Origin of the sequence: Citrobacter sp. wls826 (genome assembly GCF_005281245.1) — a bacterium.
Classification (GTDB): Bacteria; Pseudomonadota; Gammaproteobacteria; order Enterobacterales; family Enterobacteriaceae; genus Citrobacter; species Citrobacter braakii.
In genome coordinates, this window is the sequence record NZ_SZWS01000028.1 from 14,153 (window position 1) to 54,918 (window position 40,766).

Sequence of the window (40,766 nt, forward strand, 5' to 3'; positions counted from 1 at the left end):
CCCGGCAGTTGTACCCCGAACTGGCGCAGCATGTTGGTAATAGTTTGGTTCGTGAATTTAACCTGGTTTTTATCCCCGGTTCCGTCCAGCCCCACCACCAGGCTGTAGCCAACAAGTTGGTTTTCCCTGATCCCCTGGACGTTGACCAGCGACTCCAGAGATTGCGCCTGCGTGGTGCCGGGCAGCACCAGGCTCAGGGCGATAACGATGCCGTTTAACGCCTTCATCCAGCGCCCGCTTATGTGTTGCATATTAAAATCCTGCATTAGATCGGGAAGAGAGGATGGTTAAACAGACGCGTCAGCCAGCCCGCCGCATTGGCATCGCTCAATGCGCCACGGCCTGCATAGGAGATACGCGCATCGGCAATGCGCTGCGATGAGACGGAGTTGTCGTTTTGAATATCATCGGCGCGCACCAGACCACTCAGGCGAATGTACTCATCCCCCTGGTTGAGGGTGAGCCATTTTTCACCGCGAATTTCCAGAATGCCGTTCGATTGTACTGAGTGCACCGACACCGTAATTTCGCCACGCAAACTGTTTTGCTGCTGCGAGGTCGCCGTCCCGTTGAAGTCGCGATTGGCGTCCACGGAAGCGGAAAGATTATCTTTGGTATGCCCAAAAAGAGTCGGTGCGCCGATATCAACGGTATTGTTCTTGCCGAAATTGGTTTTCGCCTGTTTGCTCGACTGGGTGGATTCTTCCAGCATCACGGTCAGGATGTCGCCCACCCGATAGGCGCGGCGGTCTGCCGTCAGCGACCACTTGTAACCCGTTTCGAACACCCCTCCCGCGCGACCATCCGCCGTTGGCGGCAACTCGGTTTTGGGAGGAGCAAAGAATTCGTCATTTTTTTTGACCAGGAGGGCCTGCGATTCGCACCCGCTTAACAGGGGCAGCAGTACCACCAGCCAGAGATAATTTTTCACGTTCTGCCTGTTTACTTTAAATTTGCCGGATAAGGCGAAGCCGTTATCCGGCATTTCACATTCTTGAATTACAGCGTCTGACTAATAAACTGCAGCATATCGTCTGCCGCAGAGACCATTTTGGCGTTCATCTCATAGGCGCGCTGCACGTTAATCATCGCCACCATTTCGTTGACAATATCCACATTCGAGCCTTCCAGCGCGCTGTCCTGCAAGGTGCCCAGACCATCTTCCCCCGGAATACCTTCCGTCGGTTGACCGCTGGCTGCCGTTTCCAGATACAGGTTGTCGCCTTCGGCTGAAAGCCCCGCCGGGTTGGCGAAATTCACCAGCGTTAGTTGCCCCAGTTCGGTCGGATCGCTGTCGCCGGGCAGGATCGCCGTCACGGTGCCATCTTCGCCAAATGCCACGTTGGTCGCGCCAGCGGGAACATCAATTTCCGGTTGCAGCGGCAAGCCCTGGGCGTTGGTTAGCACGCCGTCGGCGTTAATCTGCATATTGCCGTCACGGGTATACGCAATATCCCCGTTGGCCTTTTGCACCTGCCAGAACCCCTGCCCCATGATGGCCACGTTCATCGCATTGTCGGTGGTTTCCACATTCCCTTCGGTGAAGGTTTTTTGGGTTCCAACGATGCGCACACCGCTACCGAACTGCATTCCGGTCGGCATGATGTTGTTTTGATCGAGCATGGCGCCCGGCGCTTCCTGAGTCTGATAAAACAGATCCTGGAACATCACGCGGTCACGCTTAAAGCCCGTGGTGTTGACGTTGGCGATGTTGTTGGCAATCGCACTCATCTCAGCATCCTGCGCCGACAGGCCGGTTTTACTGATCCATAACGCTGCGTTCATAAAACTTTATCCCTGATTAAAGGCTACGACTCAGGAGCCGCGTAGCAGCCTGTTGCCGGAGTCGCTGAGATCTTCAGCGGTTTTCATCATCTTGATTTGCGCTTCAAACTGGCGGTTCATCGCAATGGACGACATCATTTCGCTTACCGCAGACACGTTACTGCCTTCCAGAAAGCCGCCGCTTACTTTGATGTTTTCATCGCGCTGGGCCGGTAAGCCATCCGCCGTCACCAGCATTCCCTCGCTGTTTTTCGCCAGATTGGCGACCGGGATATCCACCAGCTTCAGCCGATCGATATCCATCGTGGCGGTAACATCACCGTCGTCAGGCGTAACCGAGAGAGTGCCGTCGCTGCCGAAAGAGGCAATCGCGTTTGGCGGCAAAATAATCGGGCCGTTATCTCCGAGCACCACGTTACCGTCGATGGTCAGCTGACCCTGATCGTCTTGCTGAATATTGCCGTTGCGGGTATAGACCTCGTTTCCGGCTTTATCCTGCACGGCGATATAGCCCGTCCCCTGAATGGCGACGTCCAGCGGGCGCTCGGTTTTTTCCGCCACGCCGGTGCTGTCATTGACGCCGCTGGGACTTTCCTTCGCCATAAAACGCGTATCAAAACCACCGCCCTTCACTTTGTCATTACTCGCCATCGCCATATCTGCGCGAAAACCATTGGTGTTGACGTTGGCGAGGTTGTTGGCGCTAATTTGCTGCTCTTGCAACGTCTGGGTGGCGCCGCTCAGCGCGGTATAAATCAACCGATCCATTTCTTAGCCTTACATCGCCTGGAAGAGAGCCTGATCCAGCTGCGTACTGGTGGAAATCACCTTGGTGTTCGCCTGGTAGTTACGCTGGGCGGTCATGAGATTGACCAGTTCGTTGGTGATATCCACGTTGGAGCTTTCGAGCATGCCGGAGGAGAGCGTGCCGCAGGAGCCGGAGCCAGGTGTGCCTATCAGCGGCGTACCGGATTCGCCCGTCTGTACCCAGGCAGTACCGCTCACTGCTTCCAGTCCGTTCTCATCCGGGAAGGTGGCGAGTACAACCTGGCCCTGCAGCATGCGCTCGCCGTTGCTGTAGGTGGCGTACACTTTACCGTCATCATCCACCTGCACGCCGTTTTGTGTCGCAGAGGCATAACCGGTGGCGGCGTTGGTGGTGACCGAGAAATCAGAGCCGTACTGAGTACAATCGGAGTAGTCAATCGTCATTGAAATCGGTGCGGCTTCATCGGTGGTGAAGGTGATGGTTTGCGGCGTGGTTGGAGCCGTCAGCTTGCCGGTATTTGGGTCGAAGGTCAGCGTAGTCGGCGGTACACCGCTCTGCGCTTCACCATCAAAGGTGTATTGCACTTCCCAGGTGTTTTCCGCCGTTTTAGTAAAGTACTGGCTAACCGAGTGCTCATTACCCAGCGAGTCATACACGGTGGTGGTGTAGCTGTCGGTGTAGGTATCGCTGTTGTTGGCATCAAACGGCACGGTTGCGCGATCGATTGTTTCATCACTGGCGTCAAAGTTTGCCGTGAAGGTCATGCTGTCTGTGGCCTGCGCCGGGATGTTGCCGGTTTTAATCTGGATATCGGTAACGGTACCGGTTTGCAGCGTGCCGCTGTCATCAACCGGATAGCCCTGCAGGTAATCGCCGGACGCATTGACGATATAGCCGTTTTTGTCCGTCACGAAGGAACCCGCGCGGGTATAGGAGATGTTCCCGGCGCTGTCGCACATCACAAAAAAACCATCGTCGTTGATCGCCAGATCCAGCGCATTACCGGTTGAAACCATAGAGCCGCCGGTGGAGATGCTTTGTGCCGAACCCGCCACGCTCACGCCCATCGCCTGCGTTCCGGCATACATGGCGGAGAACTGGGTGGTCATCGATTTATACCCGACCGTCCCGGAGTTTGCGATGTTGTTACTGATGCCATCAAGCTGTTCGTTGACGGCGTTCAGTCCCGTCGCTGCAATTTCATAACTCATTGTTTCTTCCTGTAATGTAAACGAGATCAGATCACGGTGTTGCTGTCGGCGTTATCGCCGCCGTCGTCAGTATCCGGCGGCGTGATGTCATCAGTGCTGTCCGGTACGCCAAACTGGGTGATCATGGTGAAAGGCACTTCGCCAACGCCGTCAACGTTGAGCACCGGCGTGCTGCCATCGAGCGGAATACGCACATCTTCCACCGTTCCGGTCACCTCAATCGGCACTTCCTCTTCTCCGGTATTGGTCACCACGGATACGCTGTAATCGCCTGGCGGGATGCCGTAATCCGCAGGATTGATGTCGAAATCCACCTGGCCGGGCCCGACGGAGGTTCCACCTTCCGGGATCAGCGACACGGTGTAGTCATCACCGGCTTCATCGGTAAAGTGCAGATCCACATCGGTACAACTGTCATCCAGCGTCACGCGTCCCTGGATTTCTTTGCTGTTGTCTTCGATATCCAGCGAGGTGGTTTGCACCATGATGTCGTCGCCGACCATATTCCCCAGCGCCATCACCTGAATGTTGCTCATCAGTACGGCGTTAGTATTTGCCTCAACGCTCATCTCTTCCATCATGGCAACCTGCGCCATGGAGGCGAGCTGATCGATATAGGCCGTAGGATCGGTTGGATCGGTCGGGTCCTGGTTTTCAATTTCAGCCACGAACAGCGTCAAAAACGTATCAACCGCGGACGTTTCGGTGGACGTTGTCGTGGTTGGAGTACCGCTTGTCCCGCTGGTATTCGTTGTTGACGACGTTGAGGAAGAACTGCTGTCTCCCAGATTGCTGCTTTGCGCCGTGGCGCCGACGTTATTTTCAGCCACCGCCGTATTCTCCGAAGAAGGAGCCTGCGCCTGAGATTGGGCATACAGAGTCAGGGTATTCATTACACTTCTCCCAGTTTGAGTAAGCTTTGCTGCATACTTTTGACGTTATTCAGCACATCAACGTCAGTTTCAAAATCACGTGAGGCGGACATCATGTCGGCCATTTGCTCGACCACATTGACATCCGGATACCAGACGAAACCGTTCTGGTCCGCCATCGGATGGTGTGGCTCATAACGCTTCACCGCCCCGCCGCTTTGCATGACGTCCTGTACCTGTACGCTGGCACCATCAATGGCATGGCGGTTATGCCCTCCCATCAGGCTATTGTGGTAAACCGCAGCAAAAACCGGGCTGCGCGCCTTATAGGCCTGCGCCTCGCTGCTGGCGGGAGATTCCGCATTCGCCATGTTGCTGGCGACGGTATTCAGACGGATGGTTTGCGCCGTCATCGCCGAGCCGGAAATCTGGTAAATATCAGTAAACGACATGGTTATTTCCCTTCGATGGCCTCTTTGATACCGCTAAGTTGCAGGTTCAAAAAGGTCAGACTGCTTTGATAATCCATACTATTTTGTGAAAACCGGGCCTGCTCGGTATTCAGCTCTACGGTATTGCCATCCTCTGAGGGCTGCATCGGCACACGGTATTTCACGTCAGCCTCGGGCAGCACATTTGTGCGACTTGCCCGTTGCATCTCAGCGGCAAAATCAATATCTTTAGCTTTGAAATTTGGTGTATCGACGTTTGCCAGATTCGCAGTCAGTAGCTCGGTCCTCTCAAGACGTAACTTCACTGCCTGCGGATGTACACCCAATGCCTGCTGAAAACTGATTCCCATTTCTTGCATCACTCCTGCGTAGATATCGCTGTTATTAGCAATATGTATGCCAACTTTTAAGTGATTGATGAGAAATGACTTTATGAAATTCCCCTTCGACATAAGGAAGCCTTCTTTCCCCTTTGCCGCGGAAATAATGCTGGCGTTATGCTGTGTCTTACCCGCACATGCCGCCGTCCATCCCATTCAGCACAGCGCCCGGGAACAGATCAACGCGCGGGTCATAACTGCCGCCGGTCATGAAATTGACGCGCTGGCGAAAAAACAACAGTGGCAGGACTATCGCTACACGTTCAACGTCTATATTCCCTCAACGGTGAGCACCAGCGCGCTATGCGCAACAGCGCCCCAGATCACCTCCAGCACATCCCCAGGAATGGCCCTGACGCGAATGAACTTTGTGGTCAGTTGTCCGGGCAGCGCGGGCTGGCAATTTAACGTTGCGGTACGCCCCGACGTGTCGGTGCCGGTAGTGATGCCAAAGTCGTTGATTGCCCGAGATACGGTAATTACGGCCAACGACCTGCAGCTTAAAAAATTCAATATCAGCAACCAGCGGGAAGGGTTAATGACAAATATGGATGAGGCGATTGGTCTCACCAGCAAGCGTGCCCTGCAACCGGGCAAACCGATTACCCGGAGCGAACTGGTTCAACCGGTGCTGGTCAAACGCGACCAACCGGTGATGATCGTCTCCCATACGGCCGGAATTACCGCCTCGATGCCGGGCGTGGCGTTGAAGAACGGGCGCAAAGGGGATGTAATAAAAATTCGCAACAGCAGCAGCCAGCGGATCATTAGCGGGATGGTGGACGATATCGGCGTGGTCACCACGCTGACGGCTGAGCAGTGAAGTGATTTTTTGTGATGGGATTAAAGTTTTCCTCTCTTACCGTCGCTTTTAGCCAATAACAGATAACCAACCCAACGAAATATGTACGAGGTTGCTATGAAAATTACCCCGACTCTGCCAGGCGATCGCCCTGCATCTACAACCGGGCAGACGCGTTCAGACAAGAGCAGCACGCAGACCACTACCTCCAGCGCCGCGACGCTTTCCGCTGACGATATTACTCAGGCGGGATTGCAAACGGCGCAGCAAACGCTGAACAGCGATCCGCAAAGCGACGTTGATTACGACAAAGTGGCGCAAATGCAGGCCATGCTGGCCGCAGGCGACATGCAGGTTGATACCCAGCAACTGGCTGGTGACATGCTCAGCTTTTTCCAGAAATAAGAGGCCAAAATTGTGAGTACCAGGCTACAGCAGGTGAAAACGCTGCTTCAGGGTATCCGGGAGGACGGGACGCGATATGACGCGCTCAGACAGCAGTTGGAACAACAACGTCTGTGCATGATCCGTCGCGCCAGTGAAGAGCTGTTGGCGGTCAATGAGACGATTCAACAGCATTATGAGCAGTTGCAAAACAGCAGCCAGCAGCGCCGCTCAATCCTGCAATTGCTGGGCGTAAGCGTCGATCGTGCAGGGATGGAACAGGTATTTAGCTGGTTGCCGGGCTTACAGAAAAATGCCGCAAAGAGTTGGTGGCAGAGCCTTGAGCAAAAAGCGAAACGCTGCAAGGCGTACAACGAAAAAAACGGCGAGTTGCTGATCCGCCAGTATGAATTTATTCAGACTTTTTTAGGCACCGAGCCGGATTTTATTTACCAGCGCTAAACCTTCCTTCCCTGACGCGGAAAACGACTTTCCGCGCACACCCTAACTAATTGATATAAATACAATAAAAATTCAGGCATGGATATTGCAATGATGTAGCCAGATTTTGAATTTAGGGATTGCTGAGAACACATTATGAGTATGATTGATTGTTATGAACCTGACTTTGTCCGGCTGTTTTTATCCCACCATCCGGATTCCGCTTTGCTGGCCGAAATGCGCTGGAAAACGGAAGTACGTCAGAGTCTGGTATTAACCGATCCGGCCAGCTGTCAGGCTGCGTTAGGCGATCCCAACGCCTTTGTGCTGCATACCTCGCAATGTGCAGCCGATGCGGACAGCCCGGCGTTATCTCCACGCGATCAGGTACTTAATCAATCTGCTCTGCATACCATCACGCTCCCCGGTTTGTCACCGGAACTGCGCTTGTATGCGCTGGGCATCATGCTCTCTTTTTCCGAGAAATGCCCTGGCGACAGCGATCCTATGCTTGAAAAACTGGCCTCGCTGCCGCAGGTTCTGGCCGCCCACGCGCAAAGCGGAAAACTGCAGGAGCAGTTCGTGCAACTGCCCAGCCTGCCCCAACTGCAGCGGGAGCTGATCACCCAAATGGGCAGTTGTGAGTTCAATTGGGATCTGTTGCCGGAAAGCACGCGCAAGCTGACCTTACCTCTGCAGGTAAGTCTGCTGATGCTCCAGGATGCAAACAGTGAGGCTATGCTTCAGCAGCAGTTGCAGGATCAGTGGTTAAATACCTATGAGCGCTACTTTGCCCATGACGCATGGATATTCAGTAACTATCTGATTTATCGCCTGTATCACGATACCTTCCCGCAGCACGAGAGTGAAAGCGCGCTGCAGCGCTTCTTCTGGCTGGTGGCTGACATCTTTATGCTTCGCACCCTATTTTGCCTGTGGACAATGGATGATTCCACGCTGAGCCATGACGAAATCTACGCCCTTTTCGCGCTGTTTGAAGCGTGGCGCAACAGCGAGAATGCCCACTCGTTGCGGCAGCATATTCTGGATATGCTGCCGGGAGATCCTCTGCTCTCGGCGTTTTCCCTGATCACACGTTAGCGCCTGTTGGCCGGGTGAATACCCGGTCCTTTTTCGAATCGCGAATACACATCACCATGTCTGAATCCTCCAAAGCACGTTCCGCCCTGACCGGCATCGTTAAAACGCTCGACACTGGTCGCGAAAAACCGTTTGTCAGCGTCATTACTCCCACGTGGAACCGCGGCGCTTTCTTACCCTATTTGCTGTATATGTTCCGCTATCAGGACTACCCTGCCGACCGCCGGGAGCTGGTGATCCTGGATGATTCCCCACAAAGCCATCAGTCAATCATTGACAGGCTGACGCAGAATCACCCGGAGAAATTCAATATTCGTTATATCTACCATGCGGAAAAACTGACGCTGGGAAAAAAGCGCAACATGCTCAATACGCTGGCGTTAGGCGAATATATTCTCTGTATGGATGACGATGATTATTATCCGGCGGATAAGATCTCCTACACCATCGACATGATGCAGCGCCACCGGGCGTTGATTTCAGGTTCCGATCAGATCCCCATCTGGTATAGCCATATCAACCGCGTGTTCAAAAGCCGCAGCTTTGGCCCGCAGAACATTCTCAACGGCACCTTTTGCTACCACCGCAATTATTTAAAAAAGCACCGTTACGATGATGAATGTAACTTAGGCGAAGAGGAAGGATTCACTAATCAATTCACCGCAAACCCGCTGCAATTGCCGGGCGAGCGCACCATTATTTGTATCTCGCACAGTCAAAATACGTTCGATAAAGACTTTGTGCTGGGCAGCAGCGAGCCGCTGGAAACCTCGCTGGCACAGGCGATTACAGACCCGATGCTGAAAAACTGGTATCAAAGTCTGCATAACGCCACCCATCATCAGCCGATCCAGTGGGATTACATCGATCAGGTGGTGATCGTGAATCTGGACTCACGCCCGGATCGTTTAGCCCACATCCAGCAAGAGCTGGCGTTTCTCAATTTCCCGACGCAAAAGATCACCCGCCTTGCAGCATCCGTTGCCACTAACGGCCAGGCTGGTCGCCGCCAGTCCCATCTGCAGGCGCTGCAACTGGCACAGCGTAACGGCTGGAAAAACTACCTGCTACTTGAAGACGATAGCGTGATCCTGAAGCAGGATAAGCATATCCGGGTACTCAACTCGCTTCTGAACGCGTTGCCTGGCTTTCCGTGGGAAGTGGTTATCCTCGGCGGAGAAATTAAACAAGGCCGCGAACTCAAAAGCCTCAATGGCATGATCCATGCCTGCGACTGCAATAAGGTTTGCGCCTATCTGGTCAACAGCAGCTATTACCCGGTGCTGGCTCAGCAGATGGAGCATGACCTCTCAGATACGCTCGAAGGACAATGGCAGCCGCTGCTGCGTGAAGGGAAATGGCTCTCCTGTTATCCGAGCATCTGCTATCAGCGCGCGGGATACAGCGATATTGAGAAAAAAGAAACCGATAACATCGGTTACTACTTCAACAAAATCAATAAGAAACCCGCCACCGTCAATACGCTGGTAAGCAACCCGCTTCCTACGGCATCCACGCAGATAGATGCCATTGGCTTCTATATGGAAACCTCGCTGCACTACGCGGTCTACCGCCCTATCATTACCGCGCTTCAGGCGATGGGCCATACCTGCTCGCTGCTGGTCAGTGACAAAATACCTAAATCGTTTCTGGATGAGATGACCGCGACGATTAAAGCCATCAACGACCCTGCGCTCGGCGGTACGCGTCTTTCAGCGGTCATTGAGAACCGTCAGCGCTTCCGGTGCCTGGTCAGCCCTTACTACACGCCACTGCTGAACGGGCTGGCGGATACCCATGTACGCACCCTGTATGGCCTGGCGAAAGAAGAGTGGAATCATGCCTGGTGGAACGCCTTTTATCACCGCATCCTGTGTTACAGCCACTATAGCCAGCACGCGCTTGATATCGGTGGCAGCGCCAAAGTGGTGGGCAATCCCCGTTTCGATGAGTGGCATAATCACACTTACGATACTGCGCTGCCAAAAAGCCTGAAGCTGAATGCGAAAAAGCAGACCATCCTGTATGCGCCAACCTATGGCGCGCTAAGCTCTCTCCCCCACTGGGCGGAACAGCTCAGCCGGTTAAGTCATGAATACAATGTCGTCACCAAACTACATCATGGCACCCTGCACAGACCGGAAGAAGCCGCCTCTCTGGCGCTGGCGCAGCGCTATTTAAAAAACCGAATTGACGCTCCACAGCATCTGCTGGCGCTTATCGCGCAGGCGGATTACGTCCTGACAGACAGCAGCGGCTTTATTTTTGACGCCATTCATATGAATAAACGCGTCATTTTACTGAGCTGGCCAGAGATGCCCTTGCTGCTGGATGGTCAACAAAGTTTCTCTACCCCTGACAGCGCTGATCAGCGTATTCGCGATGTTCTCCCGGTGGCACAGGATATACAGACGTTGCGCCACGCCCTGTCATCCGCATTTGACTGGGCTGCGCTGGAAGCGCCACTGGAGGAGATTCGCCACCATTATTGCGATGCGTTTAGGGATGGTCAGGCGGGGAAACGGGCGGCTCAGGAGATCGCCGCTTTGCTTACGGAAACAGAGAATGCCCACAGTAATACGCTATTACTTAGTCTACAGAGAAAACTTTTTAGCTAAATTTCTGATATGAATTGGCGATAAAACCACCGTTAAACCGGTGGTTTTAATTTTATTGTGGTCGTTTTTTTATAACAATCTCGATACCACTTTCCGCAAATGGTGTGCGAGTTTGATCAAACCGAGGGAGACCAGACAAATAGCTATGATTTAGTAATTCAATTTTCTGAACGTCATGATTTGCGGTTATCGTCTGAATCAATTCCAATACATTTATCGATACCGGTGACCAACTACTTTTTTTGAAGATACTGAAAGTATGCTTGTGATCGGTATTAAAAGTCGATGGCCATACTTTTTGTTCATACATATCTTCGTCAGGAACAGTAATAATGAGATGACCATTTGGTTTAAGCACTCGCATCCAGTTATTGATAGCAATGAACGGGTCAACCACATGTTCCAGACAGTGTGCAGAATACACAAAATCAAAACTATCATCACTAACATTATCTAAGTATTGGGCATCACCTTGCGGTAAGTCATAGACCGTCACCGTTCTCATTAGAGGGAAAAGCGAGTGGTAAATCCCAATACTGTCCGGTCCTCCACCTATATCCAAACCAGCGCCAACAAACCAACGAGAAGTAAACCGTGCATCCATAAGTCGACGATTTACAGACATACTGGTCGTCCCCACAACGCCCCGGTTAATCAGAAACTTACTGGTAACATCCCCAGGTAAAATGAGTGGTTTAATCGCTTCACCAGCTAAACTATGCGGCCATAAAATTGCGTATCCAGTATCTTCAGGATACCAGTGCAAGGAGTGTGTATCGGCAAAACTCTCTAATAGTCCAATAAATTCATTAGCACGATCAAACCCATGATCGGCATATTCTGGTAAAGTACCACTTGTCACGGCAAAGTCTTTCAAATATATTCTGCAATCATCAATAATAACGATCGCATTATCAATTTTGCCTTCCAGAATTCGCAACTCGTTAATTAGTGGCAAGCGAATATCTTTATCCCATTCGTCACTGCGATAGTGTTCATTGCTGTAATCTGAACCAGGATAATGAGCATCCAGAAAAATGAGACTACGGCGACTCCTCAAAATATCACTGACCGCTTCCGAGTTCAGAAATGATAAGCTATCATCCGGACAAACTGTAATATTTTCATTTTTTTCTTGTAGTGCTTTTTCATACAATGGCTGATATATCTCACAGGACAACGCATGGTGAAAACCTGCCGACAATGCCATACGACATGAGTTACCAATACCATACCCAGTTTCAACCAAATGCGTCACCTGGTATTTTTCAACTATTTTGCGTAAAGGAAAACGACCTAAAAACCCCATAACCACTCCATTTAGAATATTTAATCATAGAAATACTTAAGAATTTTTCACATAACCATCAGAACTCAAAAATAATTGAATCTGATGCCAAAAATATTCGGCGGTAACCTTCTTCATGCACCGATATTTTTTATCATTTGGACACCATACAGAAAACTCATCACCTCGTGGAGGCATAAATTCTTTACCTAGTTTATTTTTAAAGAATTGCGGACTCATGATAAGGTGACCGCATTGACCAAACTGACATTCTGTATCAATACCCATAGCATTCCACCCATACCGACCATTCCTGTAGGGCAATCGGTAACTGGCCGGAATAATAGAGTACAACGCGCAAATAGCAATTGAAGTGAGTCCAGCAAGTGCGACAGGACCAGAATCACAAGCAACCAGTAGCTGACACCGCTCCATCAAATAAATCATCTCAAGCATAGAGAACTGATTAATGCAATTGATAGCCTCCGGGATATCTATATCCATCATCTTCTTCTCTTGATACTTATTATTATCGCTGCCAATAATGACAACTTTCCAGCCTGCAGCAATAAAGTATTTCGCGAGTTGATTCCATCCCTTTTCGGTCCACGTCCGGTTTGGAGAGCCTATATTGGGATGTAATAAGACTGTTTTTTCTTTCTGCAAATGATGATTATGAATAAAATCATTGACGTTTTTCTTATCCAATGACGCCAATGAAATCATAGGCTGCTTATTACACAAGCAATGATTATGAATACTATCACCGATAAAAGCATCCGTCATATGTTCAGATGCTACTATATCCTCCCAGTGGCCAAGGAAATGAAATTTATTTTCCTGACGCGCAATCGCAATATCAATAAAAGCATCTTCTGTCAGCGCATTGATATCCCAATACTGTGCCACCACAGGACTTGAAGCGATAAGGTCATGATACAATTTGTGTGCAATAAAGATAAAATCCTCATCATGACATTCTCTAAATGCAGTGAGGCAACCCAACGCGTAGATCGCGTCCCCCATCGACCCAGGACAATAAAATACCCTTTTCTTAAACGAACCGGGTTTAACACCAACTAACTCATTTACATGATAAATTTTCTTATTGCTAAAGTTGATGTGACCAGCGTACTTATCAATATCTTCTGGTAACTCTGTTGTTAGAAAAAATAGAATACTTTTCTCTGGCGCTTGATATAGTTCATCTGAAAAATATCCGGCAATGGCTAAAGGTAATATTTCTAGAACCTTTAAAAAATTAAGAGTGATTAACTCAGGGAGTTTGATAGCCTTGCATCCCAACTGACGTAATATTTCACCATCGACTTCACCCTCTTTCTTTTCGCGGAAGAGAAGGATTTTCTCTTCAGAAATTGCAAATTCATTGATTGCATGCTGAATAACGTCCACAAGCGCTTCTTGATGTTGTTTTTTCAGCGAGGGAAAACGAGGTGAGGTGCTGAGTAATAGTAGAGATGACGAGCTTATCTTTCGTAATTGAGAATAAATACCATTTGGTATCTTGAATAGTTCCAGAAAATCCGTTATTTTATTTTCATCGATTGCCGGTACATTACCACAAGGCAATTTCTTTGAATTTTTGAATGAGCTATTCTCTTGTGGATAATAAGTTGTTGTTAACACTTTATGCCAGGCATATCCGGCGGCAATATTCCACTCATCTTTTGGCATGTTATGATTATTATTTAATGCCATACTTATGGTATTACCATATCCAGTGACCAATTTATTAAATAAATTTACGGGGATTTTTTCAAGTGCAGAAGCAGCAACTAGTTCGGCTATCTCTCCTTCATAAACATGAAGATGGATTAGCGACCGAAGAGAGTTTAATCTCATCAACAACGGAATAAGTAAGTCATAGCTTTCAGCCAGCGCCGCATGGATATCTAGTGCTGTTGGCGAGAGCTTAGTTAGTGCATGTGATATTTTATCCAGCGCAGGCAGTAGTGTGGATTCATTATATTTAAAAACAATATTTGAATTCTTTTCCAGCCATTTTTCACTCAATTTATCAGAACAAATAAATAATATATTAACTACTCCATCCATATCTTGAATAAAATTAGACATTTGAAGCGGCAGCGTAACTTCTTTAGTTTCAATGAATAGTCTTATTTTCATATTATTTTACAGGTTTTGATTTTGGTTGGTAATTACCTCAATAATCGAGGTGGTGGATATCGATGGCGTTCTGGGAAAATAGACCACTTCGCACAGGTACGACAAACTATCAAAGCACCCTGCCCAGTCATCGCCCATCACCAGCGTATCGGCGTTAAACTGACGAATATAATCCGCTTTTTTCTCCAGCGACTCTTCGAGAAACACGCTGTCCACACATTTCAGCCCGGCAACAATCCCCATGCGATCGCTTTGGCTGTAAACCGGCATCCGGCCTTTTTTCTGCATATTTAGCGCATCTGAAGAGATACCGACGATCAGTCGCTCCCCCAACTGTCCGGCACGTTGCAGAATACGCAAATGCCCGATATGAAAAACATCAAAGGTGCCGAAAGTAATGATCGTTTTCATATCACTCCCAGCGTCTTCTGTCTTAGCCAGCATTGTGCGGCAATTTCATCTACGGCTTTTTGCTCTTTAACCAGTGCCTCATTGCTCAGTTCATCGCGCTTATCATCGAGCGTCATGGCGACAATTTTCTCTTCACATGCCGCTGACACCAGGTTTTTCTGAATACGCTGTTCTTTGATTTTAGCCAGCGTTTTCTCCTGCTCTTGCCAGGCAATAACCGTGCGCAGCGTGCCTTTATATCCGGTCACATTTTTGAGCGATTCAACGCAAGGCACCTCCACGCCGGTGCCGGTTTTTTGAATCAGGTAGCCCAGCGCTTTGATATTATTGTCAAAACCGATGCAAACTTGTTGCTGTTTAGCCAGCTGTACCGTCATATCTTTGACTGATTTATCCCGCAGGCGCTGCAGTTGCACCAGGGTATCGATAATTTGCCGCATGATTATTTACCTTCCGTTTTCTTTGCCTGCGGGAAAAGGGCCTGTAAGCGGCTTTGCACCAGCTCCAGAGAGGCCGGTTCACTGACTTCCTGGCGCAGAAAACGCTCAATGGCGGGGAACACTTTGACGGCCTTATCCACGCCGGGATCGGCTCCTGCAACATATCCGCCCAACGGGATCAGCGGCTTAATTTCCATATAGGCGGCATAGTTCTGTTTGAGCAGGCGGGCCGACTGCTGGTGCGCGTGGGGAGTTACCTGGGTCATGCATCGACTGATCGACTGCCCGATATCAATAGCCGGATAATGTCCGGCCTCCGCCAGCTTACGGGTCAGAACAATGTGCCCGTCCAGCACCGCACGCGCGCAGTCGACGATCGGATCCTGCTGATCGTCTCCTTCCGCCAACACCGTATAAATGGCGGTCATTGACCCATCGCTTTCACTGTTGCCAGCGCTTTCCACAAGCTTTGGGATCATGCCGAACGCCGACGGTGGATAGCCTTTCGTCGCCGGAGGTTCACCCAGTGACAACGCAATCTCGCGCTGCGCCATGGCATAACGGGTTAACGAATCCACCAGCAGCAAAACGTGATGTCCGCGATCGCGAAACCAGGCGGCAATAGAGTGGCAAAGCTCGGTGGCTTTCAAACGCATTAACGGCGACTCATCCGCAGGCGCCGCCACGATAATTGATTTTGCCAACCCTTCCGCGCCCAGAGCGTGATCGATAAACTCCTTCACCTCGCGGCCACGCTCGCCAATTAACCCCACCACCACGATGTCGGCCTTGGTCTGGCGGGTGATCATCCCCAGCAGTACGCTTTTTCCCACGCCGCTGCCGGCCATCAAGCCCACACGCTGGCCTTTGCCGATAGTTAGCAGACCGTTGATTGCTTTAACGCCAACATCCAGCGGTTGGTTCACCGACCGACGCGTGAGGGGGTTAATGGAAGGTGCCTGAGGCGGCAATACGTCATTGCCCGTCAGACGCCCTTTGGCATCCAGCGGTTCGCCCAGGCCATTAACTACCCGCCCCAGCCAGCTTTCGCTGATCAGGATCTCCTGGGTTTTTTCTTCGGGGAAAACGCGCGCACCCGCCATTAGTCCGACGGGATGCTTGAAGGGCATCAGGTAGGTGATATCGCGGTTAAACCCCACCGCCTGCGCGTCGATCAACGTATGGTCGGCGCTTTCGACGCGGCACAGCTGGCCGGTCGCCAGCGGACAGCCCACGCTCTCCAGCAAAATGCCGTTTACGCGCACCAGTCGCCCGGCAACCCGGGCTAAAGGGATCGACTCAATGGAACGCAGCGCGTTGTCAACGCTGGACAGGTCACTCACCCGTCGGCTCCGGCAAAAGCGACTCTTTGAGCGCCGACATGCACTGGTCGAGTCGATGTTCGCAGCCAATATCCAGCTCGGATTTATCGGTAATCACCCGACACTCGCCCGCCTGAAGATCGGGTGATGGGGTCAGCCCCCATTCAGCGACCTTCTCCGGGGCTGCATCTTTAATGCGGTTAAATTCTTCATGACTTAGCAGGACCTGCAGCGACTCAGGCATCGCAGGAAAGGCCGAAATCGCCTCTTCAACCAGCGACAGTAACTGCGTCGGTTGCAGCGCCAGCTCGCAACGAATCACCTGGCGAGTGACCTTTTCAACCAGTTGCAGCAGGTCTTCCCGCTGTTTACGCTGAATGTGCGCCAGGTAGTCGTTCACTTTGCCAGTGATGGCTTCCAGCGGTTGCGCTGCTTGCTCAAACTGCTTACGCCCTTCCTGCTGCCCGGCCAGGCTGCCTTCAGTGTATCCCTGACGACGGCCTTCATCGTGTCCCTTCTGATGACCTTCCTGAAAGCCCTGCTCCTGACCTTCCGTCATCCCCTGTTCAAAACCTTTTTGCAGGCCTTCCTGGAAGCCGTCCATCAGTTGGCGCTGATAATCCGCAGGCGTGATCCCCGGCGTGAGCTGTTCAGCCTGCAAATGGCGCTGGCGAGGAGGAAAGCGGTGCAGTCGGTAACGACCACGAATGGTTTCAATCGCCATGTGTTACTCCGCCGTCTGTTCAGCAAACAGCTGTAGCTGAATTTCACCCGCTTCCTCAAGCTCGCGGGCAATCCCCATGATTTCACGGCGGATCTGTTCAATACGGCTCACCGGAACCGGACCCAGGCGCGACGTTATCGCCTCCAGCTGTTGTACCTGACGCTTAGGCATCACGGCATAAATCGACCGGCGCAACAGCGCTTCGGTACCTTTCAGCGCCACAGCCCAGTCTTCCATCGGCACTTCATCAAGGAGACGACGGCGCACCTCATCACTTTGGCGGCTCAGGATAAAGAAGTCGTACATTTCGTCCTGCAACTGCTCAAGAACATCTTCATCGCGTTCACGCAACTGATCGAGGATCACCTGTTGGTTACCCTGGAAGCGGTTAACGATATCCGCGGCCTGCTTGATCCCCTTCACTTTCGAACCATGTTCGGACAGCACCGACAGCCCACGTTCGATCAACCGATCCAGCTCATCCACAACATCGCGATTCACATCGTTGAGCTTGGCAACCCGATAGAGGATCTCGTTTTGCACCGACTCATTCATGTAAGACAGTACCGTGGCCGAGATCTCCGGCGTCAGGAAGGCAAGGAAGACGGCCTGCAATTGCAAATGTTCTTCTGAGATCAGTATCGCCAACTGGCGCGGTTCCACCCACTGTAAACGCGCCATCCGCGAGCGGATCTCATCACCATAAATGCCGTTGATCACGCTGCTGGCGATTTCTGTTCCCAGCGCTTTATTGAGGATCCCTTGCAGCATGGAACGCGAGGCACCGTTGATGCCGCTCTGCTCGCGGAACTCATCAAAAAAGTTATTGATCACTTTTTTCGCCATGCTGGTTTTCACGCCAGACAGACGCGCCATGTTTTCACTCAGACGAACCACCTCTTCACGGCTGAGCTTTTGCATCACCGTGGCTGCCGCCTCCTCGCCCAGACACAGCAATAAAATTGCGGCCTGTTCCAGGTAGCTGTTGTTACTGCCGTTATTTATTGTCAATTCGCTCATTGCTGGTAATCCATTGTCTGAGAACTTCAGCTACGCGATCGGTGTCGCTCATCGCCAGTTTTTGCAGGAACTCCAGCTTCACTTCCAGGCCGGAACTCTGCGAAGGCAGGCTGTCGTCACCAGGGAAAGAAGGCAGTTCGATATTTTTGCGTTCATCTTCAGCAGCCGCAAAATGGGGCTTGTCCGCAGGGATCGCGATCGGTGCGGCGTCCAGCGCCAGTTCAGGCGTAGAGGTCCGGCGGCGCTCGACAGTCAAACGTTTCATGACCGGGCGCACGACAAACAGCAGCAGCAGTAACGCCAGCAGGCCACAGCCAATTAAGCGAACCCAGGCCAGAATGCTGTCATCCTTCCATAAAGGCAGCGTCGGCTCGACGGGGATCGACTGCGGCACAAAGTTGAGCAGGGATAAGGACAGATTGTCGCCACGCTTTGCATCAATCCCGGCAGCGTTATTCAACAGCGCCGTCAGCTGCGTGGTTTGTTCCGGTTTCCAGTTCTTTAATGCCGGCGCGCTCTGGTTGAGGACTATGGCCACATTTAAACGTTTGATGTCGAATCCAGGGTGCTGGATATGTTCAACGCTACGGTCCCAGGAGTAGTCGCGTTTGTTCTCGCTATGTTTTGACAGCGCGGCTGGCTGGCGAGAATCCTCAGGCGTCGTCCCTGTGGCGCCATTTCCCACCTGGTTTGCCGCCAACGGAGGACGATTGCTCAGCGAGCCGGGGATCCCCATGGCGATTTGGTTGGTATCACTATCGAGTACCGTTTCTTCACGATTAACCTTCGGCGTGTCACCGTAGTGCTCCTGGGTTTCATCGATATTGCTCAGATCGAGATCTGGCATCACGCTCACGCGGTAATTGCCGGTTCCGACCAGCGAGTCGAGGACATTGGCGAGACTGGCGCGGGTCTTATCCTGAATATCTTTGAGGATCTGGTCGCGCTTACGCGTCGCCGCAGAAACGGCTTCTCCCGCGCCAATGCCGTCGGACAGTAAATTCCCCGCCTGGTCGACAACGCTAACCTTCGACGCATTCAAATTAGGCACACTGCCGGACACCAGATGCACAATGGCATTTACCTGGTCCATGTCCAGCTTGCTGCCATAATGCAGACGCACTACTACTGAAGCGCTGTTTTGTGGCTCATCGCTGACGACAAATGAACTCTCTTCATTCAGCGCCAGATGCACGCGGGCGCTCTCGACGGCGTCCAGCGTCATGATGCTCTGCGCCAGTTCACCTTCCAGGCTCCGCTTATAGCGGACGTTCTGCACAAACTGACTGGCGCCCAGCACTTCGTCTTTATCCATCAGCTCGTAGCCGCTGGGCAGCATGGCTTGCACGCCTTTCGCCGCCAGCGTCATCCGCGTTTTCGACAGCGCCTCTTCCGGAACCAGAATTTGCCCGCTTTGCGGGTCGATACGATATTCCAGCTTTTCACCATCCAGCACGGTGACTATTTGTGAAACCGGGAGATGTTCCTGACTACCGTACAGCGAAACATAGCCGTGATTGCTGTTCCACAGCACGCTGACAATAATGGCTGTCGCCGCAATGGCCGCTGCCGCCAGTAACGCCAGACGTTTATTACCATCCAGGCGAAAAGAGAACGAGGGTAAAAACTGAGTGAGTTTTTTTATTAATTCATTCATAGCGTTAGACTGACATGCTCATCAGGTCATTGAATCCGGAAGCGACTTTATTTCTGACCTGAACCAGAGCAGAAAACGATAACGATGCCTGCTGACTGGCAATCATGGCCCCCGCCAGGTCGTCGCTTTTCCCCATCTCAATGGCCGTTTGTTTTTGCTCCGCGACCTGCTGAAATTGATCAACATGATTCAGCGCGCCTTGCATGACGTGGTCGAACGAGACCGGAGATGATGCCGACTGGGCGCCCACGGCGTTAATCTGCATTGGCGAAAGGACAGGCGCCTGAGCGACCGCTTTCATCTGCTGCATGTCCTGCATCATTTGCGTCTGCATCGTACTGGCTGGGGCTATCGTATTTATGCTCATGACCTACTCTTAAAATTAAAAAAGCGTTCTCGCTACCACAGACTGATTCAGGAAAAGATCTCTATTCCCTGTTTTCGCATTGACGCCAGACGATAACGAAGCGCGCGTGGGGTAATGCCTAATAAATCAGCAATTTTTGTTTTATTACCCTGATATTTACGCATCAGGTCAGCGATATATTGATACTGCGCGCTACGGCCATGCTGACCCAGATTATCGCTGGTCGTTATTGGCATACTGGGCTTTGGCTGCCATTGCGGTTCGCTCCAGGAATCAGATTCAATGGATGGCAGACCTAAGGTATCGGGATAAATGACACCATCACGATTCAGGATCATTCCCCGTTGGATAGCGTTCTCAAGTTGACGCACGTTCCCCGGCCATTCGTAGCTGAGTAACGCCCGGCGTGATGATTCAGAAAGCTTGATATTTTTAACCAGTACCGTGGAGTATTTTTTGATAAACGACTCCGCCAGCGGAATAATGTCTTCCATACGCTCGCGCAGCGGCGGCATCGTCAACGGAATAACTGACAACCGATAATAGAGATCTTCTCTGAAGCGTCCTGCAGCCACTTCTTCTTCAAGATTTTTATTGGTACAGGCAATTAAACGGAAGTTCAGTTTGATTAAACGGTTACTGCCTAAGCGCTCAACCTGTTGCTCCTGCAATACACGCAATATTTTAGCCTGTAGCGCTAAAGGCATATCGCCAATCTCATCCAGTAATAATGTACCGTTATTGGCTAATTCCATTTTCCCCGGCACGGTCGCCACTGCTCCGGTGAATGCCCCTTTGTCATAACCAAACAACGTGGCTTCGAGCATATTTTCAGGGATAGCGGCACAGTTCACCCCGATATAGGGGGCCTGTGGCTCCTGCGCAAACGTAATTGAATGGATAAATTTGGCGATACATTCTTTACCAGTACCGGTTTCACCATGGATAAGCACTGGAACATTAAACGCAGCAATACGCCTTGCCATTGAAAAAACATTGATACTGGAGGCTGCTTCGGCAATAAGTTCAAACATGATTATTTTACACTTAGAAGTAAAGTTAACATCCGTTACGAGAAATATACAAATCATTCCAAAGCACAATCATCGAATAATAGATATCGCCCGTGCCATGTTTTAATCCCATCCTTGCTCATGTTTTACCGCCCCATCAAAGGGCAGCCCTATCGAAGACTATTTCAAAATAGGGTTTTTCCTAAAAAAATAGTAACACCGGCGCCTTTAACAATCTTAAATTAAAAGATAATAAAATTATTATTACATAAAAAACAACAAGTTATGGATGTAGCAGTATGAAAACAAGGCACACAAGACGTGCCTTACCAAGGTAAGAGGATTAGCGGGGAGCATCACGTATACGTAATTAATTATTTTTTAATTATAACCTGACACCATTAATAACTTGCAGAGGAGAGAGGTAAAATATCTAATGTCCAGCCCTACATCAGAGACGAGAGTAGGTACTGCATTTCATATCTAATGGACTTCAACAATATGAGAAAGCGTCAAGGATGAACCATAAATTAAATGGAGTAGTATTTTCTTTTATAACCGCGGGATTTGATATCAACTCATCCGCCCCAGAAATTACAGCTGAGAAAGCGTACCATGCTGAAATATAGTCAAACGCCCGGAATCTTTAAACTTGAAGGCAACCGGCTTGGGCGTCCTTATCATCGTCTGCCGACTATGTTTACGGGTAATTTTGATACAATTGAATCACATCTCGGAAACTATTTTCTGAAAAAACATCGCACAAATATAACACTCAGAAAAATACAATGTGAGATGGACGTTATCAATAAAAGCGCTGAGTTATTAGTCTCGCAGGTTGGACATTTGGCTTTTGATATCGATCGCGCGTTATTGTTAATGTTATTAGGTAACTTTTATGGCCTGACTTCATCGCTTGCAGACGAAAATTCAGAAGATGATTTACCAACCAAGACGGAAACCCGGCTGAGAAGCAGGCTGGCGCTGGATATTAGTAATATCATCTTTAATAAAAACATATCAGGCATTCCGCTGACGCTTAAACCTGACAGCAGTACTGTACAAACACATTGGGCTTATCAGCTCACTTTTGTTTTAGGTGATGAGGAGAATTGCAGTTTCCGCATCTTACTGGATGATTCCCATACCGATTACATTCTGAATTTAATCCGCCGTAGCGAGCACGGCGAGAAGAAAAAGCAGGTTGATAAAGCCAATGTTGAGATGCGTAAAAAAACGCTGATTAAAGAAATCATTCATACGCTGCCGCTGACCATGAACGTCAAGATTGCAGAAATTCCCCTCAATGTCGCTGACCTGACGACAATTAAACCCGGGGATATTTTACCTATCGCAATGCCTGAAACTTTCCCTGTTTATATTGGGAAATCCGAATTATTTAATGCCCTGATCGTAGAGGACAAAGACAAACTGTTTTTATCCGAATTAACGAGCAAGACGGAGAAATCCTATGAGTAAGCCAGAAGATATTTTAGAGCAAGGTTTCGAGTTAGCGCCCGAAACAACCACGCCAACGGCACCGTCGGCAACAGAAACGTTGGTGGCGCGTTTAGAAGACCGCTTTTCCGAGTCGATGTCATTACTCAAACGTATTCCGGTCACGCTAACGCTGGAAGTGTCATCCGTGGAAGTGATGCTGTCCGATCTGCTGAACATTGATGACGACACCGTCATTGAGATGGACAAGCTTGCCGGTGAACCGCTGGATATTAAGGTTAATAACATCCTGCTGGGCAAGGCTGAAGTGGTGGTGGTCAATGAAAAATATGGCCTGCGCGTCCTTGAATTCAACACGCATGAAATCAACGACCTGGCACCATGAAACGCGCACCAACCCTCACGCTCATACTGGGTATCTCATTACTCATCCTTTCTCCCTTTGCCTGCGCGCAAGGGGGAGATATCCCGTTGCTGAATGTGATTTCACACGGTAATAGCCAGGAATACAGCGTAAAAATCCAGGTCCTGATCCTGATGACCCTGGTGGGCATTCTGCCAACCCTGGTACTGATGATGACCTGCTTTACGCGTTTTATTATTGTTCTCTCCCTGCTGCGCCAGGCGTTGGGGCTACAGCAAACGCCACCCAACCGCATACTGATAGGCATTGCGCTGTCGTTAACCATGCTGGTGATGCGTCCGGTCTGGATCAACATTTACGACCACGCGGTTGTGCCTTTTGAAAACGATCAAATCACACTCCCTGACGCCCTGAGCACCGCCGCCTCGCCCCTGAAGCGCTTTATGCTGGCGCAGACCAACAAAAAAGCGATTGCGCAGATCATGACGATCGCCAACGCGAAAGGTAATGCAGCCGATCAGGATCTCTCCATTATCGTTCCGGCGTATGTGCTGAGCGAACTTAAAACCGCCTTCCAGATAGGCTTCATGATTTACATCCCGTTCCTGGTGATCGACCTGATCGTCGCCAGCGTGCTGATGGCGATGGGGATGATGATGCTGTCACCGCTGATCGTTTCCCTCCCCTTTAAGCTGATGCTGTTTGTGCTTATTGACGGCTGGGCGCTGACCGTCGGTACGCTGACCTCCAGTATTCGCGGTCTGGGGCTGGGCTAACGGAGATCGGATATGTTAACCATTGATGTAGCCGCAGATATCGTCGCCAGCGGCATAAAAGTCGTGATCATTTTAGTCTGCGTGTTGGTCGTTCCCAGCCTGCTGGTGGGGATGCTGGTCAGCATTTTTCAGGCCGTTACGCAGATTAACGAACAAACGCTCAGCTTTTTGCCCAGGCTTATCGTCACCCTCGCAGTTTTGGGCATTAGCGGAAAATGGATGATCGTCCAGTTAAGCGATCTCTGCGTGCATCTGTTCACTCAGGCCGCCATTCTGGTGCACTGACATGCGCGAAACAGACGTTACACAGTTAAGTAACCTGATACTGGGCATGTGGTTTCCATTCGTGCGCATTATGGCGTTTATTCACTACGCGCCGGTACTGGATAACGCGGCGCTCACGGTGCGAATACGCATAATTTTGTCCCTGGCGCTGGCCTTTATCATTACGCCGCTTATTCCCCATCCGGTTCCTGACAGCCTGCTGTCGATCAACAGCATTATTTTGACCGCAGAGCAGTTTCTGTGGGGCATGCTTTTCGGCCTGATGCTGCAGTTTTTATTTTTAGCGCTGCAGCTGGCCGGCCAGATCCTCTCTTTCAATATGGGGATGAGCATGGCGGTGATGAACGACCCCAGCAGCGGCGCATCAACGACGGTACTGGCGGAGATGATCAACATCTACGCGGTGATCCTGTTCTTTGCGATGGATGGGCATTTGCTGCTGGTGAGCATTTTATTCAAAGGCTTTACTTACTGGCCGATTGGTAATGCGCTGCATCCACAATCTTTGCGCACCATTTCCCTGGGGCTGGGCTGGGTGTTTGCCGCGGCCACCCTGCTGGCGCTGCCGACAACCTTTATCATGTTGATTGTCCAGGGCTGCTTTGGCCTGCTGAACCGCATTGCGCCTCCGCTCAACCTGTACTCATTAGGTTTTCCGATCAACATGCTGGCGGGTCTTGTCTGCTTTGCGACTCTGCTTTACAACCTGCCCGACCACTATTTGCACCTGGCAAATTTCGTCTTGCAGCAACTTGACGCGCTCAAGGGGCACTATGGCGGATAGCAGCAGCGAAGAAAAAACAGAAAAACCCTCGGCGCAAAAACTTCGCAAAGCCAGGCAAGAGGGGCAAATTCCGCGCTCAAAAGATATGGGGCTTGCCGCCAGTCTGTTTGCCGCGTTTATGGTGATCTCCAGCAGCTTCCCCTGGTATGAAGATTTTGTCCGCGAAAGCTTTATCAGTGTGCATCAGTATGCGCAGAACATTAATGATCCAGACATTATCGGCCAGTTCCTTGAGCACCATCTGCTGATTTTAGCCAAGTTCATCCTGACGCTGTTACCCATGCCGGTTGCCGCGCTGTTTGCCTCGCTGATTCCCGGAGGCTGGCTGTTCCTGCCGAAGAAAATTTTGCCGGACTTTAGCAAATTAAGCCCGCTCAAAGGGATTGGCCGTCTGTTTTCCACCGACCATCTGGTGGACACCGGCAAGATGACGCTCAAAGCGATTGTGCTGCTGGTGATGCTGTGGATTAGCGTGCGCAATAACGTTGCCGCCTTTCTGGGGTTACAGGAGCTGTATTTCAAACAGGCCGTCAGCGATGGCCTGGCGCTGTACAGCAGCATCATGCGCAACTTTGTCATCCTGTTTATTTTTTTCGCTCTGATTGATGTTCCTCTGGCGAAAAAAATGTTCACCAAAGGGTTGAAGATGACCAAACAGGAAGTGAAGGAAGAGTATAAAAATCAGGAAGGTAAGCCGGAGGTACGGGCCAGAATCCGTCGCCTGCAACGGCAAATGGCGATGGGGCAAATTCGCAAGGTGGTGCCAAAAGCCGATGTGGTGATCACCAACCCAACCCACTATGCCGTGGCGCTACAGTATGACCAGTCGCGCGCCGCCGCACCCTTCGTTGTCGCCAAAGGCACCGATGAAATCGCGCTGTATATCCGTCAGGTGGCGGCGGAGAGCAATATTGAGATTGTTGAATTTCCTAAGCTGGCGCGCTCCGTTTATTACACCACCCAGGTCAATCAACAGATCCCATTTCAACTTTATCGGGCGATAGCACACGTCCTGACCTATGTACTGCAAATGAAGCACTGGCGTGACGGTTCACAAGCACGCCCTTCGCTGAACAGACATATTTCCATTCCAAAAGAGGTTCTTAAACTGGATGCCGAAAACAACTAAACAATTCCTCGCGTTGCTGCGTAACGGTAACATCGGCATTCCGCTGGTCATACTGTCTATCCTGGCGATGGTGATCCTGCCATTACCACCGGCCGTGCTGGATATTCTGTTCACCTTTAACATCGTGCTGGCGGTGATGGTGCTGTTGGTGGCCGTTTCCGCGAAACGCCCGCTCGAATTCAGCCTGTTCCCGACCATTTTGCTGATCACCACCTTAATGCGCTTGACGCTGAACGTAGCATCAACGCGCGTGGTGTTACTGCACGGCCATATGGGCGCAGGCGCTGCCGGTAAGGTGATTGAGTCCTTTGGTCAGGTGGTGATCGGCGGTAACTTTGTCGTCGGTTTTGTGGTGTTCATCATCCTGATGATCATCAACTTTATCGTGGTTACCAAGGGTGCCGAGCGTATCTCCGAGGTTTCGGCCCGCTTTACGCTGGACGCCATGCCCGGGAAGCAGATGGCGATCGATGCCGATCTGAACGCAGGCCTGATTAATCAGGCCCAGGCGCAGGCGCGACGTAAAGATGTGGCGGGCGAAGCGGATTTCTATGGCGCAATGGACGGTGCGTCGAAGTTCGTACGCGGTGATGCCATCGCCGGGATGATGATCCTGGCCATCAACCTGATAGGCGGCGTCTGTATCGGTATTTTTAAATACGATCTAAGCGCCGAAGCCGCCTTCCAGCAATACGTACTGATGACCATCGGCGACGGTCTGGTCGCCCAGATCCCGTCTCTGCTGCTGTCGACGGCAGCGGCGATTATCGTTACACGCGTGAGCGACAGCGGTGATATCGCCACAGACGTGCGTAGCCAACTGCTGGCCAGCCCCTCCGTACTCTATACCGCCACCAGCATTATGTTTGTACTGGCGGTGGTACCGGGAATGCCGCATTTCCCGTTCCTGGTGTTCAGCGCCCTGATGGGGTTCACCGCCTGGCGTATGAGCAAGCGCCCGAAGGTGGCTGAAACTGAAGAGAAAAATCTTGAGACGCTGACCAAAACCATCGTTGAAACCACCGAGCAACAGGTCAGTTGGGAAACTATTCCTTTGATCGAGCCAATCAGCCTGAGCCTGGGGTACAAGCTGGTATCGCTGGTAGACAAATCCAAAGGGAATCCGCTCACTCAACGTATTCGCGGTGTACGGCAGGTTATCTCAGACACTAACGGCGTGCTGCTCCCGGAAATTCGCATCCGCGAAAACTTCCGTCTAAAACCGACCCAGTACGCCATTTTTATCAATGGGATCAAAGCTGATGAGGCCGATATTCCCTCAGATAAGCTGATGGCGCTGCCCTCCAGTGAAACGTATGGCGAGATCGATGGTGTTTTAGGCCACGATCCGGCCTATGGTATGCCGGTGACGTGGATTGTCCCGGCGCAAAAAGCCAAAGCGCTAAATATGGGGTATCAGGTCATTGATAGTGCCAGCGTCATTGCGACGCATGTAAATAAGGTCATTCGCAACTTTATTCCCGACCTGTTTAACTACGATGATATTACCCAACTGCATAACCGCCTCTCTTCGATGGCCCCCCGTCTGGCGGAAGATCTGAGCGCGGCGCTGAATTACAGCCAGCTCTTGAAGGTTTATCGGGCGCTGCTGGTAGAAGGCGTGCCGCTGCGCGATATCGTTACCATTGCCACCGTACTGGTCGCCAGTAGCGCCGTCACTAAAGATCATATTCTGTTGACGGCAGATGTGCGTCTGGCGCTCCGTCGCAGCATTACCCATCCGTTTGTGCGCAAAGATGAGCTGGCGGTCTACACGCTGAATAATGAGCTGGAGAATCTGCTGGCTAATGTAGTGAATCAGGCTCAGCAAAGCGGCAAAGTGGTGCTCGATAGCGTACCGGTCGATCCTAATATGCTAAATCAGTTCCAGACCAATATGCCGCAGATTAAAGAACAGATGAAAGCCGCGGGTAAAGAGCCGGTACTGCTGGTCGCACCGCAGCTACGTCCTCTGCTTGCGCGCTATGCGCGCCTGTTTGCACCAGGCTTACAGGTGTTGTCATATAACGAAGTTCCGGATGAGCTGGAATTAAAGATTATGGGGGCGTTGAGTTAACCCCTGACGAGGCGGTGCCATTCGCACCGCCTTTTTGATTACAGAATGGTATTTTCCGTCAGAATACGACGGGCGCCGAGATAATGATCCTGCCAGAAGTCATCGGATAAATTGCTCACCCGAATCGTTTCTCCCGTACGCGGCGATTCAATAAATTGTCCCTGCCCCAAATAGACGCCCATATGATCGGCAATATCCCGACTGTGAATATGAAAGAACAATAAATCACCACGACGAAGGTCGCGATTAGCAACGATGGTCGCCCGCCGATAGTGATACATTTCATTCGCCGTACGTGGCAATTTTGCTGCCAGAATTTTGTTGTAGGCATAAAAGATCAGCCCGCTACAGTCAAAGCCTTGTTCCGGGCTGGTCCCGCCCCACAAATAGGGTTTACCTAACTGCTGCTCAAGACGGTGGATTGCCACTTCGGTTATGTTGTGCAGATGATCGCTACTGAGAAAATGGTCATTCTCAGCCAGCTCCTGCCAGCGTTGATCGCTCGCTTTTAGTGGCCCCGGGAACCACTCCGGGTGCTGTTTAATCAGCGTCCTGTTTTGCTGGCGCAGCGCGCTTTTACTTTGCGCATTACCTTCCACCACATAACTTGCCTGCTTTTTTACCTGCGCGTGGTACTGCTTCAGCAGCCGGGCGCGGTTACGCATGCGTAATTGCGCCGCATAGCTTAAATGGGCGTCAGATAAGAGGGGCTGAACTTTGGCGACAGACGGCGAGGACAACACAACACACAAAGACAGCAGACCCGGCAAAAAGCGTCGGGGCGCAGAGACAAAAGACATGAAAATAACACTACCTAATCAAACACGTTCGCCGCAGTCTACCGCTATTGCCGGGCATTCCATTTTAATATTCGATTATTAAATTATTAATTTTTTAAATTCAATATATTAGGAATTCTGCACTCAGAAGACTAAATGACGTGCGCTAACCCGCAAAATACGTCAGTTTCTGACTGCCTTTAAGCACAATTTTCCGTATAAAGAAAATCTAAAGTGTAAACGCCGCACGAGAGACTTGCGAAAAACTCTCTGGGTGATAATGTGAGCGCTCCAGATCCAGATTTATCCGATTTGGGAACTCTTTTAGCCGTCCTGGCGTGTGTAATCGTTTTATCAAGGAATAAGCAGTATGCGTAAAATCGCATTTTTTCTTGCGATGCTTTTATTGCCGTGCGTTTCATTTGCCGGTTTGCTGAGCAGCAGCAGCCCGACTACGCCTGTCAGCAAAGAATATAAGCAGCAATTAATGGGCTCCCCCGTCTATATCCAGATCTTCAAAGAAGAGCGAACGCTGGATCTGTACGTCAAGATGGGCGAACAGTATCAATTGCTCGACAGCTATAAGATCTGCAATTATTCCGGCGGCTTAGGTCCGAAACAGCGTCAGGGCGATTTCAAAAGCCCGGAAGGGTTTTACAGCGTACAGCGCGGACAGCTGAAACCGGATAGCCGCTTTTATAAAGCGATTAACATTGGTTTCCCTAACGCCTACGACCGCGCACACGGTTATGAAGGTAAATACCTGATGATCCACGGCGCCTGCGTTTCCGTCGGCTGCTACGCAATGACCGACAACGGCATTGATGAGATTTTCCAGTTTGTCACCGGCGCACTGGTGTTTGGGCAGTCCAGCGTGCAGGTTAGCATTTATCCATTCCGCATGACCGATGCCAACATGCAGCGCCATAAGTTCTCGTATTACAAAGAATTCTGGGCGCAGCTAAAGCCTGGCTACGATTACTTTGAACAAACGCGTAAGCCACCGACCGTTTCCGTCGTCGATGGCCGTTACGTTATCAGCAAGCCGTTGAGCCACGAAGTGGTTCAGCCGCAACTGGCATCAAACTATACGCTCCCCGAGACAAAATAACGCCCACTCGCCTGGCATAATCTTTTGCCAGGTTTCATTGCCGGTTAGCGGCTGAGTGGCAATCACGGTGACCACATCATTGGGTGTGGTCTCTGAGCTAAAATCGATTTCCACATCCTGATCCAGCAGTGTCGCCACGCCAAACGGCGCACGACGGGTGATCCAAAACAGGTTGGTCGAGCAGAAAGCCATCACATAACGCCCGTCAGACAACAGCATGTTGAAGACGCCCTTCTCACGCAATTCTCCTGCCAGCATCGCGATATATTTAAACACTGCCGTCATATTGCCAGGCGTACGCGGATAACGTTCAGTTAGCTTGTGGAGCAGCCAGCAGAAAGCTTTTTCGCTGTCGGTTTCCCCGACCGGACGGAAATTACCGGTTTCCAGCGATTTATAGCCGCTGAGCTGTCCATTATGAGCGTACGTCCAGTTACGTCCCCACAGTTCACGCGTAAATGGATGGGTATTTTCCAATGCCACTTCGCCACGATTCGCCTGACGAATATGGGCAATCACGGAACAGGATTTGATGGGATAGTCTTGTACCAGTTTGGCGATAGGCGAATTAAAGCTGGGTTGCGGATCTTTAAACGTACGGCAACCCTTACCTTCATAAAACGTAATACCCCAGCCGTCTTTGTGCGGCCCGGTACCTCCGCCGCGCTGAACCAGCCCGGTGAAGCTAAAGCAGATATCGGTTGGCACATTGGCGCTCATCCCGAGCAGTTCGCACATACATCACCTCCACAAACGCCTTTAAGCGGGAAGGCGTAATTGTTGCAGCCAGTTTAGATTCGGACAGCGCGCGGAAACCGGAGCGTACACGTAGTACGTGAAGATTTCGGGCACTGCCCGGATTCAAAATGGCAAATAAAATAGCCTTCTTACTTCACCATCTCTTTTTCGATCAACTGGATCAGGATATGGATCACTTTGATATGAATTTCCTGAATGCGGTCAGCATAGCCAAAGTGCGGCACGCGAATTTCGATATCCGCGCTGCCCGCCATTTTGCCGCCATCTTTACCAGTCAGGGTGATGACTTTCATCCCTTTCTCACGCGCTGCGGCAATCGCTTTAATCACGTTACCGGAGTTACCCGAAGTAGAGATGCCTAACAGGACATCGCCTTCGCGACCCACGGCTTCAACGTAGCGGGAGAAGACATAATCGTAACCGAAATCGTTGCTGACGCAGGAGATATGGCTGACATCAGAGATAGCGATCGCCGGGTAGCCTGGGCGGTTTTCGCGATAACGTCCGGTCAGCTCTTCGGCGAAGTGCATCGCATCGCAATGGGAACCGCCGTTACCGCAAGAAAGTACCTTACCGCCAGCTTTAAAGCTGTCTGCCAACAGGACCGCCGCGCGCTGAATGGCGTGAATATTGGCGTCATCTTTAAGAAAATTAGCCAGCGTTTCCGCCGCTTCGCTCAGTTCGTTACGAATAAGATCCTGGTACATGAGGATATCCTTCAGCATGAATGTAAATGACAAGATGCAGTGTACCGGATAGCGCTACCAGCGAGAAGCACAAGCCACAGGAATGGCTGCGGCTTTTGATTTTTTGTGCCGGTTAAAACAGCAACAATGTGAGCTTTGTTGTAATTATTTTGTAAACGCATTGCTAAAAGAATTTACATCCACTACAACCATATCATCACAAGTGGTCAGACCTCCTACAAGCAAGGGAGCTTTTCGTTATGATGATTTTGAGTATTATCGCTACGGTTGTTCTGCTCAGCGTTCTGTTTTATCACCGCGTGAGCTTATTCCTCAGCAGCTTAATTTTGCTCGCCTGGACAGCTGCGCTTGGCGTGGTTGGCCTGTGGTCAATCTGGCTGCTGGTTCCTCTGGCCATTCTCCTCGTACCGTTTAACTTTACGCCAATGCGCAAATCCATGATCTCTGCGCCAGTGTTCCGCGGTTTCCGTAAAGTCATGCCGCCGATGTCGCGCACTGAGAAAGAGGCGATTGATGCCGGTACAACCTGGTGGGAAGGCGACCTGTTCCAGGGCAAGCCAGACTGGAAAAAACTGCATAACTATCCTCAGCCGCATCTGACAGCTGAAGAACAAGCGTTTATTGACGGCCCGGTGGAAGAAGCCTGCCGCATGGCGAACGACTTCCAGATCACCCATGAACTCGCGGATCTGCCGCCGGAACTGTGGGCGTATCTGAAAGAACACCGCTTCTTCGCGATGATCATTAAGAAAGAGTACGGCGGGCTGGAATTCTCCGCGTATGCTCAGGCTCGCGTTCTGCAGAAACTCTCCGGCGTTTCCGGGATCCTGGCGATCACCGTTGGCGTACCTAACTCCTTAGGCCCTGGCGAACTGCTGCAGCATTACGGCACCGAAGAGCAGAAGAATCATTACCTGCCGCGTCTGGCACGTGGTCAGGAGATCCCCTGCTTTGCTCTGACCAGCCCGGAAGCGGGTTCCGACGCAGGCGCGATCCCTGATACCGGCGTGGTTTGTATGGGCGACTGGCAGGGCCAGCAGGTGCTGGGTATGCGCCTGACCTGGAATAAGCGTTATATCACCCTGGCGCCTATCGCTACCGTACTGGGTCTGGCATTTAAACTCTCCGACCCGGAAAAACTGCTGGGTGGTGAAGAAGATCTCGGCATTACCTGTGCGCTGATCCCAACGTCAACGCCAGGCGTACAAATTGGGCGTCGACACTTCCCGCTGAACGTGCCGTTCCAGAACGGTCCGACGCTGGGCAAAGATGTCTTCGTACCGATTGATTACATCATCGGTGGCCCAAAAATGGCCGGTCAGGGCTGGCGCATGCTGGTGGAATGTCTGTCCGTGGGACGCGGTATTACCCTGCCGTCTAACTCGACGGGCGGCGTGAAATCGGTCGCAATGGCAACCGGCGCGTATGCGCACATTCGTCGCCAGTTCAAAATCTCTATCGGTAAGATGGAAGGTATTGAAGAGCCGTTGGCACGTATTGCGGGTAACGCGTACGTGATGGATGCAGCGGCGTCGCTGATTACCTACGGTATTATGCTGGGTGAAAAACCGGCGGTGCTGTCGGCCATCGTGAAGTATCACTGTACCCACCGTGGACAGCAGTCAATCATCGATGCAATGGATATTACTGGCGGTAAAGGCATTATGCTTGGCGAAAGCAACTTCCTCGCCCGTGCTTATCAGGGCGCGCCTATCGCCATTACCGTTGAAGGTGCCAACATTCTGACCCGGAGCATGATGATCTTCGGTCAGGGGGCGATTCGCTGCCATCCGTACGTTCTGGAAGAGATGGCTGCGGCACAGAGTAACGATGTGAATGCGTTCGACAAGCTGCTGTTCAAACACATCGGCCACGTCGGCAGTAACAAAGTGCGCAGCTTCTGGTTGGGCCTGACGCGCGGCTTAACCAGCAGCACGCCAACCGGCGATGCGACCAAACGTTACTACCAGCATCTGAACCGTCTGAGTGCTAACCTGGCACTGCTTTCAGATGTCTCCATGGCCGTACTGGGCGGTAGCCTGAAGCGCCGTGAACGTATCTCCGCGCGTCTGGGCGATGTATTAAGTCAGCTGTATCTGGCCTCCGCAGTACTGAAGCGTTATGACGATGAAGGCCGTAATGAAGCAGACCTGCCGTTGGTTCACTGGGGCGTTCAGGATGCGTTGTACAAAGCGGAACAGGCGATGGACGACCTGCTGAAAAACTTCCCGAACCGACTGGTCGCGGGCCTGCTGAATGTGGTTATCTTCCCTACCGGTCGCCACTACCATGCACCGTCTGACAAGCTGGATCATAAAGTCGCGAAGATTCTGCAGGTTCCGAGCGCCACCCGTTCTCGCCTTGGTCGTGGTCAATACCTGACGCCGAGCGAGCATAACCCGGTAGGTTTGCTGGAAGAGGCTTTGCTGGATGTGATTGCAGCCGACCCTATCCATCAGCGGATCTGCAAAGAGCTGGGTAAAAACCTGCCGTTTACCCGCCTGGATGAACTGGCGCACAATGCGCTGGCTAAAGGGCTGATTGATAAAGACGAAGCCGCAATTCTGGTGAAAGCCGAAGCGAGTCGTCTGCGTAGCATCAACGTGGATGACTTTGAACCCGAGGCGCTGGCGACTCAGCCGGTAAAGCTGCCAGAGAAGGTGCGTAAAGTCGAAGCCGCGTAACGACACACGCACAACGTTTAGCCCCGCTTAATGCGGGGCTTTTTATTGCCACATTTCAGTTAGAGCTCATGCTACAGTGTCAAAATGTTGTTCAATGAGGAGCCTCGATCGTGCCCGGTTTGAAAATTACTCTGCTGCAACAACCGCTGATCTGGATGGATGGCCCGGCCAACCTGCGCCATTTCGACCGCCAACTGGAAACCGTCACCGGACGTGATGTCATTGTGTTACCTGAAATGTTTACCAGCGGATTTGCCATGGAAGCGGCAAGCAAATCGCTGCCGCAGGAAGAGGTTGTCAGTTGGATGCGCACTAAGGCGCAACAGACGAACGCCCTTATAGCAGGCAGCGCCGCTCTCTTGTCTGAACGTGGCCCGGTAAACCGCTTTTTGCTGGTCGAACCCGAAGGTAATGTCCATTTCTATGACAAGCGCCACCTGTTCCGCATGGCGGATGAACATCAACATTATCAGGCGGGTGACGCGCGGGTTATTTTTGAATGGCGCGGCTGGCGCATTCTGCCGTTGGTCTGTTATGACCTGCGTTTTCCGGTATGGTCGCGCAACCGCAACGATTACGACCTGGCATTGTATGTCGCCAACTGGCCGGCGCCTCGTTCGCTACACTGGCAGGTTCTGCTCACCGCGCGGGCAATTGAGAACCAGGCTTATGTAGCAGGATGTAACCGCGTGGGTACTGACGGTAACGGCCATCATTATCGCGGTGACAGCCGGGTGATTAATCCGCAGGGGGAGATTATTGCCACCGCCGAGCCGCATCAGGCTACGCGCATTGACGCTGAACTGTCACTCTCGGCGCTGCGCGAGTACCGCGAGAAATTCCCCGCCTGGCAGGACGCTGACCCGTTCACGCTGTAGATATCGCCTTCCCTCCCGCTGCACAACGTTTTCCGTAGCGGGATTGTTTCACTCCGTAACCAACCGCAAAACAAATTCGCGTGGCGACGTGTTTCGGGCATCGTATTCTGCAAAGGATAATCACTCGTCACCAGCGAGTGACAGACAATGTTAATAATTCCCTTATCAGGATCCCGAAATGAAGAACTTCGTACGCATGACTTTGCTGGCGGCAACCGTGGCTGGCGCTTCTTTTAGCACGCTTGCAGCAAACGTATCCAATGTACCCGCACCAGCTCAGGACCCGGTAGTTCAGCACCTTAAACTGAGCACTGACCAGGTTGCGCAGATTAAAAAACTGCACCAGCAGCTTGAAACCAACGTTAGCCAGATATCGGTGAAGGATGTTAAAGACGGCGCGTTGATTGACGTCATCAAGTCCGGGAAATGGGATGAAGCCGCCGTCAAAAAACAGCTTTCCGCCTTCAGCAATATCGAACAGCAGGCGCGTTATTACCGCGTGAAATACTATTTCGACCTGAACAAAGTACTGACCCCAGAACAGCGCCAGCAGGTGCAAAAAGATATCGCACAGACGCTGAGCGAATAATGACCATGGCCTGAATCAGCAATGATTCAGGCCTTTCGGTAATACTTCCTGCTCGAACAAAAATCCCTGCACAGCATCTGCGCCGCTCATACGGCAAATGGCGTAATCCTGCGGCGTTTCCACCCCCTCGATCACAACCCGTTCTCCCAGCCCGCGAAATTGATTGACCAGTACCCTTAACTGCCAATCCGACGTCCTGAACTGATGAAACATTCCGCTTTCAATTTTGATGGCATCGAAACGGATGCCAGACAGTCGCCAAACAAAAAATAGCTCAGGCGAAACATCATCCAGCCACACGCGAAACCCGTGACGCACCAGGGTTTTAACGGCAATGCATACGGCCTGCTGTTCTGCCTTTTCCAGTCGCATCATGGTGCCAGGATCCTGTATTTCGATAACAATCCGCCCCTGATGCGCCTGCCGGGCGAGCTGCGCAATCCACGACAGACAGGTCAGCATCCTGACGGATAAATTCAGCGAATAACTTCCTGAGAGTGCCAGTACCTGCCGCATTTGCCACAGAAATAGCTGCTGTTTTGCGGTGATGGAAAGGTGCTTGAAAAAAAGATCGAGCGGTAGCGGCGTGCGTACCTGACTTAACACCTCACAGACATCCAGCGATGCATCATCAAAAAAATGGATGCGCTGCAAACGGATCCCGGTGATCCGCAGCAGCTCGGCGTTGCGGGGAAGCTCTGGCCCAGGGCGGGTCTGTTCGCTGAATCTGTTCATATCATTCCATTTTTTGATTGAAAGGACGTCGTGCATCCTGCAGCCACGGGATACGGCGATCGTTCGGGTATGTCAGGTAAAAGCGCGTCGCCAGACGATGCGCCTCAGGTAGGTCGCGCTGCTGTAACGCCAGCAAGATTTGCGTGAAGGAGACATTCGGGTCTGGGTGAACACGCACATAGTCAGGCGCCCAGCGGCGAACCGCTTCCAGCCAGCGAGCATCCCGGGTACGCTGATACCGTTGCAGATACCCCATCTGAACATCAAACCGGTAGCGAGGGGCAAGGAGCCAGCCTCCTACCGGGAGCGACTCGGCCAGACGCCACTGCGCTGACTGCCGCTCCGCCAGCGTCAACTGCTGTTGCGTGTGCAGTGAGAGAAGCAACAGTGGCGTGAAGGTTAAAAACGAGATCAATGCCAGCGCACGAATCAGCGACGTCGACGTAAGCGTCAGGCGAGCCCCTTTTAGCGGGCTATCTGCACAACGAAGCAGCAGGATCAGCAGTAACCAGTGTGGTGTTGACTGCCTGGCGGGGTATTCCGTCAACATATGAATGACCACCGGCAGCGCCGCCACCAGACAAGCGCGACGCCAGCGATTTCCGTGCATCCACAGCCAGAAGCCCCCCGTAATAAAGCACAGCGCCCCCGCCAACCCCACCAGGCCGCCCTCCACCAGCCACAGCACCAGCTCATTGTGCGGATGCGAGATGCTGCTCAGCCCCAACGGCCCCGCACGTTCGAGAAACACGGCGGCAAAACTGCCCACGCCCCACCCCGTCCACGGGCGTTCGGCAAATAATGCCAGTGACGTTTTAAGCACCGTCCAGCGCACCTGGGAAGTGGTCAGGTGATCGACTGTAGCAACGGACAAAAAATAGCGAGCGAGCGTGCCCGCCACCATGCCTAACGCCAGCGGCAGCAGAAGTAGCAACAACATACGGCGTTGCGCCGGGAAAACCACCAGCAGCAAGACTTCACCTACCACCACAGACACATAGCCGGTTTGCGACTGGGATTCATGCAGCACAAAGCCCATCATCACCAGAGCAACCCCGATGACAATTCGATATCTGTCGCGTAGCCGTAAAAAGAGCGGAGCTGACAGCAGCACACCAGATGCAGTGAAGCTGGCCATCAGATTGACCTGCTGAAAAATACCGTAGGGCCGCGTACCGCGTCGCCAGGCAAACTCCCAGTAATCAACACCCGGCAAATGCCAGTACTGATACAAAAACGCCAGACATTCGATGACGCACGCGCCCCATAGCAGGGTCAGCAGTACCGTCAGGGTGTTTGCCGCAAGCGGAATCTGCAATGTCACCAGATAGACGAGCACGCCTCCCAGCAGCGCCCCTGCGACCAGGTGCGCCTCGAACTGCCAGACGCCAGGCGTCAGCAGACAAAGCAGCGTCAGGATGAGCGCCCCCATCGAAAAAACCGTGGCGGGGACAGTGATGTGCCAGTGTTGACGAGGCACCAGCACTGATGCGCTTGCAGCCAGCACAACGGCATAAATCCAGCTCGTAATATTAAGCGGCAACGACAGACCGCTGCCGCCGTTATTCGGCCAGTAGAGATGCATTACCCCACACCAGAAAAACAGACTAATAACGAGCAATAATTTCTGCGCAGGCAGCGGGGCAATACGATTCAGTGCGTTCATCATGCTACTGGTAGTTCAGTGTCCAGGTTCCGCTGGCGCTGAACGGACCGTATTCGAGAGACTGATTTTTTATCGCCGACGGCTCTGCTGCGACCCACGCCCAAAAATTTAGCGTCATCGAGCCTGCAGTTATCTCTTTGACTGACGTACTCTCATCAAGGCGGATTGCCGTGCCGTCCTCTTCGCTCATCCCAATACCGATCCCTGTCGCGCCGCCCTGTTCACTGCTATCCAGCGCCAGATGATCGGCAAGCTCAGCATCCTCACTACCACTGAAAGTGACCGAGATCCCGCGAAAAACCTCTGGGTTGCAGTCGCGTAGCTGAATGCTGAATTTTTCCGGCTTACTGCGCCCCGAAAGATAGAGATCCTGCGTTGCGATTTGCCCGAAATCGACCTCGATTTTGTCGCCTCCAGGTGCCAGGCTGCAGGCCAGCGCTCTGATAGTGCCGTGAAAATACATATCGCCGCCGACCAGTTTGGTGTCGGCCTGCGCCATGCCGCCAAGCAGTAACACGCCGATCGCGAATAACGCCGAAAATCTCATGGCATCCCCCTACTGAAACTGCGCAACAACGGTGGCAGAGGCTTCAAACTCACCTTCCTTAACGCTTCCCACGCCCGGCTTTGCCACCGGTGCAGCGGTGAGATTCCAGTCGCCCTGATTCTGGTAAAAACCTTTCACGTTATAGAATTGATTGGGCACGACGGTGCCACCGCTCTCGTCTTTAAGCATAATGCCGAGATCGTCGCGCTTTTGTCCGCCGCTCAGCGTGCCGAGGAGATGATCGTTGAACCCCGCCGTGCCTGACGCCGTGGTAGTTTGCACGCCAAGATTAATGTTCAGCGCGCCCTGATCGAAGCTGCCGCCTTCACAAACAACATGAATGGGGATCGACTTGCTGTAGTTAGTGCCATTGAGCCGGGCAGCGGATCCTGGCAGATCGCCAAACTCAATACTGATTTTGTCTCCCCGGTTGAAGGTGCATTTGTCCGGTACGGTAATCAGCCCGGATTTAATCACCACACGGGAAATCGCCGTAGTCGGCGTAGGTCCCGCGCTCCCCATGCGCCCGGCAACCTCCACCAGCGATTGGGAAGTGATATTGATGCCGTTGATAATGGGTTTAGTGACAATAAACGTCACTTTCCCTTTTGAACCACTTTCAACGTTAGTGGCGCGCGTGTAGCCCTTGCGCTTTTTGCAAGTGTTATTGCTGTTGCGGTTTGAAACGTTGGTAAAAGGCGCCTGAACATACTGTTTATAGCCCCCGGCAACCCACACCTGCACTTCCACATCCAGATACTCATTTAGCCGAAAACGGTTCGCCCCCTGATTTGAAGGCGGCATCGTAGTCGTGGTGGTGTAGTAAATCGGCGACCGGGAGATGTCAGCCTGCTCGCAATAGAAATTCACCACATACCAACTGCCCAGATTCCAGGTAAACGGATCCGTTCTGCCACCCACGTGGTTTTTACTGACATCCAGCGAGCTCAATTCGATATCGTACTGATGCGGCGACCCGCCCTCCGGCTCACCTTCCCCCTGTGTAAATGCCTGCCCGACCAGTGGACAGCCAGCCAGGGCAACCCACAACAGCGCTTTGCGTAATACGCTCATAGATACTCCAGCTTAAGTCTCACCAGACCGTTAAATTCTCCGGCAGTCACCTCTGGCCCAAAAGATTCCAGCGTGGCCAGAAAGTGAATGGCGTTATCGCCTGGTTTGAGGATCCACATACGTTGCGGTTGGTTCAGATGGATCAGCTGATTACGCTCGGTCAGTAGCCGAATGCCCGCGCCGCGCACATCACCACGAATACGCCCCAGGTCACTGTTTTCCGGCGCGCCTTCGGCCATCAGCGTCATCGAAACGCCACGTTCCACCGTGCTGTGCGCCAGCTCAGGCATTTCGCTGGTCTGCCCGGGGAAATCCCTCAGGGTATGACCAGAGCCCTTTAAGCAGCCGTTCAGGTACAGCGTGACCAACACCGGTTCGCTGCGATCGCCGCCCTGGCGAAACCGACTGGCGGAAATATCACCAAGATTGATGGTCTGATCGCGTGAGGCCATATCCAGCACGCACGGCGACACGTAGACCCGGCCATGAAAGCGGACGTTGCCATACTCACCGGACACGTTGCTCATATCCTGGCGGCCGCTGGTGGCCTGAACCTGCCAGGCCATGCCCGCCATTAGCAGGGCGCAAAGCATCTTTTTCATTTACGATTCCTGTTACCGGGGCTGTTGCTCCATCGGCAATGCTTTACATACATTGCCTGTGCAGCTGAATTTCAGTTCGGGATGACCGCCAAAATCGTTCACGTACATCATGCTGAACTGGCTGACGCTGCCGTCCGTGACGCTGAAATCGAGAGAGGATTTTGGTGAGACCATAACGCCGGGGAAGTCGGTCAATCTGCCGCCTCCCTGCGCTTCTGGCTTGCGGCTTAAGCCGATTAAGGTGACGAAGTAAGGCGTTGGGTTATCCACACTCCAGCGCTGGCCCTGCTTGTGAAAGACCAGTTGGTTTTGCCACACGGCGCCCGGTGTTTCCGGCACAATGGCGGCCGGACGGTAGAACAATTTGATGCGCGACTGCATCGCCAGTTGCAGCACGTTCGGCTTATCCGGTTTAGGTGGAATTTCACGTACGTTCAGGTAGAACAAGCTCTCGCGATCCTGCGGCAGGGCGTTGATCCCGCTGGTTTTCGTCACGCGGGCAATTCCCTTTTGCCCGCCGTTAATTCGTTGCAGCGGCGGTAAGACCATTAGCGGCG

At 51.9% G+C, this 40,766-nt stretch carries 43 protein-coding genes; 16 read left to right on the forward strand and 27 right to left on the reverse strand.

Annotation, left to right across the window (positions count from 1 at the left end; all coding sequences use genetic code 11):
* The 8 genes from FDW87_RS22040 to flgB all read right to left on the reverse strand — a co-directional run.
* Window positions 1-251: flagellar basal body P-ring protein FlgI (locus FDW87_RS22040; RefSeq protein ID WP_252363063.1), on the reverse strand; the 251-nt coding region annotated here is incomplete at its 3' end.
* A 14-nt stretch (window positions 252-265) separates the two neighbouring features.
* Window positions 266-931: a flagellar basal body L-ring protein FlgH gene (gene flgH / locus FDW87_RS07155; protein WP_029139421.1), complete on the reverse strand. Its 666-nt coding sequence runs from the start codon at window positions 929-931 to the stop codon at window positions 266-268.
* A 68-nt stretch (window positions 932-999) separates the two neighbouring features.
* Window positions 1,000-1,785 carry a flagellar basal-body rod protein FlgG gene (gene flgG / locus FDW87_RS07160; protein ID WP_019076088.1) on the reverse strand — a complete coding sequence of 262 codons (786 nt, stop codon included), beginning with the start codon at window positions 1,783-1,785 and terminating at the stop codon, window positions 1,000-1,002.
* Between the two features lie 30 nt (window positions 1,786-1,815).
* Complete coding sequence (locus FDW87_RS07165; protein ID WP_137379574.1) at window positions 1,816-2,553, reverse strand: flagellar basal body rod protein FlgF; 738 nt, start codon at window positions 2,551-2,553, stop codon at window positions 1,816-1,818.
* A gap of 9 nt (window positions 2,554-2,562) precedes the next feature.
* Window positions 2,563-3,765, reverse strand: a complete 1,203-nt coding sequence (gene flgE / locus FDW87_RS07170; RefSeq protein WP_137379575.1) for a flagellar hook protein FlgE — start codon at window positions 3,763-3,765, stop codon at window positions 2,563-2,565.
* Window positions 3,766-3,791: 26 nt separating this feature from the next.
* Window positions 3,792-4,658: a flagellar hook capping FlgD N-terminal domain-containing protein gene (locus FDW87_RS07175; protein WP_137379576.1), complete on the reverse strand. Its 867-nt coding sequence runs from the start codon at window positions 4,656-4,658 to the stop codon at window positions 3,792-3,794.
* Complete coding sequence (flgC, locus tag FDW87_RS07180) at window positions 4,658-5,089, reverse strand: flagellar basal body rod protein FlgC (RefSeq protein WP_016151841.1); 432 nt, start codon at window positions 5,087-5,089, stop codon at window positions 4,658-4,660. The genes FDW87_RS07175 and flgC overlap by 1 nt, the downstream gene beginning before the upstream one ends.
* Before the next feature lie 2 nt (window positions 5,090-5,091).
* On the reverse strand, window positions 5,092-5,439 hold the full coding sequence (flgB, locus tag FDW87_RS07185; RefSeq protein WP_016151840.1) for a flagellar basal body rod protein FlgB: 348 nt from the start codon (window positions 5,437-5,439) through the stop codon (window positions 5,092-5,094).
* An 82-nt stretch (window positions 5,440-5,521) separates the two neighbouring features.
* Between flgB and flgA the strand changes: the two genes are divergently transcribed.
* The 5 genes from flgA to FDW87_RS07210 all read left to right on the forward strand — a co-directional run bounded on the left by flgA (window position 5,522) and on the right by FDW87_RS07210 (window position 10,815).
* Complete coding sequence (gene flgA / locus FDW87_RS07190; protein ID WP_047498459.1) at window positions 5,522-6,292, forward strand: flagellar basal body P-ring formation chaperone FlgA; 771 nt, start codon at window positions 5,522-5,524, stop codon at window positions 6,290-6,292.
* Between the two features lie 96 nt (window positions 6,293-6,388).
* Entirely contained in the window at window positions 6,389-6,676 is a 288-nt protein-coding gene (gene flgM / locus FDW87_RS07195) for a flagellar biosynthesis anti-sigma factor FlgM (RefSeq protein ID WP_016151838.1), read from the forward strand.
* A 12-nt stretch (window positions 6,677-6,688) separates the two neighbouring features.
* Window positions 6,689-7,117: a flagellar protein FlgN gene (gene flgN / locus FDW87_RS07200; RefSeq protein ID WP_137379577.1), complete on the forward strand. Its 429-nt coding sequence runs from the start codon at window positions 6,689-6,691 to the stop codon at window positions 7,115-7,117.
* Window positions 7,118-7,252: 135 nt separating this feature from the next.
* Window positions 7,253-8,197 (forward strand): lysine-N-methylase, encoded by a 945-nt coding sequence (locus tag FDW87_RS07205; RefSeq protein ID WP_137379578.1) that lies wholly within the window; start codon window positions 7,253-7,255, stop codon window positions 8,195-8,197.
* A gap of 56 nt (window positions 8,198-8,253) precedes the next feature.
* Window positions 8,254-10,815 carry a glycosyltransferase gene (locus tag FDW87_RS07210; RefSeq protein ID WP_137379579.1) on the forward strand — a complete coding sequence of 854 codons (2,562 nt, stop codon included), beginning with the start codon at window positions 8,254-8,256 and terminating at the stop codon, window positions 10,813-10,815.
* A gap of 52 nt (window positions 10,816-10,867) precedes the next feature.
* Here the strand turns inward: FDW87_RS07210 and FDW87_RS07215 are convergent, their stop codons facing one another.
* The 10 genes from FDW87_RS07215 to FDW87_RS07260 are packed head-to-tail and all read right to left on the reverse strand — an operon-like array spanning window position 10,868 to window position 21,226.
* Window positions 10,868-12,124: a class I SAM-dependent methyltransferase gene (locus FDW87_RS07215; RefSeq protein ID WP_137379580.1), complete on the reverse strand. Its 1,257-nt coding sequence runs from the start codon at window positions 12,122-12,124 to the stop codon at window positions 10,868-10,870.
* 36 nt (window positions 12,125-12,160) lie between these two features.
* Entirely contained in the window at window positions 12,161-14,200 is a 2,040-nt protein-coding gene (locus FDW87_RS07220) for a glycosyltransferase family 9 protein (protein ID WP_137379589.1), read from the reverse strand.
* Window positions 14,201-14,257: 57 nt separating this feature from the next.
* Window positions 14,258-14,662: an adenylyltransferase/cytidyltransferase family protein gene (locus tag FDW87_RS07225; protein WP_137379581.1), complete on the reverse strand. Its 405-nt coding sequence runs from the start codon at window positions 14,660-14,662 to the stop codon at window positions 14,258-14,260.
* Entirely contained in the window at window positions 14,659-15,102 is a 444-nt protein-coding gene (locus tag FDW87_RS07230) for a flagellar FliJ family protein (protein ID WP_137379582.1), read from the reverse strand. The genes FDW87_RS07225 and FDW87_RS07230 overlap by 4 nt, the downstream gene beginning before the upstream one ends.
* A gap of 2 nt (window positions 15,103-15,104) precedes the next feature.
* On the reverse strand, window positions 15,105-16,445 hold the full coding sequence (fliI, locus tag FDW87_RS07235) for a flagellar protein export ATPase FliI (RefSeq protein ID WP_046275400.1): 1,341 nt from the start codon (window positions 16,443-16,445) through the stop codon (window positions 15,105-15,107).
* Window positions 16,438-17,148 (reverse strand): flagellar assembly protein FliH, encoded by a 711-nt coding sequence (fliH, locus tag FDW87_RS07240; protein ID WP_046275399.1) that lies wholly within the window; start codon window positions 17,146-17,148, stop codon window positions 16,438-16,440. The genes fliI and fliH overlap by 8 nt, the downstream gene beginning before the upstream one ends.
* A gap of 3 nt (window positions 17,149-17,151) precedes the next feature.
* Window positions 17,152-18,168 (reverse strand): flagellar motor switch protein FliG, encoded by a 1,017-nt coding sequence (locus FDW87_RS07245; RefSeq protein WP_003838846.1) that lies wholly within the window; start codon window positions 18,166-18,168, stop codon window positions 17,152-17,154.
* A complete protein-coding gene (gene fliF / locus FDW87_RS07250) occupies window positions 18,146-19,825 on the reverse strand; it encodes a flagellar basal-body MS-ring/collar protein FliF (protein WP_019076073.1) in 1,680 nt (559 codons plus the stop codon). The genes FDW87_RS07245 and fliF overlap by 23 nt, the downstream gene beginning before the upstream one ends.
* Before the next feature lie 4 nt (window positions 19,826-19,829).
* Window positions 19,830-20,192, reverse strand: coding sequence for a flagellar hook-basal body complex protein FliE (locus FDW87_RS07255; RefSeq protein ID WP_029139418.1), 363 nt, complete (start codon window positions 20,190-20,192; stop codon window positions 19,830-19,832).
* Window positions 20,193-20,239: 47 nt separating this feature from the next.
* Entirely contained in the window at window positions 20,240-21,226 is a 987-nt protein-coding gene (locus FDW87_RS07260) for a sigma-54-dependent Fis family transcriptional regulator (RefSeq protein WP_016151826.1), read from the reverse strand.
* 594 nt (window positions 21,227-21,820) lie between these two features.
* Here FDW87_RS07260 and FDW87_RS07265 point away from each other — a divergent pair.
* Genes FDW87_RS07265 through FDW87_RS07295 form a run of 7 tightly spaced genes read left to right on the forward strand, consistent with a single transcriptional unit; the run spans window position 21,821 to window position 28,078 of the window.
* On the forward strand, window positions 21,821-22,684 hold the full coding sequence (locus FDW87_RS07265; RefSeq protein ID WP_019076071.1) for a FliM/FliN family flagellar motor switch protein: 864 nt from the start codon (window positions 21,821-21,823) through the stop codon (window positions 22,682-22,684).
* Entirely contained in the window at window positions 22,677-23,048 is a 372-nt protein-coding gene (locus FDW87_RS07270; RefSeq protein ID WP_016151824.1) for a FliM/FliN family flagellar motor switch protein, read from the forward strand. Before FDW87_RS07265 ends, FDW87_RS07270 begins: the two co-directional genes overlap by 8 nt.
* Entirely contained in the window at window positions 23,045-23,803 is a 759-nt protein-coding gene (fliP, locus tag FDW87_RS07275; protein ID WP_016151823.1) for a flagellar type III secretion system pore protein FliP, read from the forward strand. Before FDW87_RS07270 ends, fliP begins: the two co-directional genes overlap by 4 nt.
* Before the next feature lie 12 nt (window positions 23,804-23,815).
* Complete coding sequence (locus FDW87_RS07280; protein WP_016151822.1) at window positions 23,816-24,088, forward strand: flagellar biosynthetic protein FliQ; 273 nt, start codon at window positions 23,816-23,818, stop codon at window positions 24,086-24,088.
* A 1-nt stretch (window position 24,089) separates the two neighbouring features.
* Window positions 24,090-24,872 (forward strand): flagellar biosynthetic protein FliR, encoded by a 783-nt coding sequence (gene fliR, locus FDW87_RS07285; RefSeq protein ID WP_046275396.1) that lies wholly within the window; start codon window positions 24,090-24,092, stop codon window positions 24,870-24,872.
* Window positions 24,862-26,001, forward strand: coding sequence for a flagellar biosynthesis protein FlhB (gene flhB / locus FDW87_RS07290; protein WP_019076069.1), 1,140 nt, complete (start codon window positions 24,862-24,864; stop codon window positions 25,999-26,001). Before fliR ends, flhB begins: the two co-directional genes overlap by 11 nt.
* Window positions 25,985-28,078 carry a flagellar biosynthesis protein FlhA gene (locus FDW87_RS07295; RefSeq protein WP_016151819.1) on the forward strand — a complete coding sequence of 698 codons (2,094 nt, stop codon included), beginning with the start codon at window positions 25,985-25,987 and terminating at the stop codon, window positions 28,076-28,078. Before flhB ends, FDW87_RS07295 begins: the two co-directional genes overlap by 17 nt.
* A 38-nt stretch (window positions 28,079-28,116) precedes the next feature.
* Here FDW87_RS07295 and FDW87_RS07300 read toward each other — a convergent pair whose 3' ends face one another.
* Window positions 28,117-28,878 carry a C40 family peptidase gene (locus FDW87_RS07300; RefSeq protein WP_016155761.1) on the reverse strand — a complete coding sequence of 254 codons (762 nt, stop codon included), beginning with the start codon at window positions 28,876-28,878 and terminating at the stop codon, window positions 28,117-28,119.
* A gap of 349 nt (window positions 28,879-29,227) precedes the next feature.
* On the opposite strand from FDW87_RS07300, the gene dpaA reads away from it, so the two are divergent.
* Complete coding sequence (gene dpaA, locus FDW87_RS07305) at window positions 29,228-29,968, forward strand: peptidoglycan meso-diaminopimelic acid protein amidase (protein WP_016151817.1); 741 nt, start codon at window positions 29,228-29,230, stop codon at window positions 29,966-29,968.
* On the opposite strand, the gene FDW87_RS07310 is transcribed toward dpaA, so the two are convergent.
* A complete protein-coding gene (locus FDW87_RS07310) occupies window positions 29,939-30,706 on the reverse strand; it encodes a class II glutamine amidotransferase (RefSeq protein ID WP_016151816.1) in 768 nt (255 codons plus the stop codon). The genes dpaA and FDW87_RS07310 overlap by 30 nt on opposite strands.
* A gap of 149 nt (window positions 30,707-30,855) precedes the next feature.
* On the reverse strand, window positions 30,856-31,434 hold the full coding sequence (gene lpcA / locus FDW87_RS07315) for a D-sedoheptulose 7-phosphate isomerase (RefSeq protein WP_016151815.1): 579 nt from the start codon (window positions 31,432-31,434) through the stop codon (window positions 30,856-30,858).
* 239 nt (window positions 31,435-31,673) lie between these two features.
* On the opposite strand from lpcA, the gene fadE reads away from it, so the two are divergent.
* The 3 genes from fadE to FDW87_RS07330 all read left to right on the forward strand — a co-directional run bounded on the left by fadE (window position 31,674) and on the right by FDW87_RS07330 (window position 35,585).
* A complete protein-coding gene (fadE, locus tag FDW87_RS07320) occupies window positions 31,674-34,118 on the forward strand; it encodes an acyl-CoA dehydrogenase FadE (RefSeq protein WP_016151814.1) in 2,445 nt (814 codons plus the stop codon).
* A 110-nt stretch (window positions 34,119-34,228) separates the two neighbouring features.
* Window positions 34,229-34,996, forward strand: coding sequence for an amidohydrolase (locus tag FDW87_RS07325; protein WP_016151813.1), 768 nt, complete (start codon window positions 34,229-34,231; stop codon window positions 34,994-34,996).
* 178 nt (window positions 34,997-35,174) lie between these two features.
* Window positions 35,175-35,585: a Spy/CpxP family protein refolding chaperone gene (locus FDW87_RS07330; protein WP_016155758.1), complete on the forward strand. Its 411-nt coding sequence runs from the start codon at window positions 35,175-35,177 to the stop codon at window positions 35,583-35,585.
* 15 nt (window positions 35,586-35,600) lie between these two features.
* Here FDW87_RS07330 and FDW87_RS07335 read toward each other — a convergent pair whose 3' ends face one another.
* The 6 genes from FDW87_RS07335 to FDW87_RS07360 form a co-directional block, all read right to left on the reverse strand.
* Window positions 35,601-36,320 carry an EAL domain-containing protein gene (locus FDW87_RS07335; RefSeq protein ID WP_103928933.1) on the reverse strand — a complete coding sequence of 240 codons (720 nt, stop codon included), beginning with the start codon at window positions 36,318-36,320 and terminating at the stop codon, window positions 35,601-35,603.
* A 1-nt stretch (window position 36,321) separates the two neighbouring features.
* Window positions 36,322-37,989 carry an O-antigen ligase gene (locus tag FDW87_RS07340; RefSeq protein WP_137379583.1) on the reverse strand — a complete coding sequence of 556 codons (1,668 nt, stop codon included), beginning with the start codon at window positions 37,987-37,989 and terminating at the stop codon, window positions 36,322-36,324.
* Window position 37,990: 1 nt separating this feature from the next.
* Window positions 37,991-38,533 carry a fimbrial protein gene (locus FDW87_RS07345; RefSeq protein ID WP_137379584.1) on the reverse strand — a complete coding sequence of 181 codons (543 nt, stop codon included), beginning with the start codon at window positions 38,531-38,533 and terminating at the stop codon, window positions 37,991-37,993.
* 9 nt (window positions 38,534-38,542) lie between these two features.
* Entirely contained in the window at window positions 38,543-39,607 is a 1,065-nt protein-coding gene (locus FDW87_RS07350; protein WP_046275744.1) for a fimbrial protein, read from the reverse strand.
* Window positions 39,604-40,209, reverse strand: a complete 606-nt coding sequence (locus FDW87_RS07355) for a fimbrial protein (RefSeq protein WP_019076065.1) — start codon at window positions 40,207-40,209, stop codon at window positions 39,604-39,606. The genes FDW87_RS07350 and FDW87_RS07355 overlap by 4 nt, the downstream gene beginning before the upstream one ends.
* A 12-nt stretch (window positions 40,210-40,221) precedes the next feature.
* Window positions 40,222-40,766: molecular chaperone (locus FDW87_RS07360; protein ID WP_252363064.1), on the reverse strand; the 545-nt coding region annotated here is incomplete at its 5' end.

Bases quoted from the DNA above. Each gene is read 5' to 3' on its own strand.
- flgG (WP_019076088.1), bottom strand. From the start codon at position 1,785: ATGAACGCAGCGTTATGGATCAGTAAAACCGGCCTGTCGGCGCAGGAT.
- FDW87_RS07165 (WP_137379574.1), bottom strand. From the start codon at position 2,553: ATGGATCGGTTGATTTATACCGCGCTGAGCGGCGCCACCCAGACGTTG.
- flgE (WP_137379575.1), bottom strand. From the start codon at position 3,765: ATGAGTTATGAAATTGCAGCGACGGGACTGAACGCCGTCAACGAACAG.
- FDW87_RS07175 (WP_137379576.1), bottom strand. From the start codon at position 4,658: ATGAATACCCTGACTCTGTATGCCCAATCTCAGGCGCAGGCTCCTTCT.
- flgC (WP_016151841.1), bottom strand. From the start codon at position 5,089: ATGTCGTTTACTGATATTTACCAGATTTCCGGCTCGGCGATGACGGCG.
- flgB (WP_016151840.1), bottom strand. From the start codon at position 5,439: ATGGGAATCAGTTTTCAGCAGGCATTGGGTGTACATCCGCAGGCAGTG.
- flgA (WP_047498459.1), top strand. From the start codon at position 5,522: ATGAAATTCCCCTTCGACATAAGGAAGCCTTCTTTCCCCTTTGCCGCG.
- flgM (WP_016151838.1), top strand. From the start codon at position 6,389: ATGAAAATTACCCCGACTCTGCCAGGCGATCGCCCTGCATCTACAACC.
- FDW87_RS07205 (WP_137379578.1), top strand. From the start codon at position 7,253: ATGAGTATGATTGATTGTTATGAACCTGACTTTGTCCGGCTGTTTTTA.
- FDW87_RS07210 (WP_137379579.1), top strand. From the start codon at position 8,254: ATGTCTGAATCCTCCAAAGCACGTTCCGCCCTGACCGGCATCGTTAAA.
- FDW87_RS07215 (WP_137379580.1), bottom strand. From the start codon at position 12,124: ATGGGGTTTTTAGGTCGTTTTCCTTTACGCAAAATAGTTGAAAAATAC.
- FDW87_RS07220 (WP_137379589.1), bottom strand. From the start codon at position 14,200: ATGTCTAATTTTATTCAAGATATGGATGGAGTAGTTAATATATTATTT.
- FDW87_RS07225 (WP_137379581.1), bottom strand. From the start codon at position 14,662: ATGAAAACGATCATTACTTTCGGCACCTTTGATGTTTTTCATATCGGG.
- FDW87_RS07230 (WP_137379582.1), bottom strand. From the start codon at position 15,102: ATGCGGCAAATTATCGATACCCTGGTGCAACTGCAGCGCCTGCGGGAT.
- fliH (WP_046275399.1), bottom strand. From the start codon at position 17,148: ATGGCGATTGAAACCATTCGTGGTCGTTACCGACTGCACCGCTTTCCT.
- FDW87_RS07245 (WP_003838846.1), bottom strand. From the start codon at position 18,168: ATGAGCGAATTGACAATAAATAACGGCAGTAACAACAGCTACCTGGAA.
- fliF (WP_019076073.1), bottom strand. From the start codon at position 19,825: ATGAATGAATTAATAAAAAAACTCACTCAGTTTTTACCCTCGTTCTCT.
- FDW87_RS07255 (WP_029139418.1), bottom strand. From the start codon at position 20,192: ATGAGCATAAATACGATAGCCCCAGCCAGTACGATGCAGACGCAAATG.
- FDW87_RS07260 (WP_016151826.1), bottom strand. From the start codon at position 21,226: ATGTTTGAACTTATTGCCGAAGCAGCCTCCAGTATCAATGTTTTTTCA.
- FDW87_RS07265 (WP_019076071.1), top strand. From the start codon at position 21,821: ATGCTGAAATATAGTCAAACGCCCGGAATCTTTAAACTTGAAGGCAAC.
- FDW87_RS07270 (WP_016151824.1), top strand. From the start codon at position 22,677: ATGAGTAAGCCAGAAGATATTTTAGAGCAAGGTTTCGAGTTAGCGCCC.
- fliP (WP_016151823.1), top strand. From the start codon at position 23,045: ATGAAACGCGCACCAACCCTCACGCTCATACTGGGTATCTCATTACTC.
- FDW87_RS07280 (WP_016151822.1), top strand. From the start codon at position 23,816: ATGTTAACCATTGATGTAGCCGCAGATATCGTCGCCAGCGGCATAAAA.
- fliR (WP_046275396.1), top strand. From the start codon at position 24,090: ATGCGCGAAACAGACGTTACACAGTTAAGTAACCTGATACTGGGCATG.
- flhB (WP_019076069.1), top strand. From the start codon at position 24,862: ATGGCGGATAGCAGCAGCGAAGAAAAAACAGAAAAACCCTCGGCGCAA.
- FDW87_RS07295 (WP_016151819.1), top strand. From the start codon at position 25,985: ATGCCGAAAACAACTAAACAATTCCTCGCGTTGCTGCGTAACGGTAAC.
- FDW87_RS07300 (WP_016155761.1), bottom strand. From the start codon at position 28,878: ATGTCTTTTGTCTCTGCGCCCCGACGCTTTTTGCCGGGTCTGCTGTCT.
- dpaA (WP_016151817.1), top strand. From the start codon at position 29,228: ATGCGTAAAATCGCATTTTTTCTTGCGATGCTTTTATTGCCGTGCGTT.
- FDW87_RS07310 (WP_016151816.1), bottom strand. From the start codon at position 30,706: ATGTGCGAACTGCTCGGGATGAGCGCCAATGTGCCAACCGATATCTGC.
- lpcA (WP_016151815.1), bottom strand. From the start codon at position 31,434: ATGTACCAGGATCTTATTCGTAACGAACTGAGCGAAGCGGCGGAAACG.
- fadE (WP_016151814.1), top strand. From the start codon at position 31,674: ATGATGATTTTGAGTATTATCGCTACGGTTGTTCTGCTCAGCGTTCTG.
- FDW87_RS07330 (WP_016155758.1), top strand. From the start codon at position 35,175: ATGAAGAACTTCGTACGCATGACTTTGCTGGCGGCAACCGTGGCTGGC.
- FDW87_RS07335 (WP_103928933.1), bottom strand. From the start codon at position 36,320: ATGAACAGATTCAGCGAACAGACCCGCCCTGGGCCAGAGCTTCCCCGC.
- FDW87_RS07340 (WP_137379583.1), bottom strand. From the start codon at position 37,989: ATGATGAACGCACTGAATCGTATTGCCCCGCTGCCTGCGCAGAAATTA.
- FDW87_RS07345 (WP_137379584.1), bottom strand. From the start codon at position 38,533: ATGAGATTTTCGGCGTTATTCGCGATCGGCGTGTTACTGCTTGGCGGC.
- FDW87_RS07350 (WP_046275744.1), bottom strand. From the start codon at position 39,607: ATGAGCGTATTACGCAAAGCGCTGTTGTGGGTTGCCCTGGCTGGCTGT.
- FDW87_RS07355 (WP_019076065.1), bottom strand. From the start codon at position 40,209: ATGAAAAAGATGCTTTGCGCCCTGCTAATGGCGGGCATGGCCTGGCAG.